This window comes from Achromobacter sp. AONIH1, from assembly GCF_002902905.1.
In the GTDB taxonomy this organism is placed as follows: domain Bacteria; phylum Pseudomonadota; class Gammaproteobacteria; order Burkholderiales; family Burkholderiaceae_B; genus Achromobacter.
In genome coordinates this window covers 1465232-1521223 of sequence record NZ_CP026124.1, presented here as the reverse complement: position 1 = coordinate 1521223, position 55992 = coordinate 1465232, and the positions used below count along the sequence as shown (strand labels likewise).

Sequence of the window (55992 nt, the reverse complement as noted above, 5' to 3'; positions counted from 1 at the left end):
TGGCGTCGACCTGGGCGAAGCTGGCCACGGCCTCCTGCGCCACGCGCAGGCCTTCGGTATTCATGCCGCGACCGGCATGGTTGACGATGAAGCCGGGCATGTCCTTGGCGCGCACCGGCGTGTGGCCCATGCGTCGGGCCAGCTCGGCCAGCGCGTCGCCGACTTCCGGCGCGCTGCGCAGGCCGTCGATCACTTCCACCACCTTCATCAGCGCCACCGGGTTGAAGAAGTGATAACCGGCCACGCGCTGCGGGCGCTTGCAGGCCGCAGCGATGGCGGTGATGGACAGCGAGGACGTGTTCGAAGCCAGGATGCAGTCCTCGGCCACCACGCCTTCCAGCGCCGCGAACAGGTCGCGCTTGACGTCCAGGCGCTCGACGATGGCCTCGACCACCAACTGGCAGTCCGCCATGTCGGACAGCGCGCCGGCCGCGACCACGCGCTCGAGCGCGGCCTGGGCGTCGGCGGCGCCGAGCTTGCCCTTCTGCGCCAGCTTGTCCCAGGTCTGGCGCAGCGCTTCGCGCGCCGACGCAACAGCTTCCGCGCTGGTGTCGTACAGGCGCACGCGCAACCCGGCCTGCGCCGCGATCTGCGCGATGCCGCGCCCCATGGCCCCGGCGCCCACGACGCCGATGGTTTGAATCTCCTTCATGAACGCTCTCCTGCCTCTATATGGACGATCTGGGTGATTGGATATGTGGATGGCTTGCGGCGGGGACCATGACCGCCGCGCGCCGCGCCGGGCAGGCACGATGCCCGCGACGCGGCCGCGCGGGAATGTCAGGCCTGGCCCTGCGCCAGCGCCTGGATTTCATCGGCCGACAGGCCCAGCTTCTCGGACAGCACCTGCGCCGTGTGCTCGCCGAGCATGGGCGGGGCGCGGCGATACTCGACAGGACTGCCGGACAGCTTCAGCGGGCTGGCGGCCATGGGCACCTTGCCGGCGGCCGGATGCGGCAGCTCGCGCTTCATGCCGCGCGCCAGCACCTGCGGATCTTCGTAGACCTGGTCCAGCGTGTTGATCGGACCGGCCGGCACGCCCACGCCTTCCAGCGCGGCCAGCCAGTGGTCGCGCGCGCCCGTGGCCATGCGCTCGGCCAGCAGCGGCACCAGTTCCTCGCGGTTCTTCACGCGCTGCGGATTGGTCGAGAAGCGCGGATCGGCGGACAGCTCGGGCAGGCCGATGACGCCACAGTAATTGCGGAACTGGCTGTCGTTGCCCACGGCCACGATCAGGTGGCCATCGCTGGCGGCGAAGACCTGATAGGGCACCAGGTTCTGGTGCGCGTTGCCGGCGCGGCGCGGCGCCTTGCCGGAGGTCATGTAGTTCAGGTTCTGGTTGGCCAGCATGGCCACCTGGCAGTCCAGCAGCGCCATGTCCACGTGCTGGCCCAGGCCGCTCCTGCTGCGCTCGTGCAGCGCCGCCAGGATGCCGACGGTGGAATACATGCCGGTCATCAGGTCGGCCACCGCCACGCCCGCCTTCTGCGGACCGCCGCCGGGCAGGTCGTCGCGTTCGCCGGTGATGCTCATCAAGCCGCCCATGCCCTGGATCATGAAGTCATAGCCGGGGCGGCTGGCATAGGGGCCGGTCTGGCCGAAGCCGGTGATGGAGCAGTAGATCAGGCGCGGATTCAGTTCCTTCAGGCTGTCGTAGTCCAGCCCGTACTTGGCCAGGCCGCCGACCTTGAAGTTCTCGACCAGGATGTCGCTTTGCAGCGCCAGCTCGCGCACCAGCTCGGCGCCGCGCGGCGAGGCGATGTCCAGCGCCACCGACAGCTTGTTGCGGTTGGCCGACAGGTAGTAAGCCGCCTCGCTGGTGTCATTGCCGGCCGCGTCCTTCAGGTACGGAGGCCCCCAGGCGCGGGTATCGTCGCCCGATCCCGGGCGTTCGATCTTGATGACTTCGGCGCCGAGGTCGGCCAGGTTCTGGGTGCACCAGGGGCCGGCCAGCACGCGGGTCAGGTCCAGCACGCGGATGCCGGTGAGAGGGGCGGGACGTTGCGACATCTGATCTCTACGCTCATTCAAAAATGAAAACGTCCGGTCCGCGCTGCACTGCGGGCCGGGCGGGGATTCCGTCATGCCGGCGGCTGGCCGGCGCTCGCGCCGCACCGCCTTGCGGGCCTTGCGATTCGTCGTCGGGCTAGCAGGATATTAGCCTTTAGCCGGCATCGACGGGACGCGGCGGCCGGGACCTGTCGACGCGACGGACGCTGGCCGGACCACCGGCGCATCCGCCCGCCGCCCCGCGCCAGGATCGCCGCAAGTTCAGGAATGGGCCTTGATGGTCTCGCGCGCGATCACCAGCTGCTGGATCTGCGAGGTGCCCTCGAAGATGCGGAACAGGCGCACGTCGCGGTAAAAGCGCTCGACCGCGTACTCGGACATATAGCCGGCGCCGCCGTGGATCTGCACCGCGCGGTCGGCCACGCGGCCCACCATCTCGGTGGCATAGAGCTTGCAGCAGGCCGCCTGCATGGTGGTGTTCTCGCCGCGGTCGCGCATGCGCGCCGCGTCCAGCACCATGCAGCGCGCCGCGTACAGCTCGGCCTGGCTGTCGGCGATCATGGCCTGGATCAGCTGGAATTCCGCGATGGGCTGGCCGAACTGCTTGCGGTCGATGGCGTACTTCACCGCGTCACGCAACAGACGGTCGGCAATGCCCACGCACAGCGCGGAGATGTGCAGCCGGCCCTTGTCCAGCACCCGCATGGAGGTGCGGAAACCGTTGCCTTCCTCGCCGCCCAGCAGCGCGCTGGCGGGCACGCGGCAGTTGTCGAACACCACGTCGCTGGTCAGCGCGCCGGACTGACCCATTTTCTTGTCGGGCCGGCCGATGGACAGGCCGGGCGTGCCCGCCTCGACCAGGAAGCAGGAGATCGAGGCGGCGCGGCGCTCGGGCGCGGTGCGCGCCATGACCGAGAACAGGCCGGCGATGGGCGCGTTGGTGATGTAGCGCTTGGTGCCGTTGAGCACGTAGTGGTCGCCGTCGCGCTCGGCCGAGACGCGCAGCGCCATGGCGTCGGAGCCGGCGTCCGGCTCGGTCAGCGCGAAGGAGCCGATCAGCTCGCCGCTGGCCAGCCTGGGCAGGTAGCGCGCGCGCTGCTCGTCGGTGCCGGCCAGCACGATGGCCTGCGAGCCGATGCCGATGTTGGTGCCGGCCAGCGAGCGGAAGGCGGGCGAGGTCTGGCCCAGCTCGAACACGACCCGCACCTCTTCTTCCATGTTCAGGCCCAAGCCGCCATGCTCGGGCGCGATCGACAGGCCGAACAGGCCCAGCTCGCGCATTTCACGCACGATGTCCGGCGGCACCTGGCCGCTGGCGGCCAGTTCGTCCTCGGCGGGGATCAGGCGTTCGTGCACGAAACGGCGCACGGCGTCCAGCAACAGGGTCAGGGTTTCGGTGTCCAGGGCCATGATCAGGGTCTCTTCCAGGGGTCCGGGTGGGCGACGGCGCTCAGGCGCGCATGCCGCCGACCAGTAATTCGTAATAGCCGGCGGCGATGGTTTCGGCGTCATCGCCCATGCCGGGTTTGTACCAGCGCACCATCCAGTTCAGCATGGACAGCACCGCGCGGCCGGTGGCCGCCACGTCCAGCGGCCGGAACACGCCCTCGGCCACGCCTTGCGCGATCACTGCGCGCAGGCGCTTCTCGTAGCCGTCGCGCAGGCGCGCGGCGTCCTCGCGCTCGGGCAGCGCCATGCCGGAATAGCCGATCAGCATGGTGACGAATTCGGCGTGGTGCCGTTCGAAATAGCGTGCATGGCCCAGCATGAAGGCGCGCAGCCGCTCGGCCGGGCTCGCCGCCTGGTCCAACGCCTGGCCGACATGCCGCGTCAGGCCTTCCAGCACCGCCAGGATGATGGCGTCGTAGATGTCCTGCTTGGTGGTGAAGTAGTGATAGATGGCGGCCTTGGACACGCCCAGCGCCGCCGCAAGGTCGGCCACCGAACTGCCGTCGTAGCCGCTATGCGCGAACAGCTTGGCGGCTTCTTCCAGGATGCGTTCGCGTGGCGCCGCCAGCGTGGGCGGCCGGCCCGCGCGGGCGCGCTTCTGGGCGGGGGGAGCGGTATGCGCCATGACAGGGCCTGTTGGGACTGCGATTGGACAGAAGTTGCGGCTGGAACTACGGCCGGGATCGCGCTTGCGATCCGCGCTGAAATCGCGGGCGGCGCCCGCCCATCAGGACGCGAGCGAACCTCGATTGACAGCGGCTCGGCGCATGCCGTTAAATAAGGATTAATTAATTACCGGACGGTCGGTAGGTAATTATAGGCACAGCCTGCGGCAGGGCTCAAGCGGTTTGTTCCACGGCCCCGCGCGCTCCCCATCCTGACCCATGAACGCACGCGTAGACACCATGCCCCATCCTCTCGTGACTGATTTGTATGGCCAGATGTCCCTGCCGGTCATCAGCGCCCCGATGTTCATCGTGTCCAATCCCAAACTGGTGCTGGCGCAATGCACCAGCGGCGTGGTCGGCTCCTTTCCGGCTCTGAACGCCCGCCCCCAAAGCCTTCTGAACGACTGGCTGGACGAAATCCAGGCCGGGCTGGCCTCGTACCGCGAGGCCCATCCGGGCGCCAAGGTCGCGCCCTACGCGGTCAATCAGATCATCCACCAGTCCAACGACCGCCTGGAACAGGACCTGGCCGTCTGCGCCAGCCACCGCGTGCCACTGATCATCACCAGCCTGCGCGCACCGGGCGACCTGGTGAAGGGCATCCACGACTGGGGCGGCAAGGTCTTCCATGACGTCACCACGCTGCGTCACGCCGAAAAGGCGCTGGAAGCCGGCGTGGACGGCCTGATCCTGGTCTGCGCGGGCGCGGGCGGCCACGCCGGCACGCTCAGCCCCTTCGCGCTGCTGTCCGAGGTGCGCCGCTTCTATGATGGCCCGCTGATCCTGTCCGGCGCCATCACCACCGGCGAACACGTGCTGGCGGCGCAGGCCATGGGCGCGGACTTCGCCTACATGGGCACGCGCTTCATCGCCAGCGAGGAAGCCAACGCCAGTGAGGGCTACAAATCCGCCATCGTCGATGCCAGCGCCTCGGACGTGCTGTACACGCCGTTCTTCACCGGCATCCCCGGCAACTATCTGAAAGCCAGCGTCGTCGCCGCCGGCCTGGATCCGGCCAACCTGCCGGCGCCCGACAGCGGCGCGTCCAACTTCGGCAGCGGCCGCGCCAAGCCCTGGAAGGACATCTGGGGCGCGGGCCAGGGCGTGGGCGGCATCGACAGCGTGCTGCCCACCCGCGAGATCGTCGCCAGATTGCGGGCGGAGTATGCCCAGGCCCGCGCCCGCCTGGCCGGCGCGGACTTCGCGTAAGCACGGCGCCACGCAACGCCCCCGACCCGGAGAACGCCGCCATGAGCGCAGGCCTGAACATCGACCGCGACGGCGCGGTCCTCACCCTGACCATCAACAGGCCCGAGCGCCGCAACGCGCTCGACAACGCCACCTACGCGGCGCTGACAGAACAGCTGGCGCGGGCGTCGGCCGACGCGTCCGTGTCGGCGGTCATCCTGACCGGCGCCGGCGAGCACTTCACCGCCGGCAACGACCTGCGCGATTTCCAGGCCGAGCGCGGCGCGGGCGACAGCGCCGCGATGAGCTTCCTGCGCGCGCTGACGACGACCGATGTCCCGGTCATCGCGGCCGTCGAGGGCTATGCCGTCGGCATCGGCGTCACGCTGTTGCAGCACTGCGATTTCGTGCACATCGGCGAAGGCGCCACGCTGCGCCTGCCCTTCGTGGCGCTGGGCCTGTGCCCGGAAGGCGCGTCCAGCCTGCTGCTGCCCAGGCTGGCCGGCGCCCGCCGCGCCGCCGAATGGCTGCTGCAGGGCAAGGCCTTCGGCGCCCGCCAGGCGCTGGAAGCCGGGCTGGCCACCACGGTCACGCCCGCCGGCCAGGCGCTGGTGGCGGCCCGGGCCACGGCGGCCGATCTGGCGGCCCAGCCGCCGGCCGCGCTGCGGCTGACCAAGGCCATGCTCAGGCGCCCGGACCACGAGGCCATCCAGGCCACGCTGGACTATGAAGCCGAGCAGTTCCGCGCGCGGCTCGCCACCGAGGAGGCCCAGGCGGCGTTCGCACGGTTCTTCAAGAAGTAGGTGGACGGCGCCAACGCCGGGCTCAAAACGGCGAGTCAGGCAGGAAGTTCGGCGCGCGGCGCTCGCGCAGCGACTGGATTCCTTCGCGCACGTCCGGGCCGGCAAAGCCCATGAACTCCAGTGCCAGCGAGGTATCGAAGCTGGGGCCGGCCATGCGCAGCCAGTTGTTCAGCGAATACTTGGTCCAGCGGATCGCGGTCTGCGAGCCGGCGGCCAGCTTGTTGGCCACTTCGAAAGCCTTGGCGATCAGCTCGGCCTCGTCCACGCACAGCGACACCAGGCCGATGCGCTCGGCTTCCTCGCCGGACACGGTCTCGCACAGCATCAGGTAGTACTTGGCCTTGGCCATGCCGCACAGCAGCGGCCAGACAATGGCCGCGTGGTCGCCGGCCGCCACGCCCAAGCGGGTATGGCCGTCGATGATGCGTGCGTTGCGCGCGGCGATGGAGATGTCGGCAAGCAGCCCGGCCACCAGGCCGGCGCCCACCGCCGCGCCGTGCATGGCGGAAACGATGGGCTTGTTGCAGTTGATGATGTTGTAGACCAGGTCGCGGGCCTCGCGCCAGACGCGGGCGCGCACGTCGAAATCGTCGGCCATCTGCTGCACCAGCCCCAGGTCGCCGCCGCCGGAAAAGCCCTTGCCCTCGCCGCGAATCACCACCACGCGCGTATCCGGATCGGTATCGATATCGCGCCAGATGTCGGCCAGCTCGCGGTGCATGCGGTCGTCAGCGGTGGACAGCTTGCCGGGCAGGCCGTCCTTGGCGCCCATGATCAGCTCCAGTACGCCCCCGGGATGCCGGCGCAGCTTCAGGGACTCGTAGGCGGCGTAATGTTCCAGCGTGATGTCGGTCATTGTCTTCTCCGGTGACGCCGGCGGGACGCCGGCGCGTTTTGGGGCACTATAGTGGATGGCGCGAGCCGTCCCGCTCCCGCCCGCCCTGGAAGCCCAGCCCATGAACACGCCCGTCCCGCCCGCCGGCGCCCCCGTCCGCCGCGATGACCTGCCCGCCCTGTTCGCGCCGCGCGAGCAGGACAGCCACAAAGGCAGCTTCGGCACCGTCGGCGTGGTCGGCGGCGGCCCGGGCATGACAGGCGCCGCGCTGCTGGCGGCGCGGGCTGCGCTCAAGACCGGCGCCGGCAAGGTGCTGGTCGGCTTCGCCGAGAGTGCTTCGCCCCTGCCCTGCGACCCGTTGCAACCCGAACTGATGCTGCGCGACGCCCGCTCGCTGCTGGACGGCAACTGGAACGTGACGACCTGGGTGGCGGGCTGCGGCATCGGCGACTCGCCGCTGGCCGCCGATCTGCTGGCGCGCCTGTTTGCCCGGCGCGGCCAGGCCCCGCTGGTGCTGGACGCCGATGGCCTGAACCTGCTGGCGCGCGGCCAGGTCGAGCCGCATTGGGGCGATGGCCCGGTCGTGCTGACGCCGCATCCGGCCGAAGCGGCCCGGCTGCTCGGCCGAACGACCGCCCAGGTACAGGCCGACCGGCCCACCGCCGCCCAGCAGCTGGCTGGCCGCTACGACGCCTGGATCGTGCTCAAGGGGGCCGGCACCATCGTCTGCGCCCCCGATGGCGGCTGGCGACGCAACACCAGCGGCAATCCCGGCCTGGCGACCGCCGGAACCGGGGACGTATTGGCGGGCATGCTGGGATCGCTGATCGCCCAAGGCCTGCCGCTGGAGCAGGCCGTCGCGGGCGCGGTCTGGCTGCACGGCGCGGCGGCGGACGCCCTGGTCATGAACGGCATCGGCCCCATCGGCCTGACGGCGGGCGAACTGGCCGACGCCGCCCGTACCTTGCGCAACCGGGGCTAGGCTCCCCTAAGGGTTGCCCCCGCCACGGGGAAAAGCCCCATCGGCGGGCTAAGTCCCTGGCACAAAAACATTTTTACAACATTCACAGGGTTGGCTCCGTCGCGCCCGTTGCTTTTGACCTAGGGTTATCCCTATAATGGTTTACCCCAAGACGAAACGGACTGGACTGGAGAACACCATGAGCGAACTGACCCTGAACCACACTGCCCGCCTGACCGACGCGCTGGAGCGCGACCTGCTCCGCGGCGCCCTCGAAAACCAACCCAACGCCCACCCGCTGCTGAGCCTGAAGAAGGCCAGCAAGGCTGTGGTCGCTGGCATCGCCGCCGTGTTCGCCTTCATCGACGAAGTCAACGAATCGATGAACCGCGCCCGCGCCGCCAGCTCGCGCTTCTCCGGTTCCCAGTGGTAAGAACCGCCGGGTCGGCCTGAACCGCGACAGATCTCCCGCGGTTGATGCCGGCACGCGGTGGCCGGAACGCCCGCTGCCCGCGCAGCGCCCGTTCCGGCCCCAGGGTGCCCTGCCCCTCACCGGACGCCTGAGCGCCGGGGCAGCCTCAAGAGAGGCTGCCCCGGCGTTTTTCATTTCCTCGGCATTTCCTCTGCCCAGACCGGCGCGATCGCGCGGTCCATTCCCGTTTTTCCCTGCCATCTCGGCGTTTTCCCTAGCGCCGCAGCCTGTCCCCGCGCATTGACAGCGCGCGAAGCCCCTACCGATAATCGGCCCCTTGCCGTCGTGCCTGGCGCCAAAGACCCTCCGTAAGCCCCGGCAGGCCCGCTAGGTCACTCCCTCAAGCACGATCCGGTTCGTTTTCCATCCGGAGTTGTCACCATGAAGTTGCGTACCACGTTAGCCCTCGCGGCCGCCGCCATTCCGCTGGCCGCCGTCCAGGCCCAGACGCTGAAGATCGGCCTGTCGGCCGAACCCACCTCGGCGGACCCCCACTATCACAAGATGACCCAGAACGACGCGTTCTCGGCGCACGTCTACAGCTCGCTGGTCGGCCGCAGCGCCGACATGAAGCTGGTGCCGGCCCTGGCCACCTCGTGGAAGAACCTGGACGACCTGACCTGGGAATTCAAGCTGCGCGACGACGTCAAGTTCTCGAACGGCAAGCCCTTCACGTCCGAGGACGTGCTGTTCACCATCTGCCGCACGCTGAACAACGAGACCAACGTGTCGCAGTCCTACATGGACACGACCAAGCTGATCACCGACGTGCAGACGCCCGACGCGCACACGGTCATCATAAAGACCGGCGCGCCCTTCCCGCTGATGCCCGCCGAAATGGCCCGCTCGCTGCCCATCATCTGGAACGGCATCGTCGAGCACGGCAAGCTGACCTTCGACCCGAAGAAGGGCTGCGGCGTGACCGGCGCCTGGCCCACCGTGGCCGACTTCAACAACGGCAAGGACGCCATCGGCACCGGCCCCTACACGCTGAAGTCCTACGTCAAGGGCACCGGCATCGAGCTGGTCCGCAACGAGAACTACTGGGGTCCCAAGCCCTATTGGAAGGAAGTGAAGTTCGTGCCGGTGCCCGCCGCCGGTCCGCGCCTGACCGGCCTCTTGTCGGGCGACTTCGACATGATCGAGAACCCGGCCGCGCGCGACCTGCAGCGCCTGAAGGACAACCCCAAGTTCGGCTTCGTGGCCACGCCCTCGACCCGCCTGATATTCTTCCAGCCCGACGTCGGCCGCGCCCAGAGCCCCTTCGTGAAGGCCGCCGACGGCAAGAACCCGCTGCAGGACCTGCGCGTGCGCAAGGCTATCTCCATGGCCATCGACCGCAAGACCATCACCGCCCGCATCATGGACGGCATGGCCACGCCCGCCTACCAGTTCATGCCCGACGGCATGTTCGGCGCCCTGCCCAAGGCCGAGGAAATCAAGTACGACCCCGAAGGCGCCAAGAAGCTGCTGGCCGAGGCCGGCTACCCGAACGGCTTCGAACTGACCATCTCGTCCACCAACGACCGCTACGTCAACGACGGCCAGGTCGCCCAGGCCGTGGCCCAGTACCTGTCGCGCATCGGCATCAAGACCACGGTTGACGCGATGACCGCCTCGATCTATTTCCCCAAGCGCGCCAAGCGCGAATTCAGCTTCCCGATGGGCGGCTGGCCGGCGGAAACGGGCGAGGCTTCGGCGCTGTTCCAGCTGTGGGTGGCCTCGCTGGATTCGCCCAACAGCCTGGGCACCAGCAACTACGGCGGCTTCTCCAACGCCGATTTCGACAAGGTCTACAAGCAGGCCATCGTGACGGTGGACGCACCCAAGCGCGAAGCGCTGCTGCAGCAGTCCACCAAGATCGCGCTGGACAACGTGCCGCTGATCCCGCTGCACTTCGAAAGCAGCATCTGGGCATTCCGCAAGGGCATCAGCTACGAAGGCCGCCGCGACCAGTTCACGCTGGCCACCTCGGTCAAGCCTGACGCGAAGTAATTCGCGCTGGCAGACAAATGCGCCCCACGGGGCGCATTTTTCATCGCCGGGCCGCCCCAAGATGAAAAGCGCCCCCCTCGGGGGGGCAGCAAGCGCACGCAGTGCGCGCGGCGTGGGGGGTCTTTTTCATCGCCGGGCCGCCCCAAGATGAAAAACACCCCCTCGAGGGGGCAGCAAGCGCACGTAGTGCGCGCGGCGTGGGGGGTCTTTTTCATTTCGCGGCGTACTGCGCCCTGGCCTTCGGCCGGTCCGCCAGCAGCTCATCCAGCTGGCGGCACAGCAACGCGATGAACGCCTCGGTCTTGGGCGGCAGCAAGCGCCCCTGCATCACCTGGATCTGCAGGCTGCGCGATTGCAGTTCGGCATTGGAGATCGGCACCGCGACCAGCTGATCGCGGTCCAGGCTGTGCGTCACCGAGATATAGGCGCCCAGCATGATGGCGTCGGAGCCATACACGAAGCCGTGCAGCGGCGAAGGATCGTTGCAGCTCAGCGCGGGCTCTATCTGCACCGACTCCAGCTCGCAGCCCAGTTCGAACAGGCGCCGCGTGGTCGTGCCGGGTTCGGTCAACGCCATCGGGTAGGCGCCCAGATCCTGCAGGCTCACGCTGGCGCGGCCCGCCAGCGGATGGTCGGCCGCCATCACCGCATGTACCGGCGCGCGGCGTGAGTAGCGCACGCTCAGGCCGCCGGCGCGCTCCATATTGAAGGCCATGCCCAGCTCGGCCTGGCCCTCGGCCACGCGCCGCAGCACTTCCCTGGGCGTATCCACGTGCAGGTCGAAACGCATGTCCGGCCAGTCCTGGCGAAAGCGCGCCATGGCCGCCGGCAGGAACGTGCGCGCCACGCCCGCGACGGACGCCACGCGGATCTCGTCGCGCGCCGCGCCCTTGAGCGCGGCGATCTCCTGCAGCACCGATTCGGATTCCAGCATGGTGCGCCGCGCATGCGTCAGCAGCAGCCGGCCGGCGTCGCTGAGCACCATGCCGCGCGCGGCGCGCTCGAACAGCGGCGCGCCGGCCTGCTCTTCCAGCTTGGCGATCTGCCGGCTGATGGCCGACACCGCCACGTGCAGGCGCTCGGACGCGCCGCTCAGGCTGCCCGCCTGGGCCACCTCCACAAAGTACCTCAACGCGATACCGTGCATGTTCCCCCGCAGGTGGATTGAGCGTCAGGGCAAACCTTGCCTTTTTTGCAAAGCTACCGATAAATATTCTAATTGTAGAGAAAGCTACCCGGATCCTAGAATTCGGCGATACATCCAAGCGGGCGCGCCCAGCGACGCGCCGGGCACATAGGGGACAACCGTGTCAGCAGCAGTTTCCAGCGCCAGCCGCTCGACCGCGATCGCGCGCGCGCTCGCGTATGCCGATAGCGGCGCCTTGCGCCGCGACCTGGCGGGCCTGGTCGCCCGCCGCAGCGTCAGCCAGGCGCCCGAACAGCGGCCCGAACTCTACGACTACCTGCGCGCCGCTGTCGCGCCCCGGCTGGAAGGCCTGGGATTTTCCTGTCGCATCGAAGACAACCCGGTACAAGATGGCCCGCCCTTCCTGCTGGCCGAGCGCATCGAGGCCGCCAACCTGCCCACCGTGCTGCTCTACGCCCACGGCGACGTGGTGCGCGGCTACGACGAGCAATGGCGCGACGGCCTGTCACCCTGGACCCTGGTCGAGGAAGGCGAGCGCTGGTACGGGCGCGGCACGGCCGACAACAAGGGCCAGTACTGCATCAACGTGGCCGCGCTGGAACAGGTGTTGGCCGAGCGCGGCGGGCGCCTGGGCTTCAACGCCCGCATGCTGGTCGAATGCGGCGAGGAAGTCGGCTCGCCCGGCCTGCACGCGGCCTGCGGCCAGTGGCGCGACGCCTTGAAGGCCGACGTCTTCATCGCATCGGACGGCCCGCGCCTGGCGGCGGACCTGCCCACGCTGTTCCTAGGTTCGCGCGGCACGCTGCTGTTCGACCTGGAAGTCAATCTGCGCAGCCACGCGCATCACTCGGGCAACTGGGGCGGCGTGCTGCCCAACCCCGGGCTGATCCTGGCGCACGCGCTGGCCAGCCTGGTCGACGCGCGCGGCCGCCTGCAAGTCGACGGCCTGCGCCCGCCACCCATCCCCGCCGCCGTGCGCCGCGCGCTGGCCACCATCGAGGTCGGCCGCGACGACGACGCGCCCGAAACGGATCCGGACTGGGGCGAGCCGGGTCTGAGCCTGGCCGAACGGCTGTTCGGCTGGAACACGCTGGAAGTGCTGGCCTACAAGACCGGCAATCCCGACAATCCCGTGGGCGCCATACCCGGACGCGCGGCCGCCGCCTGCAACCTGCGCTTCGTGGTCGGCACCGACTGGCGCGCCGCCAGCGACATCCTGCGCGCCCATCTGGACGCGCACGGCTTTGGCCAGGTGCAGGTCAAGGTCCGCCGCGGCACCCCCGCCACCCGGCTGGACCCGGACGATGCCTGGGCCCGCTGGGCCGCGGCATCGCTGGCCGCGACCACCGGCGCCGCACCCGCCATCCTGCCCAACCTGGGCGGCACCGTGCCCAACGACGCGTTCTCGGACGTGCTGGGACTGCCCACGATCTGGGTGCCGCATTCCTACCCCGCCTGCTGCCAGCACGGCCCGGACGAACATCTGCTGGCCCCGGTCGCCCGTCAGGCCATGGCCATCATGGCCGGCCTGTTCTGGGACCTGGGCGAGCAGGGCCCGGCCGTTATGGCAGAACGCCAGGCGGCCACGGCCGGCTGACCGCCGCGCAGGCCGCTTTCTTCCCTATACAATCCCCCCGCTTCATCGGAGTCCTCATGTCCACACCCGCCGCCGCGCCCAGTCCGCGTCCCTTCCTGCTCGCCTGTCCGGACCTGTCGTCCGAGCGCGCCGGCAATACGGACACCCCCGGGGTGTGGCACTTCGATTCCGGCGTGCCGGGCAAGCGCGTGATGTTGAGCGCGCTGATCCACGGCAACGAACTGTGCGGCGCCTGGGCGCTCAAGGACGCGCTGGCCGCCGGCCTGCGTCCGCGTCGGGGCAGCCTGACGCTGGCCTTCTGCAACCTGGCCGCCTTCGACCGCTTCGACCCGTCCAACTACGCCCCCGCGCGCTTCGTGGACGAAGACATGAACCGCGTCTGGAGCGAGGACAAGCTGTCCGCGCCGAACAACCAGGAACGCCGCCGCGCGGCCCAGATCCGTCCCTGGGTGGAACGCAGCGACTGGCTGCTGGACTTCCACTCGATGAGCAATTCCGACGTGCCGCTGCAGCTGACCGGCATGGAACAGCGCAACATCGACCTGGCGCTGGCGCTGGGCAACCCCGCCACCATCATCGCCGACGCCGGCCATGCCGCCGGCGTGCGCATGCGCGACTATGGTCGCTTCGGCCAAGCCGGCGACAACGGCACCCGCTCGCTGCTGATCGAATGCGGTTTCCATGGCGCGCCCGAGGCGCACGGCGTGGCGCTGGACCAGCTGGCCCGCTTCCTGCTCGCCGCCGACACCGTGGATCGCGCCGACCTGCCGGCCGCCTGGTTCGCGCCGGACGCCGGCGCGCAGCGCGCGCTGCGCGTCACGCATGCCGTGGCCGCCAAGAGCGCCGACTTCCGCTTCGCCCAGCCCTGGAAGGGGCTGGAGACGCTGCCGCGCGCCGGCGACCTGATCGGCTGGTCCGAGGGCGAGCCGGTGGTCGCGCCCTACGATGATTGCGTGCTGATCATGCCGTCCACGGCCAACCTGCGCCCGGGCGTGACGGTGGTCCGGCTGGCGCAGCCCATCGCCGCATAAAGACGGCAGGCGCCCCCCAGAGGGCGCCGCCCGCGACTCACCACAACACCACAAGGGGAAAACACATGTCAGCCAAGACCATCCAACGCCTGTTACCGGCCGCGTGCGCGCTCGCCGCCGCGCTGGCCGCCTGTCCCACCGCCACCCTGGCCCAGGCCGGCGCGCTGCGCATCGGCCTGTCGTCCGAACCCACCGCGATGGACCCGCACTACCATCAGGTCACGCCCAACGACGCGATGACCTCGCACGTGTTCGAGACGCTGGTCGGCCAGGACGCGGCCATGAAGCTGATCCCGCGCCTGGCCACGGCCTGGAAGTCCGTGGACGACACCACCTGGGAATTCACGCTGCGCCAAGGCGCCAAGTTCTCCAACGGCCAGCCCTTCACGCCGCAGGACGTGATCTTCACGTTCTGCCGCGTGATGAACAACGAGCAGTCCATCGGCGGCTCCCAGCCCGCCGTGGTGCAGAAGTTCGCCAGCGTCGAAGCGCGCGGCGACGACACGCTGGTCATCAAGACGCGCCTGCCCTATCCGCTGCTGCCCAACGACATGAGCCGCATGCCCATGCTGTGGAGCGGCATCGTCCAGCACGGCCCGATCACGTTCGACCTGAAGAACGGCTGCGGCGTGACCGGCCCCTGGCCCACCGTGGCCGACTTCAACGGCGGCAAGTCCGCCATTGGCACCGGCCCCTACACGCTCAAGTCCTATGTCAAGGGCAGCGCCATCGAACTGACCCGCAACGAAGGCTACTGGGGCGACAAACCGGCCTGGGGCGAGGTCAAGCTGATCCCCGCGCCGTCGGCCGGTCCGCGCCTGACGGGCCTGTTGGCCGGCGACTTCGACCTGATCGAGAACCCCGCCGCGCGCGACGTCAAGCGCATCTCGGAAACGCCGGGCTTCGGCTACGTGATCACGCCGTCCGTGCGCGTGGTGTACTTCCAGTTCGACGTGGCGCGCTCGCCCAGCCCCATGGTCAAGGCCGCCGACGGCAAGAACCCGCTGCAGGACGTGCGCGTGCGCCGCGCCATTTCCATGGCCATCGACCGCAAGGCCATCGCCGCCCGCATCATGGACGGCGCCGCCACCCCGGCCAACCAGTTCCTGCCCGACGGCATGTTCGGCACGCTGCCGCAGCCGCCGGAACTCAAGTACGACCCCGAAGGCGCCAAGAAGCTGCTGGCCGAGGCCGGCTACCCGAACGGCTTCGAACTGGCCGTGTCATCCACCAACGACCGCTACATCAACGACGCCCAGATCTCGCAGGCGGTGGCGCAGTACCTGTCGCGCGTGGGCATCAAGGCCTCGGTCGACGCGATGACGCGCTCGATCTACTTCCCCAAGCGCGCCAAGCGCGAGTTCAGCTTCGCCATGGGCGGCTGGTCGTCGGAAACGGGCGAAGCCTCGTCTTTCCTGCAATACTGGGTCTCCGCGTTCGACAAGGAACACGGCCTGGGCACCAGCAACTACGGCGGCTACGACAACCCGGCGTTCGACCAGGTCTTCAAGCGCGCCCTGGTCACGGTGGACCCGGCCGCGCGCGAGAAGCTGCTGCAGGAATCGCTGGCGATCGCGCTGGCGGACCTGCCCAGCATCCCGCTGCACTTCGAAAGCAGCATCTGGGCGTACCGCAAGGGCCTGACCTACGAAGGCCGCGCCGACCAGTACACCCTGGCCATGTCGGCCAAGCCCGCCAAGTAGCCCCGCCTGGCGCCCGCAACTCCCGAGCCCACCAAGGAAATATCAAGTGGCCCTATTCATCTTGCGCAGGTTGATACAGAGCCTGTTCGTACTGCTGGCCGTCTCGGTCGTGGTCTTCTTCGCGGTGTATGCCGTGGGCGACCCGATCGAGCTGCTGGTCAGCCCCGAGGCCAGCCAGGCCGCCCGCGAAGCCATGATCGCCCGCCTCGGGCTGGACCTGCCCGTATGGCAGCAGTACACGGGCTTCCTGTGGCGCGCGCTGCACGGCGACCTGGGCGTGTCCTTCGTCCACGGCATCCCCGCCATCGAGCTGATCGTACAGCGCATCCCGGCCACCTTCGAACTGGTGGTCGTGGCCATCGGGCTGACCTGTGTCATCGGCATCCCGCTGGGGCTGGTCGCCGGCCTGTACCGTGACGAGCCGCTGGGCCGGGGCATCATGGCCTCGTCGGTGCTGGGCTTCTCGCTGCCCAACTTCTGGCAGGGCATGATGCTGATCCTGCTGTTCGCCGTATGGCTGGGCTGGCTGCCGGCCACGGGCCGCGGCGACACCGTCACCGTGCTCGGCGTGCGTCTGTCGATCCTGACCGCCGACGGCTGGTCGCACCTGATCATGCCGGCCATCAACCTGGCGCTGGCCAACATCGCGCTGGTGCTGCGCCTGACCGCCTCGGGCGTGGTCGAGGCGCGCAGCCAGGACTACGTGAAGTTCGCGCGCGCCAAGGGCGTCAAGCCGGGCCGCATCGTGCGCCGCCACATCCTGCGCAACATCCTGATCCCCGTGGTGACCGTGATCGGCATGGAATTCGGCACGCTGATCGCGTACTCCACCATCACCGAGACGGTGTTCGCCTGGCCCGGCATGGGCAAGCTGCTGATCGACAGCGTCCACCAGCTGGACCGCCCCGTGGTGGTGGCCTACGTGATGCTGGTCACCCTGATCTTCGTGGTCATCAACCTGGTCGTGGACATCCTGTACGCCGCGCTCGACCCGCGCGTGCAGCTCGTGACCCCCGCTCAATAATCGTCATGGCTCAATCTCCCAATCCCGGCCGCACCCGCACCGCCCCGCCCCTGGCGGACACGCCCAAGCGCGCCTCCATCCTGAAGAAACTGCGCTCTCGGCCCACCGTGACCGGCTCGGCCATCGCGCTGGCCGTGCTGATCATCCTGGTGGTGTTCGCGCCCTACTTCGCGCCGCAGAACCCCTACGACCTCGCCAACCTCTCGCTCATGGACGGCCGCCTGGCGCCGCGCCAGGCGCTGATGGACGGCAGCATCGCCTGGCTGGGCACCGACGACCAGGGCCGCGACATGCTCAGCGCCATCCTGTATGGCCTGCGCATCAGCCTGATGGTGGGCCTGTCCGCCGTGGTGCTGGCCACCGCCGTGGGCGGCGCGGTTGGCCTGGTGGCCGCCTACATGGGCGGCGTGGTCGACACCATCCTGATGCGCATCGTCGACTTCATCCTGGGCTTTCCGACCATCCTGGTGGCGCTGGTGCTGCTGGTGGTGATGGGGCGCGGCGTGGACAAGGTGATCCTGGCGCTGGTGCTGGTGCAATGGGGCCACTACGCGCGCATCATGCGCGGCCGCGCGCTGCAGGAGCGGCGCAAGGAATACGTGGAGGCCGCCGCCAACCTGGGCTTCCCGGCCTGGCGCATCATGGCCTTCCACCTGCTGCCGAACTGCCTGGGCCCGGTCATGGTGTTCGCCACCATCCAGATCGCGACCGCGATCGCGCTGGAAGCCACGCTGTCCTTCCTGGGCGTGGGCGTGCCCATCACCGAGCCGTCGCTGGGCCTGTTGATCTCCAATGGCTTCCAGTATCTGCTCTCGGGCGACTACTGGATCAGCCTGTTCCCGGGCATCGCCCTGCTGCTGCTGATCCTGTCCATCAACATCGTCGGCGACCGCCTCCGCGAAAGCCTGGACCCGAAAAGATGAGGCCCACCCCCGAAGCGCTGCGCGCTTCCCCCTCGAGGGGGCGTGCTGGCGGACCGGCGAAGCCGGCTCCGCGGCACCCCGATGGAGCGACACCCGATACCTGCGTGGCGGTTTGCGCAATGGATGACTGACATGAGCGAGACCATTCTGGAGGTGCGCGGCCTGCGCACCGCATTCCATACCGAAGCCGGCGCCTGGCCGGCCGTCGACGGCGTAGACCTGACCGTGCGCCGAGGCGAAATCGTGGGCCTGGTCGGCGAGTCCGGCTCGGGCAAGTCCGTGACCGGCTTCTCGCTGCTGGGCCTGATCGATCCCCCCGGGGAAGTGGTCGAGGGCGAGGTCCGCTTCAAGGGCCAGGACCTGCGCAAGTACAGCGAAGAACAGATGCGCCAGCTGCGCGGCGACCGCATCGCGATGATCTTCCAGGATCCGCTGATGACGCTGAACCCGGTGCTGCGCATCGGCGAGCAGATGATGGAAGCCATCCTGACGCACGCGGACGTGCCGCGCGCGCAAGCGCTCGAGCGCTGCCGCGAAGCGCTGGAGATGGTGGGCATCCCCTCGCCCGAAAAGCGCCTGAAGAGCTATCCGCACGAGTTCTCCGGCGGCATGCGCCAGCGCGTGGCCATCGCCATCGCCATGCTGAACAAGCCCGACCTGATCATCTGCGACGAGCCCACCACCGCGCTGGACGTCACCATCCAGGGCCAGATCCTCTACCGCATGCAGGAGATCTGCCGTCAGCACAACACCGCGCTGATCTGGATCACTCACGACCTGGGCGTGGTCGCCGAGCTGGCCGACCGCGTGGCCGTCATGTATGCCGGCCGCATCGTCGAGAGCGGCCCGGTCGAGCAGGTGCTGGAAGCGCCGCGCCATCCATACACGCGCGGCCTGCTGGACTCGATGCCGGGCGCCACGCAGCCCGGCGCGCGCCTGCACCAGATCAACGGCATGGCGCCCAGCCTGTCCGGCCGTCCCTCGGGCTGTGCGTTCCGGCCGCGCTGCCCCAGCGCGGTCACGCGCTGCACCGAGCAAGCCCCCACCGTCACCACCGAAGGCCCGCGCAGCTTCCGCTGCTACGTGCCGATCGCCCGCGAGGCCGAGCAAGCATGAATCAAGCCGATACTCCCGTCATCGAGCTGAAGAACGTCCACAAGCGCTTCGAGCAACGTCCCGACCTGGCCCAGCGCATCCTGGCCCTGGCCGGCCGTCCCATCGACCGCCGCACCGTCTACGCCGTCAACGGCGTGGACCTGTCCATCCGCCGCGGCGAGGTGGTCGGCCTGGTGGGCGAATCGGGCTGCGGCAAGTCCACGCTGGGCCGCGTGGTGGCCGGCCTGCATCGCCAGACCGAGGGCGAGCTGCTGTACCAGGGCCGCGATGCGGCCCGCCTGCGCGGCGCCGACAAGCTGGCCTACACGCTGGGCGTGCAGATGATCTTCCAGGATCCGCAGGCCTCGCTGAATCCGCGCCAGCGGCTGCGCCAGATCCTGGGCGAGGCGCTGAAGGTGCATAAGCTGGCGCCGCCGGCCGACATTCCCGCGCGCATCGACCAGGCGCTGTCCGAGGTCGGTCTGGACCGCGAATACCGCGATCGTTTCCCGCACCAGATCTCCGGCGGCCAGCGCCAGCGCATCGGCATCGCCCGCGCGCTGATGGTGGCGCCCAAGTTCCTGGTCTGCGACGAGCCGGTGGCCGCGCTGGACGTGTCGATCCAGGCGCAGGTGATCAACCTGTTCATGGACCTGCGCGAACAGCACGGCTTCACCTACCTGTTCATCAGCCATGACCTGGGCGTGGTCAAGCACATTTCCGACCGCGTCGCCATCATGTACCTGGGCAAGATCGTCGAGATTTCGACCGCAGCCGAGATCTTCGCGCGCGCCAACCACCCCTATACCCAGGCCCTGATGGCCGAGGTGCCGGACGTGGCGCGGCGCGGCCGCAAGTTCACGCCCATCAAGGGCGAAATCCCGTCGCCGCTGAATCCGCCGCCGGGCTGTACATTCAACCCGCGCTGTCCGCACGCCATGCCGCGCTGCCGCGAGCAGGCGCCGGTCCTGAAGGAAATCTCGCCGGGCCACTGGTCGGCCTGCCATCTGAACGAAGCCACCGCCTGACACGTCGCCATGAAACCTGCCGAACTCACCAACGTCGACCGCATCGCCATTGAACTGGGCCATGCGGGCCGCAACGCCATTCCCTACATCGACGACGACCGCAACGCCGACCGTCCGTTCAAGCTGCAGACCTACCGCCCCTATGGCTACACGCCCGACCGCCCGGTCGTGATCGTGCAGCACGGCGTGCTGCGCAACGGCGACGAATACCGCGACTTCTGGGTGCCGGCCGCCGACAAGCACAAGCTGCTGATCGTGGCGCTGACCTTCTCCAACGAGATCTGGCCCGGCGTCGAAAGCTACAACAATGGCCGCGTGTTCTCGGCCGGCGGCAATCCGCGCCACATCGACGGCTGGACCTACGCGCTGGTGGGCAGCGTGGTGCGCGACCTGATCGCCGCCGAGATCACCGATGGCCAGAACGTGTACCTGTTCGGCCATTCCGCCGGCGGCCAGTTCGTGCACCGGCTGATGAGCAGCCAGTCGCATGCGCCGTTCAAGGCCGTGGCCGCGGGCAATCCCGGCTGGTACACGCTGCCGACCTTCGACCACCCCTTCCCCGAAGGCATGGCTGGCGTCGGCCTGACCGAGGATCACCTGGTCAAGCTGCTGGCCTATCCCATGACCATCCTGGCCGGCGACCAGGACATCGCCACCGACGATCCCAACCTGCCCTCGGAACCGGCCGCCATGCGCCAGGGGCCGCACCGTTTCGCGCGCGCGCAGAACTACTTCGAGGCCGGCCGCAAGGAAGCCGAGCGCCGCGGCGTGCCGTTCAACTGGACGCTGCAGGTCGTGCCCGGCATCGGCCACGACGGCCGCGCCATGTCGGCGGTCTGCGCCAGCCTCTGGTTCGATGGCCGCATGCCCGACGACGCCGAGCTGGCCCGCCTGGCCGGCCAGCAGGTCGCCTGATCGTTCCCTTTCCGCCTAGCCGACACCCGATACCGCCATGTCCTCGACCCTCAGCACCGAACAGCTCGTCTCCGGCATCCAGTCCTGGCTGCTTTGCGAGTCGCCCTCCAACTATCCCGACGGCATCGCCGCCATGGCCCGCATCATCGCCGGCCAGGCCGAGGCCGCCGGCCTGAAAGTGGAACTGTCCGACATCGGCCCGGACACCGGACCGCTGCTGTACGCCACCAACCGCGCCGACGGCGACGACCGTCCCGGCATCCTGATCCTGGCCCACATGGACACCGTGCATCCGGTGGGTACGCTCAAGGACAACCCGGTGCGGATCGAGGGCGACCGCCTCTACGGCCCGGGCAGCTATGACATGAAGGCCGGCATCTACCTGGCCCTGTCGGCGCTGGCGACCGTGGCCCGGCCCGGCGACACGCGCCTGCCCGTGGACTTCCTGGTGGTGCCGGACGAAGAGACCGGCAGCCATGCGTCGCGCGCCCACATCGAGCGCCATGCCGCCAACGCCAAGTACGCGCTGGTGTGCGAGCCGGCGCGCGCCAACGGCGGCAAGTGCGTGACCGCGCGCAAGGGCACCGGCATGCTGAACCTGAACGTCAAGGGCCGTCCGGCGCACGCCGGCATGAACCACGACAAGGGCCGCAGCGCCATCCGCGAAATGGCGCACCAGGTGTTGGCGCTGGAAGCCATGACCGACTACGAGCGCGGCATCACCGTGAGCGTGGGCACCATCGCCGGCGGCACCGTCACCAACACTGTGCCGGCGCACTGCCGCTGCGTGGTGGACTTCCGCGTGCCCGACATGGGCGCGGCCGAGGACGTGCTGCGCCGCATGCGCGAGCTGTGCGCCGTGGGTCCGGACGTGGAGCTGGACATCGACGTCGAGCTGAACCGCCCGCCCATGGTCAAGACCGAGGCCGCCGCCGCCCTGCTGGCGCTGGTCCAGGGCTACGCCGAGCGCGCCGGCTTCCTGCTGGAAGACGCGCCCATGACCGGCGGCGGCAGCGACGCCAACTTCACCTCGGCCATGGGCGTGCCCACGCTGGACGGCCTGGGCGCGGACGGCGACGGCGCGCACACGCTGCATGAGTACATCCTGGTGTCGACGCTGGAGCAGCGGCTGAAGTTCTGGGAATTGCTGTTGAAGGAATTGGAGTAGAAGGCCCCCCGAAGCGCTACGCGCTTCCCCGTGGGCGCTTCCCTCAAGCGGGCATGCTGGCGGACCGGCGAAGCCGGATCCGCGGCATCGGGCCTGGGCGAGATCTGACAGATGCGTCGGACACGATCATTTTGCGCCATCGATATCCTATTTTTGTAGGATAAATAGTGCTATAAATGGCGCACTCAGGCTCCGCATCCCTCATCAATATGGGAGACTTCCATGCGTCAAACTCTACGCAAGGCAGGAGGTTCGCTCGTGATGACCATCCCCAAGGCATACATCGACCAGAACGGGCTGCGTGAAGGCTCCCAGGTCGAACTCCACATGTCCGGCCGGCGGCTCACTATCGAACCGCCAGCGCGTCCGCGCTATGCGCTCACCGACCTCCTGGCTGAAATGCCGGATGGGCTGCCCCGAGCCGACGGCTGGGACGACATGCCCGCTGTCGGACGGGAGCGCAACTGATGGCATACGTGCCCAGCCACGGCGATATCGTGCATCTACAGTTTGATCCCGCTGCCGGCAGGGAAATGACGGGTCCGCACTACGGACTAGTCGTCAGCCACAAGGAGTTCAATCAACTTGGACTGGCGATGATCTGTCCGATTTCACAAGGTCAGGCCACCGAACAACGCACTCATGGCACGGTGGTCACGCTGATGGGCACGGGGACCGCGACGACGGGCAGCATCCATTGCCATCAACTGAAATCACTGGATTGGCGCGTGCGGCAGGCCAAACGAAAAGAGTCAGTGCCCGCGTACCTCGTCGATGAAGTCTGGGCTCGGCTTGAAGCGATAATGCGTCCTTGACTCCCGCGCGGCGCATGCCGTTTTCATCCCGCAGGCCCACCATGCCCGACCCTTCCGCCCCCGTCAGCGCCGTCGCCTACGGCCTGGCCACCCTGGCCGCCGATGGCGCCATCCTGGATACCTGGTATCCACGCCCCTCGCTGGCCGATCACACGCCCGCTGGCGGCACCCGCCACCTGACGCCCGAGGAAGCGCGCGCGGCGCTGGGCGAGCATGTGCCGACGGCCCTGGCGCGCGACACGCGCCGCAAGGTCGAGATCGTGGCCGTGCGCACCGCCATCGCCTCGCTGGAGGAACCGCCGTCGGACGCGCATGACGCCTACCTGCGGCTGCATCTGCTCAGCCATCGCCTGATCCGCCCGCACGACGCCAACCTGGACGGCCTGTTCAACGTGCTGTCCAACGTGGCCTGGACCTCGGCCGGCCCCTGCCCGGTGGACCAGATCGACGCGCTGCGCTGGCACCTGCGCGCCACCGGCCAGACGCTGGAAATCCGTGGCGTGGACAAGATCCCGCGCATGACCGACTACGTGGTGCCCCAAGGCGTGCGCATCGCCGACACGGCCCGCGTGCGGCTGGGCGCGCACCTGTCGCCCGGCACCACGGTGCTGCATGAAGGCTTCTGCAATTTCAACGCCGGCACGCTGGGCGCGTCCATGGTCGAGGGCCGCATCAGCGCCGGCGTCATCGTCGACGATGGCAGCGACATCGGCGGCGGCGCGTCCATCATGGGCACCATGTCCGGCGGCGGCAAGCAGGTGGTATCGATCGGCAAGCGCTGCCTGCTGGGCGCGAATTCCGGCATCGGCATCTCGCTGGGCGACGACTGCGTGGTCGAGGCCGGCTGCTACATCACCGCCGGCACGCGCGTGCTCACGCCCGAGGGCGCGGTGGTCAAGGCGGTGTCGCTGGCCGGCCAGCACGGGCAGCTGTTCCGCCGCAACTCGCAGACCGGCGCCGTCGAGACGCTGGTGCGCACGGCCGCCTGGGGCACGCTCAACCCGGCGCTGCACAGCGGCCACTAGGCCGCAACGGATCGCTCCGGCGGCGCGGCAAGCGCCAGATGCGATTCCTTGCGAATCAAGCGCGCCGCATCAAGCAGCAAGCTTCAGGCATCAAGTCGCAGGCATCAGGCGCCCGGCGCGATCGGCGCGAACGGAAAATGCCGCAGCTCGCCGCGCGCGGCGATCAGCGCGGTGGACTCGGGCACTTCCTCCCAGGCATCCGCCATGTCGGTCAGCGGTTCGGACAGCAGCAGGAAGGTGTCGTCGCCCAGCGCCGCGATCTGCGGATCGTCGGGATACAGCTGGCGCAGGTGCTGCACGCAGGTGTTGTGGAACAGCGTGCGCGACTCGCGCTCGCTGGAATAACGCACCGCGATCATGCGCTCGCCGTCCAGCGCGCACACCGTCATGTTGATGGGCTGCGCCACGCCATGGCGGCGCCCGGTCTCTTCCACCGCCCCCACCATGCGCGCCAGCGCCGGCAGCGGGTCATCCTCCAGGCCGAAGCTCAGCGCCAGCAGGAACATCAGCTCGGAATCGGTCGACCCTTCAAGCGAGCCGAAATACGCCGGCGCGATCATCAGCATCAGGTCGCGCCGCAGCAGCGGAAAGTCGCGGATCAGGCCGTTGTGCACGAACAGCCAGTTGCCATGGCGGAACGGATGGCAGTTGGTTTCCTGCGCCGGCGTGTCGGTGGCGGCGCGGATGTGCGCCACGAACAGCGAGGAATGAATGGCGCGCGCGGCCTCGCGCAGGTTGCGGTCGTTCCAGGCCGGATGCACGCTGCGGTAGCGGAACGGCGGTTCCAGGGAGCCGTCTGGCGCCGGGCGGGCGTACCAGCCCAGCCCGAAGCCGTCGCCGTTGGTGGTGGTGGCGCCCAGGCGCGCATGCAGGCTCTGGTCGATCAGGGAATGGCGCGCCTTGAACAGCACGCGCTCCATCTGCAGGGGACTGCCGGTGTAAGCGAGCCAGCGGCACATGGGATGCTCCTTCGATACGCGTTCCTTGCGGGCCAGTGTAGGAGCAGGCCGCAATTTTCTACAAGCGCGGCGGGCCGGCGCGCGGCATAGTCGGGGTCTATCCCCGAATCACTCCCCGGAGTCCCGCCTTGCACACGCCCGCCTCTCCCGACGCCCCGCAGATGGGCTTTTCCAGCGACAACATCGCCGGCGCCAGCCCCGAGATCCTGGCTGCGCTGGCGGCGGCCTGCCACGGCCAGGCGCAACCCTACGGCGCCGACGAGGGTTCGGCGCAGGTGCGCCGCCAGCTGGCCGACATCTTCGAGCGCGAGGTCGACGTGCTGCTGGTGCCGACCGGCACCGCCGCCAATTCGCTCAGCCTCTCGGCGCTGACGCCGCCCTGGGGCAGCGTGCTGTGTCATGCGCAAAGCCATATCGCCAATGACGAATGCGGCGCGCCCGAGTTCTTTACCGGCGGCGCGCGCCTGACGCTGCTGGGCGGCGCCGACGCCAAGATCGACCCCGCCCAGCTGGCAGTCGAGGCGCGCCGCAAGGCGGGCGACGTGCATTCGATGCAGCCGTCCTGCGTCAGCGTCACCCAGGCCACCGAGACCGGCGGCGTCTACACGCTGGACGAGCTGCGCGCCATCGGCGCCGTCTGCCGCGACGCCGGACTGCCGCTGCACATGGACGGCGCGCGCTTCGCCAACGCGCTGGTCAGCCTGGATTGCAGCCCGGCAGAGATGACCTGGAAGGCGGGCGTGACCGCGCTGTCCTTCGGCGCCACCAAGAACGGCGCGCTGGGCGTGGAGGCCATCGTGCTGTTCGATCCCGCGCCGGCCAAGGCGCTGGCGTTCCGCCGCAAGCGCGGCGGCCATCTGTTTTCCAAGATGCGCCTGCTGTCGGCGCAGATGCAGGCCTATCTGGACGGCGATCTGTGGCTGCGCAACGCGCGCCAGGCCAATGCCATGGCGCGACGCCTGGCGGCCGGCATGGAAGGCCTGCCCGGCGTGGCGCTGCAGGGCCGCGCCGATGCCAACATCCTGTTCTGCCGCCTGCCCGCTGCCGCCATCGACAGCCTGCTGGCGCAGGGCTTCGGCTTCTACCATGACCGCTGGGGCCCGGGCATCGTGCGCCTGGTCACTTCATTCGCCACGCGCGAACAGGACGTGGATCACTTTCTATCGGCGCTGCGCGCCGCCGTGGCGCGCGCATGACGTTGCCCGCATGAGACCGCCTGCATGGGGTTGCCTGCATGAAGTTGCCTGCGTGGGGTTGCCTGCCTATGCCGCGCCGCCCGGCTGATAGGCCGATGGCGGCGCGCCATAGGCCACGCGGAAGGCGCGGTTGAAATGGCTCTGGTCGTAGAAGCCTACCTCGGCCGCGACCTGCGCCACGCTCAGGCCGGACCCGGCCAGCGCCGCGCAGGCCCGCTCCAGCCGCAGCCGCACCAGCCAGGCATGCGGCGTCAGCCCGAAGGAATGCGCGAAGCGGCGCAAGAACTGGAAGCGGCTCAGGCCGCATAGCGCCGCCAGGTCTTCCAGGCCGATCTTCTCGCTCAGGCGCTCCTGGCAGTAGTCCAGCACACGGCGGCGGTGCTCGGCCGACAGACCGCCCTTGACCGCGCGCGGCGCCGCCGCGCCGCTGCGCGCGAACAGCGCGGCCATGACGGCCAGCGACGCCTCATCGCGCGCCATCGGCGTGGCGGACGCGTCGGACATCCAGGCGCCATGCAGCGCCATCAGCCGCTGCGCCAATCCCGCGTCCTCGATCAGCGTGGCCAGGAATCGCTCCTCGCCCGCGCCGCCCGCCACTTCGCGCAGAAACCCGCGCATCAGCTCCGGCGCGATGCGAAAGGTCTGGAGCGTATGGGAAAGGCCATAGTCGGAAACGCCCGCGCCGTCATGAATTTCACCCGGCGGCATCAAGGCGACGGCGCCCGGCCCCAATAGCACGCTGCGACCGCGAAAGCTCTGCCGCTGCACGCCCTGCGTCACCAGCCCGATGTGATAGTCCACGTGATAGTGGCGATCGAACTGGAACTCGGTGATCCGCGCCTGACCCAGCACCATGCCGGGCATGCCGGGTACGGGATGGTATCGAACGACGTCCTTCATGGCGGGAATGAAATAGGCGGATGGCAGCGGGCAAGACCACAGGTATAACGCCGAAGCCGGCGCGCGTCATGTAATTTCTTGCACGCCACCGCCGCGCCGCAGGAAACCCCATCTGTCACACAAAGAACCGAAACACGCCAGACAGGCGATCAGCCCACAACAGCGCGCAGCGAGCCCACCCCGCCAGCAAAGCCCCAATGCCAAGCAAACAACTCGTCCCGCAAAGACCAGGGCTGCACGGATCCGGCTCCGCCGGTCCGTAGCAGCGCCCCCCTGGGGGGGAAGCGCCCCCGGCGCTTCGGGGGGGTCTACTTCTTCAGCAGGGCCTTGAGCATACCCAACCGTTCCTTCGGATTCATCGCCGCGGTGACCTCGTCTTCCTTGATGGCGGGATCGTCCAGGCCCATTTCCTCGATGAAGCGCGACGGTTCGCGCACCACGTCCTCGCGGGCGCGGCGGCGGCGCTTGCACCAGCTCAGGTTCAGGCTGCGCTGCGCGCGCGTGATGCCCACGTACATCAGCCGGCGCTCTTCCTGGATGCGGGTGGCCAGGTTCTCGGCCGCGCGCGCCGGGTCGCCGACTTCGTCGTCCTTGCCCAGGTGCGGCAGCAGGCCTTCCTCGACGCCGGCCAGGTACACGTGGGGATACTCCAGCCCCTTCGAGGCATGCAGCGTGGACATCTTCACCGCGTCGGGTTCTTCTTCCTCGCCGCGCTCCAGCATGGTCACCAGCGCCACATGCTGCACCAGGTCGAAGAGCGACATATTGTCTTCCTCGGCCTTGCGCTTGAGCCAGCCCGTCAGTTCCAGCACGTTCTGCCAGCGCGTCTGCGCCGGCTTCTCATCGAACAGCTCGAACAGGTGCCGCTCGTACTGGATGGCTTGCAGCAGATCGTCCAGGATCGGGCCAGCCGGTTCTGCCGGCGCATCGCGCTTGCCATCGGCCGCGCCGCGGCCCGCGCGCCACTGCATGCGGCGGATGAATTCGGTGAAGGTGCGCAGCGGTTCGATCTGGCGCGGCGCCAGCAGGCTTTCCAGGCCGGTCTCGGGCACGGCGGCCAGCAGCGACAGCTCGCGGCTGGCGGCGTACTGGCCCAGCGTCTGCAAGGTGGCCTGGCCGATGCCGCGCTTGGGCGTGGTGGCCGCGCGGATGAAGGCCGGATCGTCGTCATCGTTGGCCAGCAGCCGCAAGTAGGCCAGGATGTCGCGCACCTCGGCCTTGTCAAAGAAACTCTGCCCGCCGGCGATGGTGTACGGGATCTTCAGGTTGCGCAGCGCCTGTTCCAGGATGCGCGACTGGTGGTTGCTGCGGTAGAGGATGGCGAAGTCCTTCCACTGCGCCTGGCGCTCGAAGCGCGCGGCCGACACTTTCATCGCGATGGACTCGGCCTCCTGCTCCTCGCCGTCCATGGCGGACACGACGATGGGCTCGCCCGTGCCCAGGTCGGACCACAGTTTTTTCTCGAACAGCTTGGGATTGCGCTCGATGACGCTGTTGGCCGCCGCCAGGATGCGCTGCACCGAGCGGTAGTTCTGCTCCAGCTTGATGAGCTTGATGTTGGGATAGTCGGTGGTGAGCTTGGCCAGGTTCTCGATGGTCGCGCCGCGCCAGGCGTAGATGGCCTGGTCGTCGTCGCCCACGGCGGTGAACATGGCGCGCTGGCCGGTCAGCAGCTGCACCAGCCGGTACTGGCACACGTTGGTGTCCTGGTACTCGTCGACCAGCAGGTAGCGCACGCGGTTCTGCCAGCGCGTGCGCACTTCCTCGTTGCCGGCCAGCAACAGCGCGGGAATGCGGATCAGGTCGTCGAAGTCCACCGCCTGATAGGCGGCCAGCGTGGCGGCGTAGCTGCGGTAGACATTGGCCGCCTCCGCTTCGGCGGGCGTCTGCGCCGCCTGCGCCGCGTCGTCCGGCTCCATCAGCGCGTTCTTCCACAGCGAGATGATGCCCTGCACGTGGCGCAGCCGCGCCTTGTCGGTGGTGGCCAGCAGTTCCTGGATGATGCTCATGGCATCGTCCGCGTCCAGGATCGAGAAGGTCGGCTTGAGCCCGGCATTGCGCGCTTCCTCGCGCAGCATCTTCACGCCCAGCGAATGGAAGGTGCTGATGGTCAGGCCCTTGGACAGCTTGCGGTCGACCAGCGTCTTGACGCGCTCGTCCATCTCGCGCGCGGCCTTGTTGGTGAAGGTCAGCGCCACCACGTTGCGGCCCATGTAGCCGCATTCGCGCAGCAGGTAAGCGATCTTCTGCGTGATCACCCGCGTCTTGCCGCTGCCGGCGCCGGCCAGCACCAGGCAGGGGCCGTCCAGGTAAAGCACCGCTTCCTTCTGCGCGGGATTCAGGCCGTGGCCAATGGGTTCGCTTGCGGACATTTTCCTCAGATCTCCAGCGGATCCACTTCCAGCTGCCAGCGCACGCGGGCCTCGTTGGCCAGATAGGGCAGGTAATGCGACCACACCCGCAGGAATTCCTGCAGCGCCGGCCGGCTGGTGCTTTCCACCAGCAGTTGCGCGCGCTCCACGTTCGCCACGCGCACCACGCGCAGCGGCACCGGGTCGTACAGCATGATGGCGTCCAGCGGCGGGAAGTCCGCCGCCCACTCGCCTTCCGGCATGGCGCGCGCCTGCTGCAGGAAGGCCTGCGCCGTGGCCAGCTCGCGCGCCTCGGCGGTCAGCAGCGCCTGATAGGCGTAGGGCGGCAGGCCGGTGCTCTCGCGTTCGTCCAAGGCGTGGCGGGCGAAGCCCGCGTAGTCGTGCCGCAGCAGCGCCTGGTACACGGGCTGCTCGGGATAGCCGGTCTGGATCAGCACCTCGCCATTGTTCTGATGGCGGCCGGCGCGGCCAGCCACCTGCATGAGCTGCGCGAACAGGCGTTCGGGCGCGCGGAAATCATGCGCGAACAGCATGGAATCGGCGTTGAGCACACCCACCAGCCCCAGGCGCGCGAAGTCGTGGCCCTTGGCCACCATCTGCGTGCCCACCAGGATGTCGACCTCGCCCGCGTGCACCGACGCGAACAGCGCTTCGGCGCTGCCTTTCCTGCGCGTGCTGTCGGCGTCGATGCGCAGGATGCGCGCCTCGGGAAACAGCTCGGCCAGATGCTCCTCGATGCGCTGGGTGCCGCGCCCCATCGGCGCCAGGTCCTGGTCGCCGCATTCGGGGCAGGCGCGCGGCACCGTCGCCTGGTAGCCGCAATGGTGGCAATGCAGGCGGTTGCCGCCGTTGCCGCTCCGGTGCAGCACGGTGAAGGCCGTGCAGCGCGGGCAGTTGCTGACCCAGGCGCAGGACTGGCAATGCAGCACCGGCGCGTAGCCGCGGCGGTTCAGGAAGATGAGCGACTGCTCCTTGCGCTCCAGTCGCTGGCCGATGGCGTCCAGCAATTGCGGCGACAGGCCCTGTTTCATCTGCAGGCGGCGCGTGTCCACCAGCTTGATCGCCGGCAGGCTGCTGGCGCGCGCGCGGCCCGGCAGCGCCAGCCGCAGGTAGCGGCCGCGCTCGGCGTGCTGCCAGGTTTCCAGCGAGGGCGTGGCCGAACCCAGCACCACCGGCACATTCAGGTCGTGCGCCCGCCACACCGCCAGGTCGCGCGCCGAATAGCGCAGGCCGTCCTGCTGCTTGTAGGACGCGTCGTGTTCTTCATCGACGATGATCAGGCCCAGCTCGGACAGCGGCGCGAATATCGCCATGCGCGTGCCCAGCAGCATGCGCGCCTGGCCGCGCTGGGCGCGCGACCACGCATCCAGCCGCTCGCCGTCGGACAGGCCGCTGTGCATCACGGCCAGGCCGTCCGGCCCCAGCTGCGCCTCCAGCCGCGCCCGCAGCGCGCCTTCGAGTTGCGGCGTCAGATTGATTTCCGGGACCATCAGCAGCACCTGACGACCGGCGGCCAGCACGCGCTCGGCGGCGCGCAGGTAGACCTCGGTCTTGCCGCTGCCGGTCACGCCGTACAGCAACACGGGCTTGAAGCCATTCAGGGCGGCCAGCGTTTCCACCGCCGCCTGCTGCGCATCGTTCAGCGCCGGCGGCTGGTCGGCCTGAGCCGGCGCGCGCGCCTTCTTGCGCTTGCGACCGTCCAGCCGCGCCACCGGCCCGCCGGCGGAGCGCTTGCCCTGATAGGCGGACGGCTTGCGTAACGGCGGCGGCAGGGTCGGCAGCATGACCTCGCCCAGCGGCCGCTGGTAGTACTCGGCGGCGAAGCGCGCCAGGCGCAGCCAGTCTCCGTCGAAGGGCGGCAGGTCGCGCAGTACCTCTTCGATCGGCTTGATCTGCTTGGGGTCGAAAGACGGCTCGGCCGGATTGTCCACCACCACGCCGATCATCTTGCGACGTCCGAACGGCACGATCACGCGCAGCCCCGCCTCCACCGGCGCATCGCTGCGGTAGTCGAACGGACCGGGCAAGGGCACATCCAGCGCCACCCGCACCCAGCAGACGGCGGCGGGATTCTGGACGGCGTCGGTATCAGGCATGTTCACGGGGACGGATCAATGGAAGACGGTTTTCTGGCCGAAAGGTTGAGCCGTCCGGCGATAGGCCGGATCCCGCCAATTCCCCCAGGGGTCGCCGGGCCGGCTTGCCCCCTGCCTGTGGATAACTTTGGGGAAAAGGCAAGAGCAACATCACACTTTGGAATAAGGCAAGATTGCATCAACTCTTGCAATCCTGCTGAAAACCCTGTTTTCGTCATTATTAACAATGACTTATGCAGGCTTTCGAGATTGTAAACCAGCTTATAAAGGGTTTTCCCCGAGCGCTTTCTTGCTGTGCACAACTGTGCGTCGGGGCCCTCAAGCTTCGGCCCTTGGGCGCGAAGCGCTCACTCACTTATCCCCGCAACGAACGGCTGTGCCGGTGGACTTCATCGACCAATTCGGCTACGGCTTCAGGAGGCGTGAAGCGTGAAATGCCATGCCCCAGATTGAACACATGCCCCCCTTTGCCGACCGGGCCGAACGCGTCCAGCACCCGGCGCGCCTCGGTCCGGATGGCGTCGCCGCCGCCGAACAGCGCCATGGGATCCAGGTTGCCCTGGAACGCAACCGAGTCGCCGGTGCGGCGACGCGCCGCCGCCAGGTCCACGGTCCAGTCCAGGCCGACCGCGTCGCAGCCGCAGGCAGCGATCTGTTCCAGCCACTGCCCGCCGCCCTTGGTGAACACAATGACCGGCACGCGGCGGCCTTCGTTCTCGCGCTTCAGGCCCGCGACCACCTTGCGGGTATACGCCAGCGAAAACTGCTGGAACAGGCCATCGGCCAGCACGCCGCCCCAGCTGTCGAACAGCATGACGGCCTGGGCGCCCGCGTCGATCTGCGCATTCAGGTATTGCAGCGTGGCCTGGGCGTTGATTTCCAGGATGTGATGCAGCAGGTCCGGCCGCGCGTACAGCATCGTCTTGATCAGGCGATAGTCGTCGCTGCCCTGCCCTTCGACCATGTAGCAGGCGATGGTCCAGGGGCTGCCGGCGAAACCGATCAGCGGCACCTTGCCGTCGAGTTCGCGGCGGATGACGCGGACCGCGTCAAAGACATAGCGCAGCTTGTCCATGTCGGGCACGGCCAGGCGGCGCACGTCGTCCTCGGTGCGCACGGGATGCGCGAAGCGCGGCCCTTCGCCAGCGGCGAAGTCCAGTCCCAGGCCCATGGCGTGCGGCACGGTGAGAATGTCGGAGAACAGGATGGCCGCGTCCAGGTCGAACCGCGCCAGCGGCTGCAGGGTGACTTCCGCGGCGTAGTCGGGATTCTGAGCCAGGCCCATGAACGAACCCGCCCGGGCGCGCGTCTCGTTGTACTCGGGCAGGTAGCGGCCCGCCTGGCGCATCAGCCAGATCGGGGTATAGGGCACGGGCTCGCGCAAGAGCGAGCGCAAGAACACATCGTTCTTCAGGGCGGAAGCAGACACGGCTATCCTCTTTGATCGGAAGCCGTGAGTTTACTTCCCCTGGCTGACAGAACGCGGCCCTAGGCCCAAGGCGGGCTTGTTCGGACGCAAGCGGCGAGAATGACCGAGGCCGTGCGCCGGCGCTTGGCGCCCGGTCCGGACAGCGCTCAGTCCGACGGCATGTCCTGGCCGCGCCGGGCCGCCGCGATGCGATAGGGCGCGGCTTCTATGCCGTGCTTGCGCATCAACGCCCAGAATGCGCGGCGGTGCTTGCTGGACGCCCTGGCGGCCTGCGCCACGTTGCCGCCGTGATGGGAGAGTGCGCGCCGCAGGTACTCGCGCTCGAACTCGCCCACCACGCGTGCCTTGGCCCGTGCGAATGGCTCGCCGCCGTCCTGCCAGCGGGGCAGCAACCGCAGGCTCGCCATGGCCTGATCGAACAAGGCCGACGCCACGCGTGGACGCGTCGCGGCCGGCGGCGAGCCGCCTGCTTCCGGGCCCGACTCGCGGCCCCGTCCTGGAGCGGGCATCGCGCCCGGGCGATGAGGCGGCAGGCCGACGGGCACGAGGACCGCCTGGCCCTGCGCCCCATAGCGCAAGGCGGGCTCTTCGAGCGAGGCCGCCGCCAGCCCCCACGCTGCCGACAGCAGCTGATGGCGCAAGCGCACGCGCAACCCTTCCAGGCAGACGGGTTCGGAAATGAAATCGGCCGCGCCCAGCGCCAGCAGGTCCTCGATGGCCGACGCCTTCATGCCGTCGACCAGCACCAGGATGGGCGTGGCCAGGGCCGGCCGCGCCTGCTGCAAGGCGATGCGGGTCCAGGCCAGCGTGGCCGGCTCGACCGGCATCAGGCAGGCATCGTAGCGCTTGAGCGTCACGGCCATGGCCGCCAGCGCCTGCGGTTCGGCGGCCTCGCCCGCGCTCGCGAGCAGCAAGGGATGAAAGCGCACACGTGCCACTTGCGGCTGATGCCGCTCGATCCAGCCGCGCATGGCCGCATCGTGGCCAGGCGGCAGCAATACCCCGCAATCCAGCATTTCACGCACCTGCTTCTCCTGTTTCCGCGCGGCGCCGGCATACCGGCGGCGCCGCCAAAACTGAAGGCTAATGTTGCGGATCGCTCAGGGCTATTCGTAGTGAACGCAAGGTGGCGGCAGGCGAGGATGCGCAGGCAAGGCCGCGCAGGCAAGAAAAAAGCGGCCAGAGGCCGCTTCTTTCCGGATCCGGGGCAAGCCCCGATCGCCCGTCCGCTCAGTGCGAGCGGCCGCCTTGGCGCAGCTTGCGCGCGGCCACGGCTTGCGCCGCCAGCATCGCGAGTTCGGCTTCGACCACGGCGATGTCGGCCTTGTCCTTGGCGTTGCGCAGCGCCTCTTCGGCGCGCTGGCGCGCTTCCAGGGCACGGGCCTCGTCTAGGTCGGCGGCACGGATGGCCGTGTCGGCCAGGACCGTGACGCTGCCGGGCTGCACTTCCAGGATGCCGCCGGCGACGAAGATGTTTTCCTCGCCCTGGTCGGCACGAACGATCTTGACCGTCCCGGGGCGTATGCGCGAAATCAGCGGGGTGTGGCCGGGCAGGATGCCCAGCTCACCCGCTTCGCCAGGCAGCACCACGAACTTCGCCTCACCGGAGAAGATCGCTTCCTCTGCGCTGACGACATCCACATGCAGGGTAGCCATATCGGTTCCTTATTGCAGTTTCTTGGCCTTCTCGAAGGCCTCGTCGATCGAACCGACCATGTAGAAAGCCTGCTCGGGCAGCGCGTCGCACTCGCCGTTCACGATCATCTTGAAGCCGCGGATGGTTTCAGCCAGCGGCACGTACTTGCCGGGCGAACCGGTGAACACTTCGGCCACGTGGAACGGCTGCGACAGGAAGCGCTGGATCTTGCGCGCGCGGGCCACGGCCTGCTTGTCTTCCGGCGACAGTTCGTCCATGCCCAGAATCGCGATGATGTCGCGCAGTTCCTTGTAGCGCTGCAGTGTCTGCTGCACGCCACGGGCCACGGCGTAGTGCTCTTCGCCGACGACTTGCGGGTCGAGCTGGCGGCTGGACGAATCCAGCGGATCCACGGCGGGGTAGATGCCCAGCGCGGCGATGTCACGCGACAGCACGACGGTCGAGTCCAAGTGCTGGAAGGTGGTGGCGGGCGACGGGTCGGTCAAGTCGTCAGCGGGCACGTACACGGCCTGGATCGAGGTGATCGAGCCGGTCTTGGTGGACGTGATGCGCTCTTGCAGCTTGCCCATTTCCTCGGCCAGCGTCGGCTGGTAGCCCACGGCGGACGGCATACGGCCCAGCAGAGCGGACACTTCCGTGCCGGCCAGCGTGTAGCGGTAGATGTTGTCCACGAAGAACAGGATGTCGCGGCCTTCGTCGCGGAACTTCTCGGCCATGGTCAGGCCGGTCAGCGCCACGCGCAGACGGTTGCCCGGGGGTTCGTTCATCTGACCGAACACCATGGCGACCTTGTCCAGAACGTTCGACTCTTCCATTTCATGGTAGAAGTCGTTGCCTTCGCGGGTACGCTCGCCCACGCCGGCGAACACCGACAAGCCGCTGTGCTGCTTGGCGATGTTGTTGATCAGCTCCATCATGTTGACGGTCTTGCCCACGCCGGCGCCGCCGAACAGGCCGACCTTGCCGCCCTTGGCGAACGGGCACACCAGGTCAATAACCTTGATGCCGGTTTCCAGCAGCTCGACCGACGGCGACAGCTCGTCGAAACGGGGAGCGTCCTGGTGAATGGCGCGCTTTTCTTCGTGCTTGATTTCACCGGCTTCGTCGATCGGACGGCCCAGCACGTCCATGATGCGGCCCAGGGTGCCGGTGCCGACGGGCACCGAGATCGGGGCGCCGGTGCCGGCGACCTTCATGCCACGGCGCAGGCCGTCGCTGGAGCCCAGGGCGATGGTGCGCACCACGCCGTCGCCCAGCTGCTGCTGAACTTCGAACGTCAGGCCCTTCTCGGCGAACGAGGAACCCTCGTCGGCCAGGGTGAGCGCTTCATAAATCTTGGGCATGTGATCGCGGGGGAACTGAATATCCACCACGGCGCCGATGCACTGAACGATGGTTCCGTTGCTCATGTCGATTCCTTGCTTGATAGCTTTTGAGACGGGAAGCCGCGCCTTAGACGGCGGCGGCGCCCCCTACGATTTCCGAAATTTCTTTGGTGATCGCGGCCTGGCGGGTCTTGTTGTAGACCAGCTGCAGATCGCCGATGACCTTCTTGGCGTTGTCCGATGCCGCCTTCATGGCGACCATCCGGGCCGATTGCTCCGAAGCCATGTTCTCGGCCACGGCTTGGTACAGCAGGCCCTCGACGTAACGCTGCAGCAGGTCGTCGATCACGCTACGGGCGTCCGGCTCGTAGATGTAATCCCAGCTGTAATCCGACTTCACTTCCGAGGTCTTGGACAGGTTTTCCGCGCCGGTCTGGTACGGATCGTCCAAACCGCTGGCCAGGGGCAGCAGGCGCAGGAACATCGGCTCCTGCTTCATCGTGTTGACGAAGCGGGTCGACGCCACGTACAGCGCGTCGATGCGGCCTTCCAGGTAAGCGTCCAGCTGCACCTTGATCGCGCCCAGCAGGCGGTCGAGTTGCGGCTTGTCGCCCAGCTGGACTTCGTTCGAAACCAGCTTGGCGCCGATGCGGGTCAGCACGCCCAGGCCCTTGTTGCCGAAAGCGGTCGCTTGCACGGCGATGCCGTTCTTCTCGAACTCTTTCAGCTTGGACAGCACCACGCGGGTGATGTTGGTGTTCAGGCCGCCGCACAAGCCCTTGTCAGTCGTCACCATGACCACGCCGACGGACTTCACTTCGCGTTCGACCAGGTAGGGGTGGCTGTACTCGGGGTTGGCCTGCATCAGGTGCGCGGCGATCTCGCGCACCTTGGTGGCATACGGACGGCCGGCGCGCATCCGTTCCTGCGCCTTGCGCATCTTGGATGCGGCGACCATTTCCATCGCCTTGGTGATCTTGCGCGTGTTTTGCACGCTCTTGATCTTGGTTCGGATTTCCTTAATTCCGGGCATTGCGCTTTCCTGTGAAGACTGGCCGATGGGTTCCGCTCGCGCCTCATCCATCCGTGAAGGACGGGCGAGGCGCTACGGACGCCTAACCCATCACTTTCTTAAAAAGCACCGTGCTTCTTGAATTCCAGGATGGCGGCGGCCAATTCGCCTTCGTCATCCTTGGACAGTTCCTTGGTGTCTTCGATGCGCTGGATCATGGCCGCGTGCTTGGCCTTGAGCTGATCCTTCAGCGACTTCTCGAACGCCAGCACTTGCGAAACGTCCACGTCGTCCAGGTAGCCGTTGTTGACCGTGTACAGCGTGACGGCCAGTTCCCACACCTGCAGCGGCTGGTACTGCGGCTGCTTGAGCAGTTCCACCACGCGCTTGCCGCGCTCGAGCTGGCGACGGGTGGCGTCGTCCAGGTCGGAGGCGAACTGCGCGAAGGCGGCCAGTTCACGGTACTGGGCCAGGTCGGTACGGATACCGCCGGACAGCTTCTTGACGACCTTGGTCTGGGCGGCGCCGCCGACGCGGGACACCGAGATACCGGCGTTGATGGCCGGACGCACACCGGCGTTGAACAGGTCGGTTTCCAGGAAGATCTGGCCGTCCGTGATCGAGATCACGTTGGTCGGAACGAAGGCCGACACGTCGCCCGCCTGGGTTTCGATGATCGGCAGCGCGGTCAGCGAGCCGGTCTTGCCCTTGACGGCGCCACCGGTGAACTTCTCGACGTACTCTTCGTTGACGCGAGCGGCACGCTCGAGCAGGCGCGAGTGCAGGTAGAACACGTCGCCCGGGTAGGCTTCGCGGCCCGGCGGACGGCGCAGCAGCAGCGAGACCTGGCGGTAGGCCCAGGCTTGCTTGGTCAGATCGTCATAGACGATCAGGGCGTCTTCGCCGCGATCGCGGAAGTATTCGCCCATCGTGCAGCCGGCGTAGGCGGCCAGGTACTGCATGGCGGCCGAGTCGGAGGCCGAGGCGGCCACGACGATGGTGTATTCCAGCGCGCCGTGCTCTTCGAGCTTGCGCACCACGTTGTTGATCGTCGAAGCCTTCTGGCCGATGGCGACGTACACGCAGGTGACGCCCTTGCCCTTCTGGCTGATGATGGTGTCGACGGCCACGGCGGTCTTGCCGGTCTGGCGGTCGCCGATGATCAGTTCGCGCTGGCCGCGGCCGATCGGGACCATCGAGTCGATAGCCTTGATGCCGGTCTGCAGCGGTTGCGACACCGAGCGGCGGGCGATAACGCCGGGCGCCACTTTTTCGATGATGTCGGTGGCCTTGGCGTTGACCGGGCCCTTGCCGTCGATCGGCTCGCCCAGCGTGTTGACCACGCGGCCGCGCAGTTCGGGGCCGACCGGCACTTCCAGAATGCGGCCGGTCGTCTTGACCTGGTCGCCTTCGGACACGCCGGTGTAGTCGCCCAGAATCACGGCGCCGACGGAGTCGCGCTCGAGGTTCAGCGCGAGGCCGTAGACGTTGTTGGGGAATTCGAGCATTTCGCCCTGCATCACGTCCGACAGGCCGTGGATGCGGGTAATACCGTCGGTCACGGACACGACGGTGCCCTGAGTACGGACATCAGCCGAAGCGCCCAGGCCCTCGATGCGGCTCTTGAGCAGTTCGCTGATCTCGGAGGGATTGAGTTGCATATAGACTCCTGGAATCCTGTAAGTGCGCCTTAAGCGGCGAGCTGGTCGCGCATGCGGGCCAATTGGGCTTGTACGGAAGTATCGAGCACCTGGTCTCCGACAGCCACGCGCACGCCGCCGATCAACGACTGATCGACGGTGACGCTGGGCTTGAGCTTGAGGCCGAATTTTTGCTCGAGCGCGGCAACCAGTTCTTTGACCTGGGCTTCGCTGAGTTCGAACGCGCTGGTGATTTCCGCCTGCGCCGTGCCGTCGTGACGATTCCGCAGCGCTTCGAATTGCGAAGCGATGACGGGCAGCAGCAGCAGCCGGTCATTCTGGACCAGCAGCTCGATGAAATTGCGGGCGGCCTGCGGCAGCTCGGCCTTGATCAGGCCGGAGAACAGCTCGATGCGCTGCTTGTCGCCCAGACGCGGGTCGGCCATCGCCTCGCGCACGTCGGGGTTGGCGGCGACTTGCGACAGCTGGCCGACCAGGTCGGCCCAGGCCGGCAAGCCGGCCTTGTCGTCACGGGCCGCGGCGAACAGCGCCTCGGCGTACGGCCGGGCAACAGTGGAAAGTTCAGCCATGACGGTCCCGGATTAAAGCTGCGCGCGGAGCTGGTTCAGCAGCTCGGCGTGGGCGCGGGCGTCAACCTCGCGCTTGAGGATCTGTTCAGCACCCTTGACAGCCAGCGCCGCGACGTCGTCGCGCAGCGCATCACGGGCGCGCTGGACTTCCTGCGCGGCATCCTGCGCGGCTTGCGCCACGATACGGGCACGCTCGGACTCCGCTTCGCGGCGGGCCTGGTCGATCAGCGAGGCGGCTTGCTTCTCGGCCTCGACGATACGGGCGTGGTTTTCGGACTTGGCAGAAGCCTCGATCAGGCTGATACGCGCCTGGGCCTGGGCCAGATCGGCCTTGCCCTTATCGGCCGCGGCCAGGCCGTCGGCGATTTTTTGGCGGCGCTCGTCCATCGCCTTCGTCAGAGGAGGCCACACGAATTTCATCGTGAACCAGCCCAGAACGAAGAACACGAGCATCTGGAAAATGATCGTCGCGTTCAGATTCACGGTCGTTCCTTTAACACCATTCGGCTCCGGTCGCGCCTGAAGAGAGGGCAATCACGGAGCGCTCGATACTTTGCTGATCGGCGATGGGCCCTTGGCCGCATCGCCGACAGCGTCATGACCCGCCTGTTTCGCCGGCGGGCAGTGCCTTAGCCGACGAACGGGTTGGCGAAGGCGAACAGCATGGCGATACCCACGCCGATCAGGAACGCCGCGTCGATCAGGCCAGCCAGCAGGAACATCTTGGTTTGCAGAGCGTTCATCAGTTCAGGCTGACGAGCCGAGGCTTCCAGATACTTGCCGCCCATCAGTGCGATGCCGATGCAAGCGCCGATGGCGCCCAGACCGATGATAAGACCGCAAGCGAGGGCAACGAAAGCGACGTTGGTCATGACAACTCCTTGGTTAGAAATCTGAAGTCAAAAATTAAGGAATAAGGGTACTGCTCAATGCAAGATGATCTTGCCATCCCGCGTCGGCCGGTTGGCCGCCGCGGGAAATCCGGGGGTCAGTGGCCTTCGTGAGCCTGGCCGAGGTACACCAGCGTCAGCATCATGAAGATGAAGGCCTGCAGCAGGACGATCAGGATGTGGAAGATCGCCCACACCGAGCCGGCCAGGACCTGGCCGATGCCCAGTCCGATGCTGGTGCCGTTGAAGCCGGTCCAGGCGCCGCCCAGCAGGGCGATCAGCATGAAGACCAGTTCGCCGGCGAACATGTTGCCGAACAACCGCATGCCCAGCGAGACGGACTTGGCGGCGTATTCGATCAGGTTCAGCAGCAGGTTGAAGGGGGCCAGCACCACGGCCGCGATGCCATGGGCATGGAACGGCGCGGTGAACAGTTCCTTGACGAAGCCGCCCGGGTGCTTGATCTTGATGCCGTAATAGAACATCAGCAGCAGCACGCCCAGGGACATGCCCATCGGCACGTTCAGGTCGGCGGTCGGGAGAATGCGGTGATAGTAGAGCGGGTCGCCGTGCTCGGCGCCCAGGCCGGTCCAGCGCCAGATGGAGGGCAGCAGATCGACCGGCAGCAGGTCGAGCGCGTTCATCAGGATGATCCAGAGGAACACGGTCAGGGCCAGCGGGGCCACGAACAGACGGCTCTTGGCGTTGTGGACGATGCCCTTGGCCTGGTCGTCGACCATGTCCACGACCATTTCCACGAAGGCCTGCAGGCGGCCCGGAACGCCGTTGGTGGCGCGGCGCGCGGCGCGCCAGAGGAAGAAAATGACGATCAGGCCGGTCAGGGCCGACCAGAACAGCGAGTCGTAATTGATGACGTCGAACTGAGCAATAGCGCTCTGTTTCTCGCCGGTGTTATTCAGATGCACCAGGTGGTGCTGAATATACGCGGACTGAGGCGACACGTCGCTGGCAGCAGCCATTTGATTCCTACCCTATTTGCTGTATGCCCGGCCCTTGCGGATCGGACGATTCCACGATTTCGTTTGCCGCGGACTTGCCGGCATCTATGACAACTTGCGGAACATCAATAGCAGGAGATATCCCTTCAAGGTGAGGATCAGGCCCAGCAGCGCCGCGGGCCAGACCAGCCAGCCTTGCGCCACACGCGACAGCAGCCACAACAGCAATGCCGTTGCGAACAGCTTGATCAACTCGCCAAAGAGAAAGGTAAAGGGACTGGCCCGTCCGGACCGTACGCTGAAAGCCAGGCGCAATGCGAACAACGCATTGGGTATGAAATACGCTCCTGCCCCCGCCAGCGCCGACCAACCTGCCGCTGCCCCTCCGACAACCCCCGCGATTACTGCTGCTGCGAGCCCCAAGGCGCCCTGCGCCGCCAATGCCAACAGAAGGCCGCGGCTTGCCTGCGCATTCAGTGCCGCACGGTCCGCGTCGCTGAGTACCAGCACCCGATCCGCCTGGCCCTGCTCCGGCGTTCCCCGCATGGCATCCTGCCCTGCATTTTGCCCTGCACCCTGCCCGGCAAATACTTGCTGCGCATGTTGTGCTTCTAGCTGCATGGAACCCCGCTGCATCAGACTTTTCCCGCGTTCAGGCAACACCAGACACCATCCCTTTCAGGATTCATGGGGTATTCCCCCTTTGGTTTCGTCTGGATCGCCGGGCTTTTCAGGCGGTATCCTCTTGCGCCAAATTTTCATCGGCACCGGGAAACACCCGCTTTTTCGCCCAACTCATTGCCCTACAACTGCTTTTCTGCCCCTGTCAGAACTAGCGGCGAACAACCTTGTGTTCTTATCCCGCAAGCGTCAAACCCGCAGAGTATAGCTTGATTCTTTTTGGGCGAGCAAATGAACTTTCGGCCGGTTGTAAGCTGCCCGAGACAGTCCTTTGCTTCCGCGCCGAGGACAAAAAATAGGGACGCGAAAAGCGTCGGGCAGGAGCCTGCTCCTAGGATTCGTCCCAACCGAAATCGCCCCGCAACGGCGCCCATCCCCGCGCTTCCAGCCCCCCCATCCGAACCTCGCGCAAGACCCGGCGACCACAAGAAAAAACGCGCGCCGCATGGAATCGCGGCGCGCGTCCCGCCTGCGCGGTACGTGCTTCAGTCGCGGCGCACCGGCGGCGGCGCCCACAAGCCGTCCAGCGCCAGGTCCTGCGGCCAGTACAGGCGCATGCTCAACAGGAACGGGCCATCGGAGGCCGGCGCGCTCAGCCAGTTCGCGCGCTTGCGCTCGCCGGGGTCGCGGCGCTGGATGTACACGTCCAGCGAACCGTCGGCGTTGTACTTCAGGCCGTCGGTGCTGCGCAGCACGTAGCGGTTGGCGGGATTGGCGGCGAAGCCATGCTGGCTGTTGTAGACGTGCAGCGACCAGAACGCGTTGGCCGGCGGCAGCTGACCCTTCTCGAAGTGCAGCACGTAGTCGTCGTCCGAATTGAGCGTGCGGCCCTTGGAATCAGCGACCGTGACCGGATACAGCACGTCCTCGGGCGTGGGCGCGCCCAGGCCCGCATAGGCGATGGAAGCGCGGCGCGTGTAGTCGGTGCCGTAAGTGCCGATGCCCGACAACACGGTGTTCCAGCCGTTCAGCGGCGTGCCCAGCCGCGTCACGCCGTCGGCGATGCGGCGGCCCGCCAGCGGCTGCGCGTCCGCCAGCGCCTGCTGCACTTGCGGACTCAGGCGGCCGAAGTTGAAGGGGCGCCGGTCGTCCAGGCCGATGCGGCGCATGCGGTCGAGCATGGGACCGTCGTTGGCGTGCGGCGGGTTATTGCGCAGCGTGTCGAAGAACAGCGCGAAGAACGAGGCCGCATCCAGCGCGGCCGCCTGCTCGGACGGCGTGCCCGGCGGCAGCTGCATGGGCGCCGGCATGGGCAAGCCGCTGCCGATGGGCGCCGTGCCGACGCCCGCGCCGGTCTGCGGATACGGATCATGCCCGCCTCGCGGCGTCGCGCCGCGAGCCCGCGTGGACGGCGGCGCGGCCGCCGAGATCAAGGGGCTGGCCGACATGGACGACTGGATCTGATTGACGGCCGCATAGTCCTGCGGACCGCCGGCCTGCGTCCAGCCGATCAGCCAGCCGGTCGCGGTGGGGCTGCGCACCAGGTCCACGCCGGGCGGCAACGTGCCTTGCCAATCGGGCCCGACGATGGCGAAGGACTGCGCGCCGTTGCCATTGGTGCGCGTGCCGCGCGAGGCGAACACATCGCTCCACATGTCCAGCGCCGACAGCAGCGTGTAGCGGCCGCCGGCATCGGGCAGGCGCACGATCAGCGGCGCGCGCGAGACGTCGAACCACAGGCTCGAATGCAGCGCGTCGGCGCTGGGCCAGGGCGTGCCGGTGGCGGCGGGATCGGGGAATGCGGTCTTGTGGCCGAACTGGTTCATCGGCGCCTTGCCGTCGGCCGGCGACTGCACGGCGGTGGCCTGGCGGCGCGCCAGTTCCATCAGCACCATGGGATAGGCATAGACGTAGGCGTCGATGGCGGTATCGCGCAGCTCCTGCTCGCTCATCCTGGGCGCGGGCGCGGCGGCGGCCGGATACGGGGTTTCGGACACCAGTCTCAGCGTGGAGCGCGGGGCCTGATTCTGGGCCGGGGTCTGGGCCTGGGCGGCGGCGAAGCAGGCGCTCAGGGCGCTGGCCAGAACGACGGCGGTCCAGCGGCGATTGACAGTGGGGTTACGCATGCAAGGCTCCTTGTTGGTTTTGTTTCGCAAGCGAGCCGCCGCGCAGGGCTTGCCAGTACGGGCAAGCGCCTGTGGCGCGGCACCTCCTGGTATGACGCCTTTCCAGGATAGGGCCGATACCTGCAACAAGGTGCTGCCCAGAAGTTTCAAGGCGCAACGCTGGCGGGAGCCTTCTGGGACGTCTGCCCGGGCCGGGCACGCGCGCCTTGGCGGCGCGCCGCGCGGCGTCCTTGCCCAGGGCAGCGGCGCAAAAAAAACGCGCCCGGCAAGGGGCGCGCCTGGACTCGCGGCTTCCCCCCGGCAGACCGAAGGGAAGGTAACAAGCCTTAACGGTGTTTGAAGTCCGGTTTACGCTTCTCGACGAAGGCGGCCATGCCTTCCTTCTGGTCCTCGGTGGCGAACAGCGAATGGAACACGCGGCGCTCGAACAGCAGGCCTTCGTTGAGCGAGCCCTCGAAGGCGCGGTTGACGCATTCCTTGGCCATCATGACCGAGGGCAACGACATGGAGGCGATCACGGTGGCGGCGTCCAGCGCCTCTTCCATGAGCTTGTCGGCCGGCACCACGCGCGACACCAGGCCGGCGCGCTCGGCTTCGTCGGCGCCCATCATGCGGGCGGTCAGGGCCAGGTCCATGGCCTTGGCCTTGCCCACCGCGCGCGGCAGGCGCTGGGTGCCGCCGGCGCCGGGGATCACGCCCAGCTTGATCTCGGGCTGGCCGAACTTGGCGGTGTCGGCGGCGATGATGATGTCGCACATCATCGCCAGCTCGCAGCCGCCGCCCAGCGCGTAGCCGGCGACCGCGGCGATCACCGGCTTCCTGATGCGCTTGAGCGTTTCCCAGTTGCGCGTGATGTATTCGCTGCTGTAGACGTCCATGTACGTCCAGCTCTTCATGGCGCCGATGTCGGCGCCCGCGGCGAAGGCCTTTTCACTGCCGGTGATGACGACGGCGCCGATGTCCGGGTCCGCCTCGAAGGCCAGCAGGGCCGCGCCGAGTTCGTCCATCAGTTGATCGTTCAGCGCGTTCAGCGCCTTGGGGCGGTTCAGCGTCAGCAGGCCCACGCGGCCCCGGGTTTCGACCAGTACGAACGACTCGCTCATTGCATGTCTCCAGATAGGGTATGAAAGTAAGATATGAGCATGAAAACAAAGACCCCCCACGCCACGCGCGCCCGGCGCGTGTCCGCCGCCCCTCGTGGGAGCAACGCGGCGGTCCCGCAATCCCCCGTACTTTACCGCCTCTGGCCGCAGGACCCGGCCGGGCATCGCTACCGGATAACCCTGACGGTGGCCGAACCGGCCGCCGACGGCCAGCGCCTGTCGCTGCCGGCCTGGATCCCGGGCAGCTACCTGATCCGCGACTTCTCGCGCCAGATCGAATCGCTGACGGCCTATTCCGGCGCGCGGCGGGTGACGGTGAACAAGCTCGACAACCACACCTGGCAGGCCGCGCCCTGCGACGGCCCGCTGCGCGTCGAATACGAGGTCTATGCCTGGGACCTGTCGGTGCGCGGCGCGCACCTGGACGAAACCCACGGTTTCTTCAACGGCACCAGCGTGTTCCTGCGCGTGCACGGCCAGGAACAGCTGCCCTGCCTGGTCGACCTGGCGCCGCCGCGCGGCATCGAGGGCTGGACGGTGCACACCAGCCTGCCGGAAGCGCGCGGCCTGCCTGGCGCGGCCCGCCGCCACGGCTTCGGGCTGTACCGGGCGCCCGACTACGACGCGCTGATCGACCACCCGGTCGAGATGGGCACGCCGCAGGTCGTCAGCTTCACCGCCCACGGCGCCGAACATGAACTGGTCTTCACCGGCGTGGCGCCCAAGCTGGATCTGGCGCGCATCGCCGATGACGTGCGCCGCATCTGCGAAACCCAGATCGCCTTCTTCGAGCCGCGCACCCGCCACGCGCCCTTCCTGGACAGCGCTGACCGCTACGTGTTCATGACCATGGTCACGAACGACGGCTACGGCGGCCTGGAGCATCGCGCCAGCACCGCGCTGATGACCGCGCGCAAGGACCTGCCGGTGCTGGGCCAGCAGGGCCAGGGCGAAGGCTATCGCGGCTTCCTGGGCCTGGTCAGCCATGAATACTTCCACACCTGGAACGTCAAGCGCATCAAGCCCGCCGCCTTCGCGCCCTACGACCTGTCGCAGCCCGACCTGACCCGCCTGCTGTGGGTATTCGAGGGCTTCACGTCCTATTACGACGACCTGCTGCTGCTGCGCTCCGGCGCCATCACGCAGGCCGACTACCTGCGCCTGCTGGCCAAGACCATCACCGGCGTGGCGCGCACGCCCGGCCGCCTGAAGCAGTCGGTGGCCGAAAGCTCGTTCGACGCCTGGACCCGCTACTACAAGCAGGACGAGAACTCGCCCAACGCCCTGGTCAGCTACTACACCAAGGGTTCGCTGGTGGCGCTGGGACTGGACCTGCTGATCCGCCAGGAAACCGCCGGCGCGCGCTCGCTCGACGATGTGATGCGCCTGCTGTGGCAGCGCCACGGCCGCGACTTCTACCAGGGCCGGCCACAAGGCCTGGCGGAAGACGGCCTGCCCGCGCTGATCCGCGAGGCCACCGGCGTGGACGCGCGCCGGTTCATCGCGCGCTACGCCTACGGCACCGCTGACGTGCCGCTGGCCGAATTGCTGGAACCGCAAGGCATCAGGCTGCAATGGAAGACCGCCGCCAACATCCCCACGCTGGAAGTGCGCACGCGCAAGCAGGGCGACACGCTGGCGCTGGCCACGGTGCTGGAAGGCGGCGCCGGCCACAAGGGCGGGCTGTCGGCCGGTGATGTGCTGGTGGCCATCGACGGCCTGCGCGTGGACGCGCCGGCCGGGCTGGAACTGCTGCTGGCGCAATACCGCCCCGGCGACCGCGTCACGATCCACGTGTTCCGCCGCGACGAGCTGCGCGCCTTCCGCGTCCGGCTGGGCGCGCCGCAGGCGCTGGACTGCGTGCTCAGCGAGTCCCGCTGACGCGGGCCGCCTGCCCGGCGGCCTGCAGGAAACTGTCCAGCGCGCGGCGGCGTCCCTGCCGCCGCGTGACCGCGTACACCATGGCCTGCGACAGCGCGGCGGGCAGCGCGCACACGGCGATGCGGCCTTCCATCTGGCGGCAGGCGGATTCCGGCGCCAGCGCCACGCCCAGCCCCGCCGCCACCAGCGCCAGCTGGGCCGGCACTTCCGCCACGCTCTGCGCCACGTCCGGCACGAAGCCTTCGCGCGCACAGGCCTCGGCGAGCCACCGCGCATAGGCCGAGGTGTCCTGGCGCAGCACCACGAAAGGTTCCCGCGCCAGGTCGGCCAGCGCCAGCCGCTTGCGACCCGCCAGGCGATGCCCGGCCGGCAGCGCCACCGCCACCGGATCCGGCCACAAGGGCTGCGATTGCAGCTCCTCGTCGTCGACCCGCGTGCGCGAGATGCTGAGGTCGATGCGATGCCCGCGCAGCGCCTCGATCTGCGCCGCCGGGCTCATCTCGTTCAGCAGCACCGACACCTGCGGGTGCGTGCGCCGGTAGCGCGCGATCAGCGCCGGCGCCGGCCCCATGAAGTGCGATCCCGACAGGCCGATCTCGATGCGGCCGGCCAGGCCCTGGTCCACCGCCTGCGCGCGCACGGTCGCGTCCTTGAGCCGGCCCAGCGTGACGCGCACGTCGTTCAGGAAGGCCTCGCCGGCCTCGGTCAGCGCGACGCGGCGATTGTTGCGGTCGAACAGCTTCACGCCCAGCTCGCGCTCCAGCTGCGCGATCTGCAGGCTGAGCGGCGGCTGGGAGATGTGCAGGCGCGCCGCCGCGCGGGTGAAGTTCAGTTCTTCGGCCAGCACGGCGAAGTAGCGCAGTTGGCGGAGTTCCATGACGGGGAGCGTAGGCCGGGCGACGGCGAATGATTTGCCAAAGATATGAAACCAGACAAAAACTATATTGGAAAGTATCAATTCCGGCGAGCAGAATAAACACGACACTGACGCGCCGGCCCCTGCGGCCCTGACAGTCCGCCGATCCTGACATCACGCGGACATAGGCCGGAAGCGCGCAGCCATTCCAAGAATCTCCGGAGACCAATCATGTCCGCCTCCCCGCGCCACATCCGCATCGGCCAGATCGTGCCCAGCTCCAACACCACGATGGAAACCGAGATCCCCGCCATGCTGCGCCGTCGCGAGGCCTTCGCGCCCGAGCGCTACACCTTCCATTCCAGCCGCATGCGCATGAAGCAGGTGACGGCGGCCGAGCTGGCGTCCATGGACCGCGAGTCCGACCGCTGCGCGCAGGAACTGTCCGACGCGCGCGTCGACGTGCTGGGCTATGCCTGCCTGGTGGCCATCATGAGCCAGGGCCTGGGCTATCACCGCGTGTCGCAGGAACGCCTGCACCAGGCCACGGTCGCCAACGGCGGCGCGGCGCCGGTGATTTCCAGCGCGGGCGCGCTGGTCGAGGGCCTGCACGCCATCGGCGCGCGCAAGGTCGCCATCCTCACGCCCTACATGAAGCCGCTGACCAAGCTGGTGGTGGACTACATCGAGCATGAAGGCATCGAGGTCCACGACAGCCTGTCGCTGGAGATCCCCGACAACCTGAAGGTCGGCGCGCAGGATCCGCTGGCGCCGGCCGAGCATGTGAAGCGGCTGGACACGCGCGGCGTGGACGCGGTGGTGCTGTCGGCCTGCGTGCAGATGCCGTCGCTGGCCTCGATCCAGCCCACGCAGGACCGTCTCGGCCTGCCGGTGGTGACGGCGGCCGCCGCCACGGTCTACCGAATGCTGCAGGAACTGGGCCTGGACACGCGCGTGCCGGACGCCGGCGAACTGCTGTCGGGCAAGTATTGAGGCCAGGCGTCGGCGGCCAGCCCGCTCATTCTCCGGCGCGCTCCCAGCGCCGCTGGATGGCCTTGGCCGCCACCACGCCATCGGCCATGGACGTCACCACGCAGGGATGCATGCGGTGCGCCACCTCGCCGATGGCGTAGATGTCGGGCACGCTGGTCTCGGCCGTGGCGAAGTCGGTGCGGATGTAGCCGCGCTCGTCGCGCGCCAGGCGCAGATCGTCGGCGAAGCCCGCCTGCGGCTCCCAGCCGTAGAACACCAGGATCAGGTCGTACTGACGGCCGTCGACGCTGCGCGCGGCGGGATCGACCTGGTAGGGGCCGATGCGCACGCCCTCGCGGCCGGCGCGCTGCACCCATTGCTGCTGCGCGCGCACGCTGCGGGCATATAGATGCACGGCGCGCGCGCCGCGGTTGCGCACGTAGACATAGTTCTCGAAAGCGTTGTCGCCGCCGCCCAGCACCGCCACCGACAGGCCGGAATAATCCTGCGCCACGATGGGCGAGCCGGGGCCGATCAGCACGCCGGGCCAGGACGCGCCCGGCGGATGGTCGGGCAGGCCCTTGGCGCGCACGCCCGAGGCGATCACCAGGGTGCGGCCGCGCACGCGCGTGGTTTCGCCCCCGGGGCCGGCCAGCGTGGCCTCGATGCCGCCCTTGCAGGGACGCACGTCCGTGGTCCGGGTCGACAGACGCAGCGGCACGCCGGCGGCGCGCACGCTGGCATCGATATTGGCGGCGACCTGCTGGCCGGTCACGCCCGGCAGCACCGCGATCCAGTCGTCGGCGAAGGGATTGTCGTTGCCCAGCCCGCCCAGCCGCTCGCTGGCCTCGACCAGCAGCGGCGACAGGCCCAGCCGGGCCAGCCACAGCGCGCAGGAGGCGCCCGCCGGCCCGCCGCCTACAATGACGGAATCGTAAACTTGTTGCATTGCGTCCCTTGATCGCCCGCGGCGCATCCTGACAGCGCCGGGCCATGCATGGATTGTAGCCAGCGCGGCGGTGCCGCCCGCGCCGCCGCTACAATTCCCGCATTCCCTTCCTGGTTTTCATCATGCCCACACGTCGCATCATCCTCACCGGGCTCGCCCTCGACGCCCGCATCGGCATCCTCGAGCACGAGCGCCGCGCCACCCAGCCCCTGCATGTCGACGCCGAGTTCGACGTGGACATCGCCCGCTCGGTCGACGACCACGACATCCACAGCGTGCTGGACTATCGCCGCCTGCGCGAGGCCATCGTCGAGGAATGCACGCAGGCGCATGTGAACCTGATCGAAACGCTGGTGGAACAGGTCGCCGCGCGCCTGCTGGCCGACTTCCAGGAAGTGCGCTCGCTGCGCCTGCGCATCAGCAAGCCCATGGCGTTCTCGGACTGTGCCGCCGTGGGCGTGGAAACCCAGATCTCGCGTTGAACATGAATTCCATCGCCCCCCCCGAGCCGCTGGCCGCCCCCGCCGAAGCAGACCAGCCCGCGGTGTCCCGTCGCCACGACAAGGCCCGCCTGGAAGGCAACAAGCTCTCCAAGCGCCTGGCGCGCGAGACCACCCGCGCCCTCTCCGACTACAACATGATCGAGGCCGGCGACAAGGTCATGGTCTGCCTGTCGGGCGGCAAGGACTCCTACGCGCTGCTCGACATCCTGCTGCAGCTGAAGAAGCGCGCGCCCTTTCCCTTCGAGGTGATCGCGGTCAACCTGGACCAGAAGCAGCCGGGCTTTCCCGCCGACATCCTGCCGCGCTACCTGACCGAGCTGGGCGTGCCCTTCCACATCGAGACACAGGACACCTATTCCATCGTCACGCGCGTGCTGGAAGAGGGCAAGACCATGTGCTCGCTCTGTTCGCGGCTGCGCCGGGGCATCCTGTACCGCGTGGCCAGCGAGCTGGGCGCGACCAAGATCGCGCTGGGCCACCATCGCGACGACATCCTGGGCACCTTCTTCCTGAACCTGTTCTACGGCGGCAAGACCAAGGGCATGCCGCCCAAGCTGGTCTCGGACGACGGCCGCCACACGGTGATCCGGCCGCTGGCCTACGTGCCGGAAAGCGACCTGATCGCCTACGCCGAGCTCAAGCAGTTCCCCATCATCCCGTGCAACCTGTGCGGCTCGCAGGAGAACCTGAAGCGCAAGGAAGTGGGCCGGATGATCCAGGAATGGGACCGCAAGCATCCGGGCCGCTCCTGGAACGTGTTCAACGCGCTGTCGCGCGTGGTGCCCTCGCATCTGATGGACCGCGATCTGTTCGACTTCGCGGGGCTCAAGCCCACGGGCGTGCCCGATGCCAATGGCGATACCGCGTTCGACACGGTGGATCCGGAGGACGAGGCCGACACGTCTTGCGGCGATACGCCGCAAGCCGCGGAACCCGGCGCCATTGCCGAACAGAAGATCGTCTTTTCCCGCAGCTGATGCGGCGACGGACATGAAACAGGGGCTGCGCATGCAGCCCCTTTTGCCTTGCCGCGCCACGCAATGGCGCGCAGCGCCCTGCCTTGTCAGGCGTTCAGCACGCGCACCGGCGCGCCCGCCCGCCAGGCCCGCACCGCTTCCAGCGCGTTGCGATAGAAAGCCTCGAAGTTCTCGCGGCTGACGTAGCCCAGGTGCGGCGTCAGGATGACGTTGTCCAGGTCACGCACCGGATCGGTCGGCGACAGGGGTTCGTCGGGATACACGTCCAGCCCCGCGCCAGCCAGGCGGAACTTCACCAGCGCGTCCATCAGCGCGGCCTGGTCCACCAGGCCGGCGCGCGAGGTGTTGACCAGGTAGGCCGTAGGCTTCATGGCGGCCAGCGCGGCCGCGTCGACCACGTTGCGCGTGCGGTCCGACAGCACCAGATGCAGGCTGACCACATCGGACGTGGCGAACAGTTCATGCTTGTCGACCCGCGTCACGCCGGCCTCGCGGGCGCGCTCGTCGTTCAGGTTGGGGCTCCAGGCCACCACGTCCATGCCGAAGGCCAGCCCGACCCGGGCCACGGCGGCGCCCAGCTTGCCCAGGCCGACCACGCCCAGGCGCCTGCCGGCCAGCGGCTCGGGCATGGCGGTCTGCCACATGCCACGGCGCATGGCCGCGTCCTCGGCGGGCAGGTGCTTGAACAGGCCCAGGATGTGCGCCCAGGCCAGCTCTGCCGTGGCGGTGGCCGCCAGCGCGTCTCCCGGCGCGCCGCAGACGGTGACGCCGCGCGCCTTGCAGGCCGCCATGTCGATGGCGTTGTTGCGCATGCCGGTGGTGATCAGCAACCGCAGCCTGGGCAGGGCCTGGATGCGGGCCGCTGGAAACGGCGTGCGCTCGCGCATGGCGACGATCACGTCGAAATCGGCCAGTTCGGCCTCGGCCTGAGCGTCGGGAATGTGGCTGTTGAAGATGCGGACTTCAGAGTCCCCGCCGAGCGAGGTCCAGTCCGCATAGCGCCGCGCCACGTCGTGATAATCGTCGAGGATTGCGATTTTCAAGCTCGTCTCCGGGAGGGCTGGCCCGCGCCAGCCCCCGGCCGGCGCGGGCGGGGCGGATCAGTTCAGGCGTTCTTTCAGCTGGTCCAGCGGCAGCGCGCCGCTGATGCGGGAACCGTCGGCGAAGAACAGCGTCGGCGTGCCGCGCACCATCAGGCGCTGGCCCAGCGCCAGCAGCTTGGCCTCGGGCACGTCGCATTCGGCGGCGGCCGGCTTCTGGCCGCGCAGCATCCAGTCGTCCCAGGTCTTGCCCTGGTCCTTGGCGCACCAGACGTCGCGCACCTTGATCTTGGAATCGGGCGACAGGATCGGGTACAGGAACGTGTAGATGGTCACGTTGTCCACCGATTCCATGGTCTTGCGCAGCTGCTTGCAATAGCCGCAGTTCGGATCCTCGAAGATCGCGACCTTGCGCGAGCCGTCGCCCTTGACCTGTTTGATCGCCAGGTCCAGCGGCAGCTGGTCGAAGGTCACGGCACTGAGCTTTTCCTGGGATTCGCGGGTCACGTCGCGGCGCGTCATGGCGTCGATCAACGGACCTTCCATGACCCAGGTCACTTTTTCATCGGTGTAGATCAGATCCATGCCCAGCTGCACTTCGAACAGGCCATAAGGCGTGCGCCGCACGGCGGTCACGTCCATGCCGGAAAAGCGCTGGCGGAAGCGATCCTTCACCGCGTCGGCCACGGGGTCCGCGGGCGCCACCTGGGTCGTGGACACCACCTTGTCGCCCTTGCCGGCCTGGCCGGTGGTGACGGTGGACACGGACTTGTCTTCCTTGGCCAGGACCGGGGCCGACAGGCCCAGGCCGCCCACGGCCAGGCAACAAGCCGCCAACGCGGCCGAAACTCGGAAATTCATGGGGACTCCTGTGCAGATATGTCGATTTCTTGGCGGAAAGGGTAACCGATCCGCGTAGGGGCGCAGCGCCCGCAGAGCCATCAGACCGGGACGGGAAGGCGAGGTTCCACTCGCCTGCCAACCCGACCCCATTTTTCATCAGGTCGGACCCGTCCCAACCGTACTGCGACCGATGACCTCTCGCGCGCCCCTCTCAGGCAGGCTAGTTCTTCGATGCGCCCGCGATCAGATGCCGCTTGATCATCGGCGCGTGCTCGACCCAGCGCATGCCGGCGTTGCGCAGCCAGGCCAGCGGCGTGGCGCGCGCGGCGAACAGCTTGTGCAGGCCGTCGGTGGCCAGGCGCATGGCCAGCACCGGCTCGGCGCGGGCGCGCTGGTAACGGTGCAGCACCCGCAGGTCGCCCGCCTGGCGGTAGGGTTCGCGGCCGGCCACGGCCTCGACCAGCGCCTCGACGTCGCCCAGGCCCAGGTTCAGCCCCTGGCCCGCCAAAGGATGCAGGCGGTGCGCGGCATCGCCCGCCAGCGCGATGCCCGGCGCCACCATCTGCGCGCGTTCCAGCGTCAGCGGAAAGCCATGCAGCTTGCTGCGCACCGTCAACTTGCCCAGCCGGCCCTCGGCCGCGTGCGCCAGCAGTCCTTCCAGCGCGGCGGCCTGCTCGCCCTGCGGCAAGGCCAGCAGCCGCGCCGCGGCCTCTTCGCGCATGGACCAGACCATCGACACCTGCGCGCCGTCGGACGTGTCCGGCAGCGGCAGCAGCGCCAGCACGCCGTCGTCGCGGAACCACTGAACGGCGGTGCCCTGGTGCGGCCGTTCGGCGTCCAGGTGCACCACCAGTCCGGTGTCCTTGTACGGCACCGCCTCGTGTTTGAGGCCAGCGGCCTCGCGCAGCGGCGAGGCCGCGCCGTCGGCGCCCACGAACAGCTCGGCGCGGATGCGGGCCCCGTTCTCCGTCTGGATCTCGCCGTTGGCGTAGCCCGCGCAGCGGTCCTCGATCCAGGGAATGCCGAACAGGCGCACGGCCTGGATCAGCACGCGCTCGATCTCGCCCGATTCGACGATCCAGGCCAGTTGCGGCAGCGCCGCCTGCCAGGCGTTGAGATGGACCTCGCCGTCGGCGTCGCCGTGGATCTCCATGGCCTGTACCGGCGTCAGCCGGGCGGCGGGCATGGCGTCCCAGACGCCCAGGCCGGCCAGGAACCGCTGGCTGGCCGGGGAGATCGCGTACACGCGCGGGTGGTAGTGGTCGGCTTCGGCCGCCGGCACCGAGGCGCGCGGGGCCAGCACGGCCACGCGCTGCCCGCGCCGGGCCAACGCCAGGGCGGTCGACAGGCCGACGATGCCGGCCCCGCAGACTACGATCTGATGAGTCATCGCGCGCTGGGCTCCCCTGCCTGTTTGGGCCACAGCAGCCACATCTGGCCGCGCTGCTTCATGCGGCCCGCCTGCTGCCCGGCTTCCTCGCCGTAGCCCCAATAGAAGTCGGCCCGCGCCGCGCCGCGGATGGCGGTGCCGGTGTCCTGGGCGAACACCAGCCGCTGCAACGGCCGGTCGGACGCGGGATACGTGGTGGCCAGGAACACCGGCGTGCCCAGAGGCACGAAACCGGCGTCCACCGCCACCGAACGCTGCGGCGCCAGAGCGATGCCGTAGGCGCCCTTGGGCCCCTGTTCCGGATCAACCACGGCTTCCTCGCGGAAGAACACCACGGCCGGGTTGGCATTGAGCATTTCCGGCACGCGCTTCGGGTTGCGCTGCGCCCAGGCGCGGATGTTCTGCATGGAGGCCTGGTCGGCCGACAGTTCGCCCCGGTCGATCAGCCAGCGGCCAATGGACGCGTAGGGCTGGCCGTTGTGATCGGCGTAGGCCACGCGGATGGTCTTGCCCGAATCGGGGCCGTCGGTCAGCAGCACGCGGCCCGAACCCTGCACCTGCAGAAAGAAGTTGTCCACCGGATCGTCCACCCACACCAGCACGGGCGGACGGCGGCCCGAGGCCTCGATGGCGGCGCGGGTGTCGTAGGGCACGACGCGCTTGCCGTCGAGCTTGCCGCGCACGCGCTTGCCGGCCAGTTCCGGATACACCGACCCCAGGTCGATGGTCAGCAGGTCCGCCGGCACGGTGTACAGCGGCCATTGATAGGCGCCGCCCTGCCGCCGCGAACCGCGCACCAGCGGCTCGTAATAGCCGGTGACGGTGTTCGTGGCCGGCTTGCCGTCGGCGGCATTCAGCCGCCAGGGTTGCAGATAGGTTTGCAGGAAGCGGCGCACGCCCTCGCCGTCGCCCGCCGCCGGCGCGCGCGCCGGATCGGCCGCGGCCGCGCAGACCGGCTGCCAGGCGCGCGGCGTGGCGCGGGCCGGCGCGGCCAGGTTGCCGCTGGTGGGCCGCATCAGCCCGCGGCAATTGCGGATGAACAACGGCCAGAACTGCGACAGGTCGTCGTTGCTCCAGCCGGGCATCTCGGCCCAGGAAGCGGGCTTGAGCTTGCCGGCCAGCGCGCGCGGCGGCGTGTCCGCCAGCGCCGACAGCGACGGCACGCGCAGCGGGCCTTCGGCCGCGGGGGCCGATATGCCTGGGCCAGCGCCCGATTCAGGGGGGATTTCGGAGGTGGTGGTGCACGCGGCAAGCAGCGCCGATAGCACGGACAGACAGAGAATGCGCTTCATGGGCCAGAAAAAACAGTCGCCTCGCGGCGTCAGTGCAAGGTACGCGGCATCGCCAGGACGAATTCGGAAATCGGCACCTCGAACGGGATGCCGTTCTCGCCGACGCAATGATAGGTGCCGCGCATCGTGCCCACCGGGGTGGGCAGCGGGCAGCCGCTGGTGTATTCGAAGGTCTCGCCGGGCGCCAGCAGGGGCTGCTGCCCGACCACGCCCAGCCCGCGCACTTCCTGCACGCGCTGGTTGCCGTCGGTGATGATCCAGTGGCGGCTGATCACCTGGGCCGGGTGTTCGCCGGTGTTGGTGATGCGAACGGTATAGGCGAACACGAACTGGTGCTCGCCCGGATCGGACTGTTCGGGAACGAAGCGCGGAGAGACAGAGACGCTGAGGTCGTAAGGTTTCACAGTCCTTCCCTGTGTGGGGATGATGCACCCGGGGCGGCTCCTGGCGCCACGCCAGGGCGTTCCAGGACGCGCTGGCGGCGCGCTTGTCGGACAACCGCGGACGGACGCCGCCGCAAGGGCTTTTCCCGACTTCGCGCCCCAAACTGCAATAATGGCAC

The 55992-nt window shown here is 68.2% G+C and carries 52 protein-coding genes (1 of these 52 running past the window's edge); 22 read left to right on the top strand and 30 right to left on the bottom strand.

All coding sequences use genetic code 11. The features are described 5' to 3' along the window. The 4 genes from C2U31_RS07015 to C2U31_RS07000 form a co-directional block, all read right to left on the bottom strand. On the bottom strand, window positions 1-652 hold the beginning of the coding sequence (locus C2U31_RS07015; protein ID WP_103272187.1) for a 3-hydroxyacyl-CoA dehydrogenase. The gene continues 872 nt to the left of window position 1, outside the view; 652 of the gene's 1524 nt are visible here — the first part of the coding sequence; it begins with the start codon at window positions 650-652; the stop codon falls past the left edge of the window. A 128-nt stretch (window positions 653-780) separates the two neighbouring features. Next, window positions 781-2010, bottom strand: a complete 1230-nt coding sequence (locus C2U31_RS07010; RefSeq protein WP_103272186.1) for a CaiB/BaiF CoA-transferase family protein — start codon at window positions 2008-2010, stop codon at window positions 781-783. A gap of 261 nt (window positions 2011-2271) precedes the next feature. After that, entirely contained in the window at window positions 2272-3420 is a 1149-nt protein-coding gene (locus tag C2U31_RS07005; RefSeq protein WP_103272185.1) for an acyl-CoA dehydrogenase family protein, read from the bottom strand. 40 nt (window positions 3421-3460) lie between these two features. After that, window positions 3461-4084, bottom strand: coding sequence for a TetR/AcrR family transcriptional regulator (locus C2U31_RS07000; RefSeq protein ID WP_103272184.1), 624 nt, complete (start codon window positions 4082-4084; stop codon window positions 3461-3463). A 259-nt stretch (window positions 4085-4343) separates the two neighbouring features. Between C2U31_RS07000 and C2U31_RS06995 the strand changes: the two genes are divergently transcribed. Together C2U31_RS06995 and C2U31_RS06990 are read left to right on the top strand one after the other, a co-directional pair. After that, the gene (locus C2U31_RS06995; RefSeq protein WP_103272183.1) at window positions 4344-5336 is read left to right on the top strand and encodes a nitronate monooxygenase family protein; all 993 of its coding nucleotides are present in this window, start codon (window positions 4344-4346) and stop codon (window positions 5334-5336) included. A 41-nt stretch (window positions 5337-5377) separates the two neighbouring features. Beyond that, window positions 5378-6118 (top strand): enoyl-CoA hydratase-related protein, encoded by a 741-nt coding sequence (locus C2U31_RS06990; protein ID WP_103272182.1) that lies wholly within the window; start codon window positions 5378-5380, stop codon window positions 6116-6118. 22 nt (window positions 6119-6140) lie between these two features. Here C2U31_RS06990 and C2U31_RS06985 read toward each other — a convergent pair whose 3' ends face one another. Then, window positions 6141-6974, bottom strand: a complete 834-nt coding sequence (locus tag C2U31_RS06985) for an enoyl-CoA hydratase/isomerase family protein (protein WP_103272181.1) — start codon at window positions 6972-6974, stop codon at window positions 6141-6143. Window positions 6975-7074: 100 nt separating this feature from the next. Between C2U31_RS06985 and C2U31_RS06980 the strand changes: the two genes are divergently transcribed. The 3 genes from C2U31_RS06980 (at window position 7075) to C2U31_RS06970 (ending at window position 10381) form a co-directional block, all read left to right on the top strand. Further along, window positions 7075-7935: an NAD(P)H-hydrate dehydratase gene (locus C2U31_RS06980; RefSeq protein WP_103272180.1), complete on the top strand. Its 861-nt coding sequence runs from the start codon at window positions 7075-7077 to the stop codon at window positions 7933-7935. A 178-nt stretch (window positions 7936-8113) separates the two neighbouring features. Next, window positions 8114-8347: a hypothetical protein gene (locus tag C2U31_RS06975; RefSeq protein ID WP_103272179.1), complete on the top strand. Its 234-nt coding sequence runs from the start codon at window positions 8114-8116 to the stop codon at window positions 8345-8347. A gap of 420 nt (window positions 8348-8767) precedes the next feature. After that, window positions 8768-10381 carry an ABC transporter substrate-binding protein gene (locus tag C2U31_RS06970; protein WP_103272178.1) on the top strand — a complete coding sequence of 538 codons (1614 nt, stop codon included), beginning with the start codon at window positions 8768-8770 and terminating at the stop codon, window positions 10379-10381. Between the two features lie 211 nt (window positions 10382-10592). On the opposite strand, the gene C2U31_RS06965 is transcribed toward C2U31_RS06970, so the two are convergent. Next, on the bottom strand, window positions 10593-11513 hold the full coding sequence (locus tag C2U31_RS06965) for a LysR family transcriptional regulator (protein WP_233772687.1): 921 nt from the start codon (window positions 11511-11513) through the stop codon (window positions 10593-10595). A 175-nt stretch (window positions 11514-11688) separates the two neighbouring features. Between C2U31_RS06965 and C2U31_RS06960 the strand changes: the two genes are divergently transcribed. The 12 genes from C2U31_RS06960 (at window position 11689) to dapD (ending at window position 23852) form a co-directional block, all read left to right on the top strand. Then, window positions 11689-13125 (top strand): M20 family metallopeptidase, encoded by a 1437-nt coding sequence (locus tag C2U31_RS06960; protein ID WP_103272176.1) that lies wholly within the window; start codon window positions 11689-11691, stop codon window positions 13123-13125. A 56-nt stretch (window positions 13126-13181) separates the two neighbouring features. Next, on the top strand, window positions 13182-14156 hold the full coding sequence (locus C2U31_RS06955; RefSeq protein ID WP_103272175.1) for a succinylglutamate desuccinylase/aspartoacylase family protein: 975 nt from the start codon (window positions 13182-13184) through the stop codon (window positions 14154-14156). Between the two features lie 65 nt (window positions 14157-14221). After that, the gene (locus C2U31_RS06950) at window positions 14222-15859 is read left to right on the top strand and encodes an ABC transporter substrate-binding protein (RefSeq protein ID WP_103272174.1); all 1638 of its coding nucleotides are present in this window, start codon (window positions 14222-14224) and stop codon (window positions 15857-15859) included. A gap of 46 nt (window positions 15860-15905) precedes the next feature. After that, the gene (locus C2U31_RS06945; protein WP_103272173.1) at window positions 15906-16883 is read left to right on the top strand and encodes an ABC transporter permease; all 978 of its coding nucleotides are present in this window, start codon (window positions 15906-15908) and stop codon (window positions 16881-16883) included. A 5-nt stretch (window positions 16884-16888) separates the two neighbouring features. Beyond that, the gene (locus tag C2U31_RS06940; RefSeq protein WP_103272172.1) at window positions 16889-17806 is read left to right on the top strand and encodes an ABC transporter permease; all 918 of its coding nucleotides are present in this window, start codon (window positions 16889-16891) and stop codon (window positions 17804-17806) included. 132 nt (window positions 17807-17938) lie between these two features. Further along, window positions 17939-18922: an ABC transporter ATP-binding protein gene (locus C2U31_RS06935; protein WP_103272171.1), complete on the top strand. Its 984-nt coding sequence runs from the start codon at window positions 17939-17941 to the stop codon at window positions 18920-18922. After that, on the top strand, window positions 18919-19929 hold the full coding sequence (locus tag C2U31_RS06930) for an ABC transporter ATP-binding protein (protein WP_103272170.1): 1011 nt from the start codon (window positions 18919-18921) through the stop codon (window positions 19927-19929). The genes C2U31_RS06935 and C2U31_RS06930 overlap by 4 nt, the downstream gene beginning before the upstream one ends. Window positions 19930-19938: 9 nt before the next feature. Further along, window positions 19939-20844 carry a prolyl oligopeptidase family serine peptidase gene (locus C2U31_RS06925; protein WP_103272169.1) on the top strand — a complete coding sequence of 302 codons (906 nt, stop codon included), beginning with the start codon at window positions 19939-19941 and terminating at the stop codon, window positions 20842-20844. 37 nt (window positions 20845-20881) lie between these two features. Next, window positions 20882-22012: a M20 family metallopeptidase gene (locus C2U31_RS06920; RefSeq protein ID WP_103272168.1), complete on the top strand. Its 1131-nt coding sequence runs from the start codon at window positions 20882-20884 to the stop codon at window positions 22010-22012. Window positions 22013-22234: 222 nt separating this feature from the next. Next, window positions 22235-22480: an AbrB/MazE/SpoVT family DNA-binding domain-containing protein gene (locus tag C2U31_RS06915; RefSeq protein WP_103272167.1), complete on the top strand. Its 246-nt coding sequence runs from the start codon at window positions 22235-22237 to the stop codon at window positions 22478-22480. Beyond that, window positions 22480-22827: a type II toxin-antitoxin system PemK/MazF family toxin gene (locus C2U31_RS06910; RefSeq protein WP_103272166.1), complete on the top strand. Its 348-nt coding sequence runs from the start codon at window positions 22480-22482 to the stop codon at window positions 22825-22827. The genes C2U31_RS06915 and C2U31_RS06910 overlap by 1 nt, the downstream gene beginning before the upstream one ends. A gap of 41 nt (window positions 22828-22868) precedes the next feature. Then, window positions 22869-23852, top strand: a complete 984-nt coding sequence (gene dapD, locus C2U31_RS06905; RefSeq protein ID WP_103272165.1) for a 2,3,4,5-tetrahydropyridine-2,6-dicarboxylate N-succinyltransferase — start codon at window positions 22869-22871, stop codon at window positions 23850-23852. A gap of 104 nt (window positions 23853-23956) precedes the next feature. On the opposite strand, the gene C2U31_RS06900 is transcribed toward dapD, so the two are convergent. Beyond that, entirely contained in the window at window positions 23957-24811 is an 855-nt protein-coding gene (locus tag C2U31_RS06900; RefSeq protein WP_103272164.1) for a class II glutamine amidotransferase, read from the bottom strand. A 128-nt stretch (window positions 24812-24939) separates the two neighbouring features. On the opposite strand from C2U31_RS06900, the gene C2U31_RS06895 reads away from it, so the two are divergent. Next, on the top strand, window positions 24940-26007 hold the full coding sequence (locus C2U31_RS06895) for a low specificity L-threonine aldolase (RefSeq protein ID WP_233772685.1): 1068 nt from the start codon (window positions 24940-24942) through the stop codon (window positions 26005-26007). Between the two features lie 66 nt (window positions 26008-26073). Here the strand turns inward: C2U31_RS06895 and C2U31_RS06890 are convergent, their stop codons facing one another. The 16 genes from C2U31_RS06890 to C2U31_RS06815 form a co-directional block, all read right to left on the bottom strand. Next, window positions 26074-26907: an AraC family transcriptional regulator gene (locus C2U31_RS06890; RefSeq protein WP_103272163.1), complete on the bottom strand. Its 834-nt coding sequence runs from the start codon at window positions 26905-26907 to the stop codon at window positions 26074-26076. A gap of 308 nt (window positions 26908-27215) precedes the next feature. Then, complete coding sequence (locus C2U31_RS06885) at window positions 27216-29279, bottom strand: UvrD-helicase domain-containing protein (protein WP_103272162.1); 2064 nt, start codon at window positions 29277-29279, stop codon at window positions 27216-27218. A 5-nt stretch (window positions 29280-29284) separates the two neighbouring features. Then, on the bottom strand, window positions 29285-31375 hold the full coding sequence (locus C2U31_RS06880) for a primosomal protein N' (protein WP_103276290.1): 2091 nt from the start codon (window positions 31373-31375) through the stop codon (window positions 29285-29287). Between the two features lie 355 nt (window positions 31376-31730). After that, window positions 31731-32804, bottom strand: coding sequence for a uroporphyrinogen decarboxylase (hemE, locus tag C2U31_RS06875; RefSeq protein ID WP_103272161.1), 1074 nt, complete (start codon window positions 32802-32804; stop codon window positions 31731-31733). A 146-nt stretch (window positions 32805-32950) separates the two neighbouring features. Further along, window positions 32951-33820 (bottom strand): helix-turn-helix domain-containing protein, encoded by an 870-nt coding sequence (locus C2U31_RS06870; RefSeq protein ID WP_233772821.1) that lies wholly within the window; start codon window positions 33818-33820, stop codon window positions 32951-32953. A gap of 214 nt (window positions 33821-34034) precedes the next feature. Then, on the bottom strand, window positions 34035-34460 hold the full coding sequence (locus tag C2U31_RS06865; protein WP_103272160.1) for a F0F1 ATP synthase subunit epsilon: 426 nt from the start codon (window positions 34458-34460) through the stop codon (window positions 34035-34037). Window positions 34461-34469: 9 nt separating this feature from the next. Next, window positions 34470-35870 (bottom strand): F0F1 ATP synthase subunit beta, encoded by a 1401-nt coding sequence (gene atpD / locus C2U31_RS06860; RefSeq protein WP_103272159.1) that lies wholly within the window; start codon window positions 35868-35870, stop codon window positions 34470-34472. A gap of 43 nt (window positions 35871-35913) precedes the next feature. Further along, window positions 35914-36819: a F0F1 ATP synthase subunit gamma gene (atpG, locus tag C2U31_RS06855; RefSeq protein WP_103272158.1), complete on the bottom strand. Its 906-nt coding sequence runs from the start codon at window positions 36817-36819 to the stop codon at window positions 35914-35916. A gap of 98 nt (window positions 36820-36917) precedes the next feature. Beyond that, a complete protein-coding gene (gene atpA / locus C2U31_RS06850; protein WP_103272157.1) occupies window positions 36918-38459 on the bottom strand; it encodes a F0F1 ATP synthase subunit alpha in 1542 nt (513 codons plus the stop codon). Between the two features lie 29 nt (window positions 38460-38488). Further along, a complete protein-coding gene (locus tag C2U31_RS06845) occupies window positions 38489-39028 on the bottom strand; it encodes a F0F1 ATP synthase subunit delta (RefSeq protein WP_103272156.1) in 540 nt (179 codons plus the stop codon). Between the two features lie 12 nt (window positions 39029-39040). Then, window positions 39041-39511, bottom strand: a complete 471-nt coding sequence (locus tag C2U31_RS06840; RefSeq protein WP_103272155.1) for a F0F1 ATP synthase subunit B — start codon at window positions 39509-39511, stop codon at window positions 39041-39043. Window positions 39512-39657: 146 nt separating this feature from the next. Continuing rightward, the gene (gene atpE / locus C2U31_RS06835; protein WP_003815363.1) at window positions 39658-39900 is read right to left on the bottom strand and encodes a F0F1 ATP synthase subunit C; all 243 of its coding nucleotides are present in this window, start codon (window positions 39898-39900) and stop codon (window positions 39658-39660) included. Window positions 39901-40016: 116 nt separating this feature from the next. Then, entirely contained in the window at window positions 40017-40898 is an 882-nt protein-coding gene (gene atpB / locus C2U31_RS06830; RefSeq protein ID WP_103272154.1) for a F0F1 ATP synthase subunit A, read from the bottom strand. An 84-nt stretch (window positions 40899-40982) separates the two neighbouring features. Further along, window positions 40983-41423, bottom strand: a complete 441-nt coding sequence (locus C2U31_RS06825) for an ATP synthase subunit I (RefSeq protein ID WP_103276288.1) — start codon at window positions 41421-41423, stop codon at window positions 40983-40985. A 620-nt stretch (window positions 41424-42043) separates the two neighbouring features. Beyond that, on the bottom strand, window positions 42044-43624 hold the full coding sequence (locus C2U31_RS06820; protein ID WP_103272153.1) for a DUF1254 domain-containing protein: 1581 nt from the start codon (window positions 43622-43624) through the stop codon (window positions 42044-42046). A gap of 326 nt (window positions 43625-43950) precedes the next feature. Next, entirely contained in the window at window positions 43951-44727 is a 777-nt protein-coding gene (locus C2U31_RS06815; RefSeq protein ID WP_103272152.1) for an enoyl-CoA hydratase, read from the bottom strand. A gap of 39 nt (window positions 44728-44766) precedes the next feature. Here C2U31_RS06815 and C2U31_RS06810 point away from each other — a divergent pair, with 39 nt between their 5' ends. After that, on the top strand, window positions 44767-46608 hold the full coding sequence (locus tag C2U31_RS06810; protein WP_103276287.1) for a M61 family metallopeptidase: 1842 nt from the start codon (window positions 44767-44769) through the stop codon (window positions 46606-46608). On the opposite strand, the gene C2U31_RS06805 is transcribed toward C2U31_RS06810, so the two are convergent. Beyond that, window positions 46592-47485 carry a LysR substrate-binding domain-containing protein gene (locus C2U31_RS06805; RefSeq protein WP_103272151.1) on the bottom strand — a complete coding sequence of 298 codons (894 nt, stop codon included), beginning with the start codon at window positions 47483-47485 and terminating at the stop codon, window positions 46592-46594. The genes C2U31_RS06810 and C2U31_RS06805 overlap by 17 nt on opposite strands. Window positions 47486-47695: 210 nt before the next feature. Here C2U31_RS06805 and C2U31_RS06800 point away from each other — a divergent pair, with 210 nt between their 5' ends. Further along, entirely contained in the window at window positions 47696-48457 is a 762-nt protein-coding gene (locus C2U31_RS06800) for an Asp/Glu racemase (RefSeq protein ID WP_103272150.1), read from the top strand. 25 nt (window positions 48458-48482) lie between these two features. On the opposite strand, the gene C2U31_RS06795 is transcribed toward C2U31_RS06800, so the two are convergent. Continuing rightward, entirely contained in the window at window positions 48483-49385 is a 903-nt protein-coding gene (locus C2U31_RS06795) for an NAD(P)/FAD-dependent oxidoreductase (RefSeq protein WP_103272149.1), read from the bottom strand. Between the two features lie 122 nt (window positions 49386-49507). Here C2U31_RS06795 and folB point away from each other — a divergent pair, with 122 nt between their 5' ends. Beyond that, on the top strand, window positions 49508-49867 hold the full coding sequence (folB, locus tag C2U31_RS06790; RefSeq protein ID WP_103272148.1) for a dihydroneopterin aldolase: 360 nt from the start codon (window positions 49508-49510) through the stop codon (window positions 49865-49867). 2 nt (window positions 49868-49869) lie between these two features. Further along, window positions 49870-50865: a tRNA 2-thiocytidine(32) synthetase TtcA gene (gene ttcA / locus C2U31_RS06785; protein ID WP_233772683.1), complete on the top strand. Its 996-nt coding sequence runs from the start codon at window positions 49870-49872 to the stop codon at window positions 50863-50865. An 86-nt stretch (window positions 50866-50951) separates the two neighbouring features. Here ttcA and C2U31_RS06780 read toward each other — a convergent pair whose 3' ends face one another. From C2U31_RS06780 to apaG, 5 genes are all read right to left on the bottom strand, one after another. Further along, on the bottom strand, window positions 50952-51908 hold the full coding sequence (locus C2U31_RS06780; protein WP_103272147.1) for a D-2-hydroxyacid dehydrogenase family protein: 957 nt from the start codon (window positions 51906-51908) through the stop codon (window positions 50952-50954). Between the two features lie 57 nt (window positions 51909-51965). Next, entirely contained in the window at window positions 51966-52766 is an 801-nt protein-coding gene (locus tag C2U31_RS06775; RefSeq protein WP_103272146.1) for a DsbC family protein, read from the bottom strand. 202 nt (window positions 52767-52968) lie between these two features. Continuing rightward, entirely contained in the window at window positions 52969-54138 is a 1170-nt protein-coding gene (locus C2U31_RS06770; protein WP_103272145.1) for a UbiH/UbiF family hydroxylase, read from the bottom strand. Continuing rightward, entirely contained in the window at window positions 54135-55430 is a 1296-nt protein-coding gene (locus C2U31_RS06765; RefSeq protein WP_103272144.1) for a murein transglycosylase A, read from the bottom strand. Before C2U31_RS06765 ends, C2U31_RS06770 begins: the two co-directional genes overlap by 4 nt. A gap of 29 nt (window positions 55431-55459) precedes the next feature. Continuing rightward, window positions 55460-55834, bottom strand: coding sequence for a Co2+/Mg2+ efflux protein ApaG (gene apaG / locus C2U31_RS06760; protein WP_103272143.1), 375 nt, complete (start codon window positions 55832-55834; stop codon window positions 55460-55462). Window positions 55835-55992 lie beyond the last annotated feature (158 nt).

What these genes read in the sequence shown, in the direction of transcription:
- C2U31_RS07010 (WP_103272186.1), bottom strand. Translation starts at nt 2,010, where the DNA reads ATGTCGCAACGTCCCGCCCCTCTCACCGGCATCCGCGTGCTGGACCTG.
- C2U31_RS07005 (WP_103272185.1), bottom strand. Translation starts at nt 3,420, where the DNA reads ATGGCCCTGGACACCGAAACCCTGACCCTGTTGCTGGACGCCGTGCGC.
- C2U31_RS07000 (WP_103272184.1), bottom strand. Translation starts at nt 4,084, where the DNA reads ATGGCGCATACCGCTCCCCCCGCCCAGAAGCGCGCCCGCGCGGGCCGG.
- C2U31_RS06995 (WP_103272183.1), top strand. Translation starts at nt 4,344, where the DNA reads ATGAACGCACGCGTAGACACCATGCCCCATCCTCTCGTGACTGATTTG.
- C2U31_RS06990 (WP_103272182.1), top strand. Translation starts at nt 5,378, where the DNA reads ATGAGCGCAGGCCTGAACATCGACCGCGACGGCGCGGTCCTCACCCTG.
- C2U31_RS06985 (WP_103272181.1), bottom strand. Translation starts at nt 6,974, where the DNA reads ATGACCGACATCACGCTGGAACATTACGCCGCCTACGAGTCCCTGAAG.
- C2U31_RS06980 (WP_103272180.1), top strand. Translation starts at nt 7,075, where the DNA reads ATGAACACGCCCGTCCCGCCCGCCGGCGCCCCCGTCCGCCGCGATGAC.
- C2U31_RS06975 (WP_103272179.1), top strand. Translation starts at nt 8,114, where the DNA reads ATGAGCGAACTGACCCTGAACCACACTGCCCGCCTGACCGACGCGCTG.
- C2U31_RS06970 (WP_103272178.1), top strand. Translation starts at nt 8,768, where the DNA reads ATGAAGTTGCGTACCACGTTAGCCCTCGCGGCCGCCGCCATTCCGCTG.
- C2U31_RS06955 (WP_103272175.1), top strand. Translation starts at nt 13,182, where the DNA reads ATGTCCACACCCGCCGCCGCGCCCAGTCCGCGTCCCTTCCTGCTCGCC.
- C2U31_RS06950 (WP_103272174.1), top strand. Translation starts at nt 14,222, where the DNA reads ATGTCAGCCAAGACCATCCAACGCCTGTTACCGGCCGCGTGCGCGCTC.
- C2U31_RS06940 (WP_103272172.1), top strand. Translation starts at nt 16,889, where the DNA reads ATGGCTCAATCTCCCAATCCCGGCCGCACCCGCACCGCCCCGCCCCTG.
- C2U31_RS06935 (WP_103272171.1), top strand. Translation starts at nt 17,939, where the DNA reads ATGAGCGAGACCATTCTGGAGGTGCGCGGCCTGCGCACCGCATTCCAT.
- C2U31_RS06930 (WP_103272170.1), top strand. Translation starts at nt 18,919, where the DNA reads ATGAATCAAGCCGATACTCCCGTCATCGAGCTGAAGAACGTCCACAAG.
- C2U31_RS06925 (WP_103272169.1), top strand. Translation starts at nt 19,939, where the DNA reads ATGAAACCTGCCGAACTCACCAACGTCGACCGCATCGCCATTGAACTG.
- C2U31_RS06920 (WP_103272168.1), top strand. Translation starts at nt 20,882, where the DNA reads ATGTCCTCGACCCTCAGCACCGAACAGCTCGTCTCCGGCATCCAGTCC.
- C2U31_RS06915 (WP_103272167.1), top strand. Translation starts at nt 22,235, where the DNA reads ATGCGTCAAACTCTACGCAAGGCAGGAGGTTCGCTCGTGATGACCATC.
- C2U31_RS06910 (WP_103272166.1), top strand. Translation starts at nt 22,480, where the DNA reads ATGGCATACGTGCCCAGCCACGGCGATATCGTGCATCTACAGTTTGAT.
- dapD (WP_103272165.1), top strand. Translation starts at nt 22,869, where the DNA reads ATGCCCGACCCTTCCGCCCCCGTCAGCGCCGTCGCCTACGGCCTGGCC.
- C2U31_RS06900 (WP_103272164.1), bottom strand. Translation starts at nt 24,811, where the DNA reads ATGTGCCGCTGGCTCGCTTACACCGGCAGTCCCCTGCAGATGGAGCGC.
- C2U31_RS06890 (WP_103272163.1), bottom strand. Translation starts at nt 26,907, where the DNA reads ATGAAGGACGTCGTTCGATACCATCCCGTACCCGGCATGCCCGGCATG.
- C2U31_RS06885 (WP_103272162.1), bottom strand. Translation starts at nt 29,279, where the DNA reads ATGTCCGCAAGCGAACCCATTGGCCACGGCCTGAATCCCGCGCAGAAG.
- C2U31_RS06880 (WP_103276290.1), bottom strand. Translation starts at nt 31,375, where the DNA reads ATGCCTGATACCGACGCCGTCCAGAATCCCGCCGCCGTCTGCTGGGTG.
- C2U31_RS06870 (WP_233772821.1), bottom strand. Translation starts at nt 33,820, where the DNA reads ATGCTGGATTGCGGGGTATTGCTGCCGCCTGGCCACGATGCGGCCATG.
- C2U31_RS06865 (WP_103272160.1), bottom strand. Translation starts at nt 34,460, where the DNA reads ATGGCTACCCTGCATGTGGATGTCGTCAGCGCAGAGGAAGCGATCTTC.
- atpD (WP_103272159.1), bottom strand. Translation starts at nt 35,870, where the DNA reads ATGAGCAACGGAACCATCGTTCAGTGCATCGGCGCCGTGGTGGATATT.
- atpG (WP_103272158.1), bottom strand. Translation starts at nt 36,819, where the DNA reads ATGCCCGGAATTAAGGAAATCCGAACCAAGATCAAGAGCGTGCAAAAC.
- atpA (WP_103272157.1), bottom strand. Translation starts at nt 38,459, where the DNA reads ATGCAACTCAATCCCTCCGAGATCAGCGAACTGCTCAAGAGCCGCATC.
- C2U31_RS06845 (WP_103272156.1), bottom strand. Translation starts at nt 39,028, where the DNA reads ATGGCTGAACTTTCCACTGTTGCCCGGCCGTACGCCGAGGCGCTGTTC.
- atpE (WP_003815363.1), bottom strand. Translation starts at nt 39,900, where the DNA reads ATGACCAACGTCGCTTTCGTTGCCCTCGCTTGCGGTCTTATCATCGGT.
- atpB (WP_103272154.1), bottom strand. Translation starts at nt 40,898, where the DNA reads ATGGCTGCTGCCAGCGACGTGTCGCCTCAGTCCGCGTATATTCAGCAC.
- C2U31_RS06825 (WP_103276288.1), bottom strand. Translation starts at nt 41,423, where the DNA reads ATGCGGGGAACGCCGGAGCAGGGCCAGGCGGATCGGGTGCTGGTACTC.
- C2U31_RS06820 (WP_103272153.1), bottom strand. Translation starts at nt 43,624, where the DNA reads ATGCGTAACCCCACTGTCAATCGCCGCTGGACCGCCGTCGTTCTGGCC.
- C2U31_RS06815 (WP_103272152.1), bottom strand. Translation starts at nt 44,727, where the DNA reads ATGAGCGAGTCGTTCGTACTGGTCGAAACCCGGGGCCGCGTGGGCCTG.
- C2U31_RS06810 (WP_103276287.1), top strand. Translation starts at nt 44,767, where the DNA reads ATGAAAACAAAGACCCCCCACGCCACGCGCGCCCGGCGCGTGTCCGCC.
- C2U31_RS06805 (WP_103272151.1), bottom strand. Translation starts at nt 47,485, where the DNA reads ATGGAACTCCGCCAACTGCGCTACTTCGCCGTGCTGGCCGAAGAACTG.
- C2U31_RS06800 (WP_103272150.1), top strand. Translation starts at nt 47,696, where the DNA reads ATGTCCGCCTCCCCGCGCCACATCCGCATCGGCCAGATCGTGCCCAGC.
- C2U31_RS06795 (WP_103272149.1), bottom strand. Translation starts at nt 49,385, where the DNA reads ATGCAACAAGTTTACGATTCCGTCATTGTAGGCGGCGGGCCGGCGGGC.
- folB (WP_103272148.1), top strand. Translation starts at nt 49,508, where the DNA reads ATGCCCACACGTCGCATCATCCTCACCGGGCTCGCCCTCGACGCCCGC.
- ttcA (WP_233772683.1), top strand. Translation starts at nt 49,870, where the DNA reads ATGAATTCCATCGCCCCCCCCGAGCCGCTGGCCGCCCCCGCCGAAGCA.
- C2U31_RS06775 (WP_103272146.1), bottom strand. Translation starts at nt 52,766, where the DNA reads ATGAATTTCCGAGTTTCGGCCGCGTTGGCGGCTTGTTGCCTGGCCGTG.
- C2U31_RS06770 (WP_103272145.1), bottom strand. Translation starts at nt 54,138, where the DNA reads ATGACTCATCAGATCGTAGTCTGCGGGGCCGGCATCGTCGGCCTGTCG.
- C2U31_RS06765 (WP_103272144.1), bottom strand. Translation starts at nt 55,430, where the DNA reads ATGAAGCGCATTCTCTGTCTGTCCGTGCTATCGGCGCTGCTTGCCGCG.